Raw genomic sequence first — 57,671 nt, 5'->3', positions numbered from 1 at the left:
GGTCCAGGCCGACCTGCTGGGCATCACGCCCGCCGAGATCGTGGACCACGTGCTCGGCCGCGGCCCCCAGGACCGCCCCACCCCGACGGGAGAGACCTCATGACCGCCCCCACCCGCCCCGAGCCGTTCGGCGTCGAGCTGCGGGACGTGACCCTGAGCTTCGGCAAGGGCGAGAAGCACCCGGCGCTCGACGGCCTGAGCCTCCAGGTCCGTCCCGGCACCATCACGGGCCTGCTCGGCCGCAACGGCGCAGGCAAGACGACGGCGCTCTCGCTGATCGCCGCCATGCGCCGCCCCGACGCCGGGACGGTCCTGGTCGACGGCGAGGACCCGTTCGAGAACGCGTGGGCCATGGCCGGCACGCAGCTCGTCCGGGAGAGCGGCGACACGATCACCTCGACCAAGGTCGCCGACAGCCTGGGGTACTACGCGGAGATGCGCGAGCACTGGGACGCGGACCTCGCGGCCCGTCTGGTCGACCTGTTCGAGGTCGACCTGCGCAAGACCCCCGAGAGTCTCTCGCGTGGCAAGCGGTCGGCGCTCGGCGCGGTCATCGGTCTCGCGTCCCGCGCACCGCTGACGATCTTCGACGAGGTCTACCTGGGCATGGACGCGCCGAGCCGGTACGCGTTCTACGACGCGCTCGTCGAGGACTACACCGAGCACCCGCGCACGATCATCCTCTCGAGCCACCTGATCGACGAGGTCGAGCGGATCTTCGAGGACGTCGTCATCGTGGACAAGGGCCGTGTGCTCCTCGCCGAGAGCGTCGAGTCCGTCCGCAGCAGGGGCGTGAGCCTCACGGGGTCCGCCGCCGCGGTCGAGTCGTTCGTCGACGGCCGCCGCGTGCTGGCTCGTCAACGCCTGGGCGGCACGGCCCAGGTCACGCTGTTCGGGACGCTCGACGACGCCGAGCGGGCCGCTGCGACCGAGGCGGGCATCGAGCTCGGCGCGGTGCCCTTGCAGGACCTGTTCGTGCACCTGACCCGAGAGGAGCGGTCATGACCGAGAACCTGACGGGCCCCACGGCCCTCACCGGCCGGGAGGCGCAGCGTGCCGCGGTGCGCCGTACGGCCGAGCGGCGGTCGCTGCGCACCGCGACGTGGTCGATGTCCGCGGGGACCTGGCAGATCGGTGCGTGGTTCTGGGTGATCGTGCTGATCATCGCGGGCATCATCGGCTACGTCGAGGTGCGCACCGACATCCTCGACGGCAGCGTGATCGACGGCGTCGTGAGCGGGTCGGCGAAGTTCTTCCTGTTCGTCATGGGCATCATCGCGCCCATCGCGAGCGTCGCGGTGCACGTCGCGGCGGGTGGCACGCGCCGGTCGTTCATCCGTTCGACCTGGTGCACGGCCGTGATCCTGGGGCTCACGTTCGCCCTCGTGGCGGCGGTCCTGGGCTACGTGGAGTGGCTCGTCTTCCGGGCGCAGGGCTGGTCGCCCGAGCTCGACCGGGCCCAGCTCTACGTCGACGGGGGCCAGGTCGGCACCGCGTTCCTGGTGCAGGCGTTCTTCTGCAGCGTGTACTGGCTCTCGGGCGCGGCGATCGGCATGGGGTACTACGGGTTCGGGGTGTGGCGCGGGACGTTCGCGATCCCGCTCCTGCTGGTCCCCGTGGTCCTCGTCGAGCTCGCGTTCCAGAGCGGCTACTTCGGCAGGCCGTTCGCCCAGGCCGTCGGCCTGGCCGACGCGCAGGTCCTCACCGCGGTCGTGGGCGGCCTCGTGGCCCTCGCCGCAGCGGCTCTCACGTTCCACCTGGTCACGCGGTCGGTGGCCATCGCTCCCGTCACGACCTGACGGCCCTGGCGTCCCCGACGCCTTTGCGCGCAGCGTCCCCTCGTCAGAGGGAGCGTCGTGCCCCTCACCAGCTCGTCCATCACCGTCCAGCGGACGGCGCCCGGTCCACCGGGTCGCCGCCCGGCGGGCGAACACACCCTCAGGGAGGGCATCATGACCACCGCACATCCCGTCCCGGCAGGTTCGTCTCCGGGCAGCGCGCTCGCAGCGGGCGCACTTCCGAGCAGCGCGCCCGTCGGCGCGTCCTCGACCACGAGGCCCGACGGCGCCGCACCCGCCATCGAGATCGTCGCCCTGCGCAAGGCGTACGGGAGCAACGTCGCCGTGCGCGACGTGAGCCTCGCCGTCGGGCCGGGGGAGATCTTCGGGATCCTCGGTCCCAACGGGGCCGGCAAGACGACCACGGTCGAGTGCCTCGCGGGGCTCCGGCAGGCCGACGGCGGGACCGTCCGGATCCTCGGACGGGACCCGCAGGCGGACCCGGCCTCGGTCCGCGAGGTCCTGGGCGTCCAGCTCCAGGAGGCCGAGCTCAACGAGCGCATGACGGTCGCCGAGGCGCTGCGGCTGTACGCGTCGTTCTACGAGTCGCCCGCGGACCCTGCCGAGCTCATGGACCTGCTGGACCTGACGCCCCACCGGGCCCGCCAGTTCGGGAAGCTGTCGGGCGGGCAGAAGCAGCGCCTGTCGATCGCGCTCGCGCTCGTGGGGAACCCGCAGGTCGCCATCCTCGACGAGCTGACCACGGGCCTGGACCCGCAGGCCCGGCGCGCCACGTGGGAGCTCGTCGAGCGCGTGCGCGACCGCGGCGTGACGATCCTGCTCGTGACCCACTTCATGGACGAGGCCGAGCGCCTGTGCGACCGCCTCGTCATCATCGACCAGGGCGTCGTGGTCGCGGCCGGCTCGCCCGCCGAGCTCATCGAGTCGGTCGACTCGTCGCGCGTGCTCCGGTTGCGGCTCGAACCGCACGAGGAGGCCCAGGCGCTCGAGATCCTCACCGGGCTCGCGGACGTCCAGGCCGTGACGCGCGAGGGCCACGAGATCGAGGTGACCGGGACCCGGCGGGTGCTGCCCGCCGTCGTGCTGGCCCTCGCCGAGGCGGACGTCGTGCCCGACGTCCGGACCGTGACCCGCTCGCTCGAGGACGTGTTCGTGCACGTCACGGGCAGGACGTACGACCACACCGGGGCGACGGGCCCCACGGCGACCGACGACCGGTCCAGCACCGAAGGAGCAGGGCGATGACCACGCAGACGGCAACACACCCGCAGGTGGCAGCACCCCGGCGCCGCAAGATCGCGGGCACCGGCTGGCACGGCCTGCGGACCCTGACCCTGACCGAGGCCCGCCTGCTGCTCCGTGACCCGGGGACGGTCTTCTTCGCGCTCCTCTTCCCGACCGTGCTGCTCGTGGGCGTGGGCTTCGCGATCCCCGGCATGCGGGAGGTCATGACCGACGCCCCGCCGCCCTGGGGAGGGCTGACCGCCGTCGCGGTCTACGTGCCCGTGGCGCTCGCGACCGCGGTCGCGACCGTCGCGCTCACGACCATGCCCGTGTACTTTGCGACGTTCCGCGAGAAGGGCGTGCTGCGCAGGCTCTCGACCACACCCATGAAGCCGCAGGGGCTCATCGGGGCGCACGTGGTCATCAACCTGGTGACGGTGTGCGTCGCGGCGCTGCTCGCGGTGCTCGTGGGGAGCCTGGTGTTCGACCTCGCGGCGCCCGCCAACCTCTCGATCGTGGTCGGGAGCTTCCTGCTGGGGATCTTGTCGATGTTCTCGCTCGGGATGCTCATCGCGTCGCGCGCGGGCAAGGCCAGCACGGCGTCGGCGATCGGGATGACGCTCTACTTCCCGATGCTCTTCCTCGCGGGCATGTGGACGCCCGGGCCGATCATGCCCGAGGCGCTCCGCACGATCGGCGGTTACACGCCCCTCGGCGCCGCGACGCAGGCCATGACGACGGGCTGGTTCGAGACCGGTGTGCCCGTGTCCCAGCTCGTGGTCATGGCCGTGTGGACCGTGGTGCTGCTCCCGTTGGCGGCGCGGTTGTTCCGCTGGTCGTGAGGCGACGCGCGGGGTACCGAGGCGCGTCGGGACGAGCAGGCTCGCCCGGCGCTCCGGGCTACCGGACGAAGAACGGCCCCGCGGTCGGGGCAGCGAGGTAGCCCAGCGCGTGGCCGAGCCGCTCGCTCGTCGAGGCGGCGAGGTCGGCGGGCAGGTCGTCGGGCGCGAACCAGGCGACCGCGAGCGACTCGTCGTCGGCCACGTGAGCCGCGGCCGCTGCGGCGGGGGAGACCGGGCGGCACAGGAAGCACAGGTCCAGGTACTGCGAGCGGTCGCCGTTCGGGTACTCCACGACCGGGGTCACCGTGACCCCGGTCAGCGCGTCGACCCGGACGCTCACCCCGGTCTCCTCGAGGACCTCGCGCGCGAGGCCCACGGCGGGGTCCTCGCCCGGCTCGAGGATCCCGCTGACGACTGCCCACTGCCCCGAGTCGGCACGCTGACCCAGGAGGAGGCGACCGTCGTCGTCGATCACGACCCCCGTGACTCCTGGCATCCACAGGAGGTCGGTCCCGACGTGGGAGCGGAGGGCGGCGACGAACTCGGGGATCGGCATGGACCGAGCGTAGACGGCGTGCGATGCCGAGAAGTGAGCTGTTGCCCCTGATCCGACCGGAACACGGGCAACAGCTCACTTCTCGGCGGAGCTGCTTCGGCGAGCACCCTGCCCGGAGTCTGAGACGGCCCCGTGGGGCACCAAAACCGCTGTGCTACGGTCGTCCGGTGAACACGGTTCGTTGGTATTGGCGCTTTACGCTGGCTCCTGGAGGGGCCGAGCGGGCGTTCGCCTGACCAACCTTCCCCGGAGCCAGCACAGGGCCTTGGACGCAGACCGCGTCCGGGCCCTTCGTCATTCAGACGGGCCGACTCCGGACACAGAGCAGGCCGCACGGCTCCGTCTGAGTCACCTTCAGATCAGGAGCCCTCGCATGACCGCCACGACCTCGACCACCGTCTCTGCCGAGACCGTCGACGAACGTCACCCCGAGACGGTCACCTCCGCCACCGGCGCAGGTGACACCATGGAACGCGTGACCTCTCACCCCGAGTACGAGCTGCAGGCGCCCACGAGCGACCTGCGCATCCGCGCCCTCGACCCGCTGCCCGCCCCCGTCGACATGCTCGCCGAGCTTCCCCTCGGCACGGCGCGCGGTGACCTGGTCACCCAGTCGCGCCGCGAGATCCGGGACGTCCTGGCGGGGGACGACGACCGTCTGCTCGTGATCGTCGGCCCGTGCTCGGTCCACGACCCCGAGGCGGCCCTCGACTACGCGCACCGCCTCGCGGCCGTGGCCAAGGACCTGTCGGAGGACCTCGCGATCGTCATGCGCGTGTACTTCGAGAAGCCGCGCACGACGGTCGGCTGGAAGGGCCTCATCAACGACCCGGACCTCGACGGCACGCACGACGTCAACCGTGGTCTGCACCTGGCGCGCGAGGTCCTGCTCGGCGTCCTCGACGCGGGTGTCCCCGCGGCGACCGAGTTCCTCGAGCCCACGAGCCCGCAGTACATCGCGGACGCCGTCTCGTGGGGCGCGATCGGCGCGCGCAACGTCGAGAGCCAGGTGCACCGCCAGCTCGCGTCGGGCCTGTCGATGCCCGTCGGCTTCAAGAACGCGACCGACGGCGACATCCAGATCGCGGTCGACGGCTGCATCACCGCGGCGAGCGAGCACACGTTCTTCGGCACGGACGGCGCGGGCCGGGCGGCCGCGGTCGAGACCGCGGGCAACCCGGACTGCCACATCATCCTGCGCGGTGGCCGCAGCGGCCCCAACTACGGGCCCGACGACGTCGCGTCCGCCCTGCGCGTGGCCGCGGCCTCGGGTCTGGGCGGGGCCGTCGAGCACGGCCTGGTGATCGACGCGAGCCACGGCAACTCGGGCAAGGACCACGTGCGTCAGGCCGAGGTCGTGCGTGAGGTCGCGACGCGCATCGCCGAGGGCGAGGCCGGGATCACGGGGCTCATGATGGAGAGCTTCATCGTGGCCGGGGCGCAGGCGCCGGCTCCGCGCGGGCTCGTCTACGGGCAGTCCGTGACGGACAAGTGCATCGACTGGGACACCACGGCCGAGCTGCTCGGCGAGCTGGCCGAGTCGGTGCGGGCACGCCGGGCGCTCTGAGTCCCGGTACTTCTCGGCTCGGCTGACGGCCGCTCTCCCTGCGGGGGAGGGCGGCCGTCGTGCGTGCTGCGGCCGGGCGACCGAGCTCGGGTGCGAGCAGTCGCGCGGGTGCGGGGCGCTGGGCCCGGGCCGCGAGCGGTGGGTGGGCCGGTGCGCGACCGTCCCCGGTCAGGACGCGGCGCGGACCCAGTCGCCGACCACGACGCGAGCGCCCTCGAGGATGTCGACGCCCGAGTCGGCGCCCGGGACGTCCGTCACGCGAAGGCGGGTCACCTCGGCGCCGGGCACGGTCGTGACGAGGACGCTCGTCGTCTGGTCGGGGTCGTTGGCCGTCGACATGGCGCCCCACCGGAGCTGGGACGTCGCGACGCCGCCCGGCGGCACGACGACCCGCACCGGGCTCTGCCCGGGGACCTCCGGTTCGGCCAGGACGTCCGGGACGGTGCCCGAGGCGCGCAGGAAGCTCAGCCAGGGGCGTCCGTCGAGCGCGCACGGGGCGTCGGAGACGTTCTCCGCGGTGACGGTGAGGAAGCGTGACCCGGCGGCGGCGTCGAACCCGGTCACCCCTGCGCGAAGGTCCGGCCCGGTGCAGGGCGGGATCCCGTCGGCGGCTGCGGCCGCGGCGTCGGCCTCGTCTCCCGCGGGGTCCGTGCTCACGAGCTCGCGGTCCGAGACGAACCCGGACTCGGAGGTCTCGCTGCCGTAGACGGTGAAGGCGATCGCGCTGCCCAGGAGGTCTGCCTGGCCCGAGGCGCGCAACCAGTCCGCGACGGGCGTCGGCGGGCCCTCGACGTAGACCGTGAGCAGCGGCACGGGGTTCCCCGTGGGCGACCTGACCTCGTAGACGGCCTGGGTCGTCTCGTCGCGCGACCCGGCCTCGGCGAGGAGCTGGACGGCGGGCAGCGGCGGCGGTACGGGGTCGACGCTCGAGGTGTACATCGCGCCGTAGCCGTCGGTCGAGAGGGAGTTCAGCGGCCGCGCGAGGGTGCCCGCGACCTCGGCCAGCCCGGGGAGGGCGGCGGGCTCACGGCCGGTGACCGCCGCGTTGTCGGCCGTGAGGTGGACCGCGGTCGCTCCCGCGTCGAGGAACGCCACGCCGTCGTGGACCGACCTGTCTCCCGGGCCGGTGGGTTCGAGCCTCATCGTCGCCGCGGTGCCCGGCAGCGTGTCGACCACGGTGAGCGTGGGTGAGCCGCTGAGCCCCGAGGTGGTGAGGACGCCGTAGACGGCGTCGACGGTCGCCTGCGCGTCCTCGGGGGTCCGGAAGCTCTCGAGGTCGACCGTCACCGAGGCGGCGGGTGCCGGGACGTGCTCGGGAAGGCCCTCGAGAAGGTCCTCGTCGAGCACCTCGACCGTCGCGGACTCGACCCCCTCGATCGCCCCGAGGTCACGCTCGACGTCCTCGCGGATCGTGGCGTCCTGCGACGTGGCCGGGTCGGCAGGGGCCTCGCGCTCGTCCCCCTGCCCGGCCGCCTGGTCGTCTCCGCGTGCGGTCGCCCAGAGCGCGAGCGCGACGAGCGCCACGAAGAGCACGCCCACGACGACGTAGAGGGGATGGAGCCGGGCGGTCTGCGGCGTCTCGGTCACCCCGTGAGGGTAGCGGCAGCCTCCGACCGGCCGGCGACCCATCCGCGACCCCGTCCGCGACGAACCATGGGTGCCTCAGCCGTCGCGGATGCTGTGCACCCGCGGACGTCCCGCCCGTGCGCCGCGGTGGGGAGCCTGGGGCAGACTGGTCGGGTGCCACCCGTGAGGACGAGCGAGCCCGATGCTCTCGATGCCGCGCTCGCCGCGTGCGCCGAGGGTGATCCGGCTGCGTTCGCGCCGGTGTACGACGCCCTGGCGCCGGCCGTGTTCGGCACGGCCCTGGGCGTGCTGCGCGACCACGACCACGCGGCCGAGGTGACCCAGGAGGTGATGATCGAGGTGTGGCAGACGGCGGTGCGTTTCGACGCCTCCCGGGGTTCGGCCCGGACCTGGGTCGTCACGATGGCCCGACGGCGAGCGGTGGACCGGGTGCGGGCCGAGCAGTCCCGCCGGGTCCGGGACCAGAAGGACGTCGACGGCAGGTTCGCCGGGGGAGGCCACGACGTCGTCGCCGAGGAGGTCGAGCAGCTGCTCGAGTCGGCTGCCGTGCGCCGGTGCCTCGGGAGCCTGACCGAGACCCAGCGCGAGTCGGTCGTCCGGGCCTACTTCGGCGGTCTGACGTATCGCGAGGTCGCGCTCGAGCTGGGTGCGGCCGTGCCGACCGTGAAGTCGAGGATCCGTGACGGGCTCGTCCGCCTGCGCGACTGCTTGGGGGTGAACCGTGGTTGACGACACCGGCGACGGCCGCGACACCGGGCGCTCTTCCACGTCGCGTGGTGGCGTGGACGGACCGGTCGCCGACGGAGAAGGTCCGCGCACGGACGACCCGCGCGACCTGCTCGCCGCCTACGCGCTCGACGCGGTCGACGACCTGGACCGCCGCGTGGTCGAACGGCTGCTGGCCTCCGACGCCGACGCGCGCCGCGAGCTCGACGAGCACCGCGCGGTGGTCGCGGCGTTCACGGTCGACGCGGACCCACCTGCCTCGCTCCGGGACGCGGTGCTCGGGCGCGTCGCGTCGACGCCGCAGGTCGCGGCCCCCGGGGCAGGCCGCGGAGACGCACGCCCAGGGGGCCCGGCGCGCGCTCCCCGGCGGTGGGTCGTCGTGGCCGCGGTCGCCGCCGCGGTCGCGGCCGTAGCGGTCCCGACGACGCTGGCCGTCCAGGCCCGCCAGGAGCAGGTCCGGCTCCAGACGCAGGCCGACGCCATGGCCTCGATGCTCGCCGACCCGGCGGCGGAGATCGTCCGGGGCGAGATGGTCGGGGGTGGGGACGCGAGCGCGCTCGTCTCGGGTGACCGGGTGCTGTTCTCCGTCACGGACCTGCCGCAGGCGGGTGCCGCCGAGGACTACCAGCTCTGGCTCGTCGAGGGTGAGGGTATGGTCTCGGCCGGGGTGTTCGACGCCCGGGACGGCTCGGCGGCCCTGCTCGTCGATGCGGCCGGGAGTGCGGGGGTCGCGGTGACGCTCGAGCCCGCCGGGGGGTCTCCGCAGCCGACCAGCGATCCTTTGGTGATCCTCGAGACCTGATGCTCGATCTCGGATAACTTTCGACCCGAGTTCCGGCCGCAATGCCCGCTCTCGGGTAATTCCTTGGTCCGATTTCGGATGTATACCGGGGTTTGTCAAAGTCTGGGTATTGGTGATGCAATACGACACGTTCCCACCCCGTGTCGTGCGTGCGACGCCGCATCTCGGCATCACCCCGGAAGGAATCCACCACCCGTGAAGAAGCTCCTGGCGAGCACGGCAGCCTCGCTGCTCGCCCTCGGCGGACTGGTCGCCACCGCGGCCCCCGCCTCCGCCCACACCCCGCAGGTCTCCGCGACCTGCACGGGCCTCGACGTCTCGCTCAAGGCCTACTCCGCCAAGGACAACTCCGTCACCGTGAAGGTCGACGGAAAGGTCGTCAAGGACGAGACCTTCCAGCGCTCGTACTCGACCTCCTACACCTTCCCCGACTCGTCGGTCGCCCACTCGTGGGAGATCGACGTGCGTGCCTCGGACGGCAAGAAGTACGACTTCGCGCAGCAGGGAAAGACCACGCCGTGCGTCTCCGCACCCACGTCGGGCAACGAGGTGGGCATCTACGTCTACAAGAAGAACGACCCCGCGAAGCCTGCCGCATGGGAGAACTCCGGACCCCAGACGCTCGTCGACCACAAGCCGGGGACCGAGTGGTACACCACCTTCCCGTCCGACCTCCCGCGGGAGGTCTGCGGGGACGGGTGGGCGGTCCAGCAGGACAGGATCCGTCAGGACGGGACGTTCGTCTGGCCCGAGACCATCACTCCGCCGAAGTCCGCGCTGGGCGGGGTCCTGACCGGCTCCAAGCACCACGACCTCGACGACCTCGTCGAGGTCCCGGAGTGCGCCGAGGAGACCGTGCCCCCGGCCGAGCCGGAGACGCCTGTCGCGCCGGAGCCCGAGGAGCCGTCCCTGACGTTCGTGCCCCCGGTCGCACCGACGATCCTCGAGGTCTGCGGCACGGACGACGAGCGCTTCGTCCTGCCCGAGAGCACCGAGCAGATCAGCTACGCGCGGACCGACGGCGCGATCGTCGCGCACGCCGGGGACGGCGTCGCTCTGGGTGAGTCCGCGGGGTACGTGCTCGCCGAGGACGGCAGGAGCGCGTCGTTCCTGATCGACCCGGAGCTCGGCGCGCAGGAGTGCGTCCTGACGCCCGGTGAGATCGGCGCGGTCTGCGAGGCCGACACGCCCTACCTCGGCTACGAGGTCTTCCTGCCGGAGGGGTACGAGGCCGACAGCGACCGCCCCCTGAGCATCACGTTCCTGAACCCCGGCGAGGGTGAGGACTACACGGTCGAGGGGCTGCCTCTCGACGGCAGGATCCTGTGGCCGGGTGCCTCCGCGGACGAGCCCCGTGCCTGGCCCGGCTGGGAGCGTCAGTCCGACGGCACCTACGTCGAGACCGACGGCAACTTCGCGTGGACGCGCTCGGACGTCGAGGTCCTGTTCCAGGTCAACCCCGACTACTCCACGACGGTCCGCTACCCGGAGGGCACGGCGTCGTGCGCCAACCCGCCGGTCGCTGCGGCACCCGGTCCCGTGAGCGCCGAGGCGCCGAGCGGTCCGTCGCTCGCCGCGACGGGAGCCACGGCCGGAGCAGCCGGGTTCCTCGCGCTCCTGCTCGTCGGTGGCGGCGCTGCGCTCGTGTGGGCGCGTCGCAGGGCGAACGGCTGACCGCTGACGCGCTGAACCGCAGCACGACCGTCCGCCCCTGAGGGCCGGGCGCACGAGAGGAGCCGGTCGCTCGGGGCATCCCGTCCGGAGCGACCGGCTCCTCGTCCGTGTCCCCGTGCATCTCCTGGTGGGCCGGCCGCCGCGGCACGGGGACAACCGCGACGGTCGGCGTCGGGGGTCACATGGTCGGCATGAGGACCGTGTCGATCAGGTAGACCGTGGCGTTCTGCGTCATGACACCGCCGCAGATCACCGCGGCGTCGTCGACCTTGAGGTCGTCGCCCGAGCCCGTGACGGTCACGGTCCCGCCCTCGACGGTCTCGTGCTCGCCGACGACCTGGTCCGGGGTCAGCTGTCCGGGGACCACGTGGTAGGTGAGGATCTTGGTCAGCGTGTCGGAGTCGGTCTTGAGGCTCTCGATGGTCGCCGGGTCGATCTTGGCGAAGGCGTCGTCGACGGGCGCGAACACCGTGAACTCGCCGCCGTTGAGGGTGTCGACCAGGTTCACGTCGGGGTTGAGCTGCCCGCTCACCGCGGCCGTGAGGGTCGTGAGCAGCGGGTTGTTGGACGCCGCGACCGCGACGGGGTCGGTCGACATGCCCGTGACGGAGCCGGCGCCGTCGGGGACCTGCTCGGCGTAGGCGGCACAGCCGGGACCGACGAGGTTGGCTGCCGGGTCGACCTCGGGGGTCATGGCGTCCTCGGACATGTCGTCGCCGGGCGTCGTCGTCTCGGCCGCGCTCGACGTGTCGTCGCTGCCCGAGCCGGTGTCGGAGCTGCAGGCCGACAGGCCCAGGATCGCCAGGGTCGCTGCACCGACCACGGCGTACGAGGTACGGGTTCGAACGTTCATCGGTCTCTCCTCGTTGTCGTCGCCCCGTCTGGTGCGGGGCGTCTCGGAGGAGGTTCGGAGCCGGTTCCCGGTCGGATGGGTCGGAACTCCGGCGCGGTGTGCGCAGGGGCACGACGTCCCGCCCACCCATCCGTGCGGGCCGCTGCGCCGAACCCCGGCCATGGAAACCCTCGTGCTCATCGGCCTGATCGGTGGCCTCATCACCGGCATCTCGCCGTGCATCCTTCCCATGCTTCCCGTGATCTTCTTCGCGGGCGGGGTGCAGGGCGCCCGCGGCGCCGCACCCACAGCTTCCGCCGCGCCCACCGGGCCCGACGACGGAGCCGCCACCGCGGTCCGGTCGCCCTCGGCGGAGGCCACGCCGAGCGCCCCGACCGCCGCGCTCTTCGCCGGGGCTCCCGGGGCCGTGACGGTGGGCGCGCGCGGTCAGGTCGTCACGGTAGCCCGGCCGACCGCCGACCGTGGCGCCCCTCGCGCAGAGGGCGAGCGGCGCCGTCGGGCCGGGAGCGGCACGGACGCCCAGGGTGCCGCGGGTCGGGGCGCTCGTCGCTCGTGGCGCCCGTACCTCGTGATCGCGGGGCTCGTCGTGAGCTTCAGCGTCTTCACGCTGCTGGGCTCGCTGCTCCTCGGGGCGCTCGGCCTGCCGCAGGACCTCCTGCGCTGGGTGGGGCTGACGCTGCTCGCGGTGATCGGCGTGGGCATGATCGTGCCGCGGTTCGAGGAGGTGCTCGAACGACCGTTCCAGAGGATCGCGGCGCTCGGTGCGCGACGAGGGACGCGCAGCCAGGACCGCGGGGCGTTCGTGCTGGGCCTGGGCCTCGGAGTCCTGTACGTCCCGTGCGCGGGACCGGTCCTCGCGGCCATCACGGTCGCGGGCGCGACGGGGAACATCGGACCGGAGACGGTCGCCCTCACGGTGTCGTTCGCGGTGGGCGCCGCGCTCCCGCTGCTGGTCTTCGCGCTCGCGGGACGTCGGGTGGCCGAGCGGGTCAAGGCGTTCCAGCGCCACACGCGCGGGATCCGCGTGGCGGGCGGCGTGGTCATGATCGCGCTCGCCGTCGGGCTCGCGTTCAACCTGCCCGCCTACCTCCAGCGCGCGCTGCCCGACTACACGGGCGGCCTCCAGGAGCGCGTCGACGCGTCCGGGACGGTGCGCGAGGCGCTCGACCTCGGCGGGATCGTCACGGACGAGAACCGTGCGCTGTCGAGCTGCTCGAACGGTGCGCCCGAGCTCGAGGACTGCGGCCCGGCCCCCGCGCTGCGCGGGATCGACACGTGGTTCAACACCCCCGGCGACCAGCCGCTCGTGCTCGACGACCTGCGGGGCAAGGTCGTCCTCGTCGACTTCTGGGCCTACTCCTGCATCAACTGCCAGCGCGCGATCCCGCACGTCGACGCCTGGTACGAGCAGTACAAGGACGTGGGCGAGGGGTTCGAGGTCATCGGGGTGCACACGCCGGAGTTCGCGTTCGAGCGCGAGACGCGCAACGTCGTCGCGGGGGCCGACGACCTGGGCGTGACCTACCCGGTCGCGCAGGACAACTCCTACGCGACCTGGACCGCGTACCGCAACCGCTACTGGCCCGCGCAGTACCTGGTCGACGCCGACGGGAACGTGCGGCACATCCGGTTCGGCGAGGGCGGGTACGAGGACACCGAGGCGCTGATCCGCGAGCTGCTCGCGGACGCGAACCCGGGCGTGCGCCTGCCGGGCGCGACCTCGGTCGAGGACGGGACTCCTGACGGGGCGACGACCCCCGAGACCTACCTCTCGGTCGGCAAGGTCGGCAACTACGCGGGAGAGCCGCGCTACGCCGCGGGGGAGCAGGCCTTCACGCTCGCCCAGGACCAGGCACCCGACACGTTCTCGCTGGGCGGCACGTGGGCCGTCGACTTCCAAGGAGCGACCGCGGTGTCCGACGGGGCCCGCGTGCGGCTGGCCTACCGGGGCACCGACGTCTTCACCGTCCTGGGCGGCGAGGGCACCGTCGTGGCGACGGTCCGCGACGCGGACGGGAAGGTCGTCGAGCGGCGGGACGTCGAGGTCACGGGGAACCCGACGCTCTACCCGGTGATCGAGGGGGACGCGCCGAGCGAGGGGGCGGTCGAGCTCGAGGTCCCGGCGGGCATGCAGGTCTTCACGTTCACGTTCGGGTAGGGGCGGCGTCGGGCCTGAGACCACCTGGTCCACCTGCCGACCCTCCGGGGGTGCATAGATGGAACGGGCGGATCATCGAAGGGTGCTGACCCTCACCGAGAACCTGTCCGAGCAGTCCCGTGCAGCTCGCACCAAGGTCGAGGGAACCCGGCACCCCTGGCGCTACCTGGTGGCAGCGATGCTCGCGGGGGCCTACATCGGCGTGGGCGTGGTCCTCATGGTCGCCACGGCCGGGCCGTTCCTCGCCGCCGGGGCGCCGGCCGAGCGCCTCGTGGCCGGCGGCGTCTTCTCGGTCGCGCTGACCCTGGTCGTGTTCGCGGGGGCCGAGCTCAGCACGTCGGCCATGATGATCCTGACCCAGGGAGCGGTGACGCGGACGATCCCGGTGCGCTCCGCCGTCGGGACGTTGCTGTTCTGCTTCGGCGGGAACCTGCTCGGGTCCATGCTGTTCGGGTGGATGGTCGTGCAGTCGGGAGTCCTGCACACCAACGCGGCCGCGGGCGAGATGATCGCGTCGATGCTCGCGGGCAAGGCCCACGAGACCGGCGGGCAGCTCTTCTTCCGGGGCGTGCTGTGCAACGTCCTGGTGTGCGCCGCGATCTGGGCGTGCGGTCGGCTCCGGTCGGAGGCCGGCAAGGCCATCGTCATCTTCTGGGCGATCTTCGCGTTCATCTCCTCGGGGTTCGAGCACGTGGTCGCCAACATGACGACGTTCAGCATCGGTCTCTTCAGCCCCGAGATGATGACGACGTGGGGACAGTTCGGACGGAACCTCCTGTTCGTCGGGCTCGGCAACCTGGTCGGGGGAGCGGTCGTGGTGGGCCTCGGGTACGCGGCCGTGGCCGGACGCCGGCAGCCCGCGGCGCCGGACGCCGGTGCGGTCTCGGGCCCGCTCCACGGGGTGGACGAGGCCGTGGAGGGTGGGCCTGCCCTGGCGCTCGACCCGTCGGCTCGTCTCACGGACCGGACGTATCGCGAGGTCTAGTTGCCCCGGGATTCCGGGGATCGCGCCTCCGTGATCACGGAGAAGATGCGCAGATGGGGAGAATCCGGTATCGGATGCTTCGCGACGTGTCGGAATTCACTGCAGGACGTGGCATGATCCCCGGTCATGGGCATCAGGACGGTCTCGGATCTCACGCAGGTCGACGATCCTGCGTGGCCCACGCTCGCGCGGATGTTCCAGCGGCCCGGGGTCGAGGTCCTCGCGCCGCCCGAGTGGGCGCCCGAGGTCCTGTACCGACTCCAGATCACGACGCGCTCGACGCTCGGCGCGCTGGCGCTCTACACCGGCGGCGTCCTGGTGGACCACGGGTGGCTCCGGCTCCTCGGCGGAGGTGGGTACGGGCTCCCCGACCTCGCCACGATCAACGGCCTGGGCGCCCCGGAGGAGGGGGCGGTCGCGCCCCAGAAGCTCGTCGTCGCGTTCGACGTCCTGGGCGGGACGTTCGCGGTCAACGGCGGCGGCCTGCCCGGCCCGCTCGGGGACGTGCACTACTTCGCGCCCGACACCCTCGAGTGGCACTGCCTGGGGTTCGGCCAGGGAGCGTTCACCGAGTGGGCGGTCAGCGGTGGGCTCGCCGAGTACGTGGCCGACCTGCGCTGGCCCGGGTGGGAGCTCGACATCGAGGACCTGCCACCGGGCACGGGGCTGAGCGTCTACCCGCCCCTGTGGTCCGGGGCGGTCTCGGGGCACCAGGTCGAGCGGCACGCCGTGGTGCTCGAGGGGCTCGCGGTGTGGCACCAGGAGATGGCCGATCGCATGTCCCCGCTGGGTGACGGCCTCCTGGGCGGTGACCCGCCCTCCGAGGGGTGCTAGGCCGCCGGCGGAGGTCCGGCCCACCGAGAGAGAAGTCCCTGGGTAGCCTCTACGGCCAAGTTGTATACAAGTACGCAGAGCCTGTGGCACGATGGCCGCATGACCAGCGCCCCGACGACGTCGTCTCCGTCGCGCGACGAGCCCCTCGCCGCCGTCCGCCGCCAGTCGGGTGCCCGCGCCGTCTACGACCTCTTGCGGCAGCGCATCATCGACGGCTCGCTCGCGGCCGACGAACGGCTCACCGAGCCCGTCCTCTCGGCCCGGCTCGGCGTCAGCCGCACGCCCGTCCGCGAGGCCCTGCGCCTCCTCCAGGCCGAGGCCCTCGTCGTCGAGCAGCCCACCGGGGGAGTGCGTGTCGCGCCGCTCGCGGTCACCGACCTCCACCGCGTCTACGACGTCCGTGCTCGTCTCGAGGGCCTGCTCGCCCGGGACGCGTGCGAGCGGGCACGGCCTGCCGACGTCCAGCAGCTCGCTCGCCTCGTGTCGCTCATGGACGCCGTGCGCGACCACGAGGACGAGGTGCTGCGCATCGGCGCCCAGTTCCACGGCCAGATCGAGGCCCTGGCCGACAACCGCTGGTGCTCGGAGCTGCTGCGCCAGATCCGCGGGCACGTCGACCGCTACCGCTCGCTGTCCGCCCGCGAACGCGTCGGGACGACCGACCACGTGGACGAGCACCGCGAGGTCGCCCGCGCCATCGCGAGCGGAGACCCGGACGCGGCCGAGCGCGCCATGCGCGAGCACATCGAGCGCAGCGCAGCGATGGCGGCCAAGGCGCTCGGGGAGCCGCCACCCCCGCCGCCCGGCTGACGGCGCGCGCCGCACCCGGCCCCCGCCGACCGCCACCGGGCCCCTCGGCCCGTGCGGCGCCGTCGGGCAGGCAGGGCCCCGCGCACCGCGGCAAGAGCCGCTCCGCGCCGACGTACGAACGCACCCGACGAAACCGACGCACCCGACCACCGGAGGCACCGATGCCCACGACCCACCACCTGCGGACCCACCGGTCCGCGGAGAACCTCGCCCGCACCGACCAGCTCGCGTGGAAGCTCGCCGAGCTCGCGACCGACCCGGTCGAGGTGCCGACCGAGGTCGTCGAGATGATCGTCAACCGCGTGATCGACAACGCGGCCGTCGCGGCCGCGAGCCTCACGCGCGCGCCCGCCGTCGCAGCCCGCGGTCAGGCCCTGGCGCACCCGTACGAGCCCGGTGCGACGGTCTTCGGGACCCCGCTCGTGACGCGCACGAGCCCCGAGTGGGCGGCCTGGGCCAACGGCGTCGCGGTCCGCGAGCTCGACTACCACGACACGTTCCTCGCGGCCGAGTACTCGCACCCGGGTGACAACATCCCGCCGATCCTCGCGGTCGCCCAGCACGCCGGCCGCGACGGCGCGGCGCTCGTGCGCGGCATCGCGACGGGCTACGAGATCCAGGTGGACCTGGTGCGAGCCATCAGCCTGCACGCCCACAAGATCGACCACGTCGCGCACCTGGGCCCGTCGGCAGCGGCCGGGATCGGGACCCTGCTCGGGCTCGACACGACGACGATCTTCCAGGCGATCGGGCAGGCGCTGCACACCACGACCGCGACGCGGCAGTCCCGCAAGGGGCAGATCTCGACGTGGAAGGCGTACGCCCCGGCCCTCGCGGGCAAGGTCGCGGTCGAGGCCGTGGACCGCGCCATGCGCGGGCAGACCTCGCCCGAGCCCGTCTACGAGGGCGAGGACGGCGTGATCGCGTGGCTGCTCGACGGCCCGGAGGGGCGCTACGACGTCGTGCTCCCGTCGCCCGGCGAGCCCAAGACCGCGATCCTCGACACGTACACCAAGGAGCACTCGGCGGAGTACCAGTCGCAGGCGCTCATCGACCTGGCGCGCGCGCTGCACGCCGAGCACCCGTGGCTCGCGGACCCGGACAACATCGCGAGCATCGTGATCCACACGAGCCACCACACGCACCACGTGATCGGCTCGGGCGCGAACGACCCGCAGAAGTACGACCCGGCCGCATCGCGCGAGACGCTCGACCACTCCATCCCGTACATCTTCGCGGTCGCGCTCCAGGACGGCGGGTGGCACCACGTCGACTCCTACACGCCCGAGCGCGCCGGTCGCGCCGACACGGTCGCGCTGTGGGGCAAGGTCACGACGGCCGAGGACCCCGAGTGGACGCGCCGCTACCACTCGGTCGACCCCGCCGAGAAGGCGTTCGGCGGGCGCGTCGAGATCGAGCTGGCCGACGGCGGGCGCATCGTCCGCGAGATCGCGGTCGCCGACGCGCACCCGCTCGGCGCACGCCCGTTCGCCCGCGCGCAGTACGTCGCCAAGTTCCGGCTGCTCGCGGACGGTGTGCTCGAGCCCGCAGAGATCGAGCGCTTCCTCGACCTCGCGCAGCGTCTCCCGTCGCTCACGCTCGCCGAGGTGCGCGAGCTCTCGATCGTCGCGCGGCCGGGTCTGCTGGACACGGTCCCGGTGCCCACGGGCATCTTCGAGCTGGGGCGCCCCGCCCAGGGCGCGGCAGGGGGCGAGCCCGACGCCGGCGCGCACCCGGGGGCGACCGGCGCCTCGGGCGCAGGCAGCGCGGGCGGTGAACCGGCCGGGACCGGGCCGGGGGACGGCCCGGCCGCCTGGACCATGCGCGACGCGACCGACGACGTGCCCGGCTCGGCCGATGCTGCCGGCACCGATGGGCCCGGCGCCCCGGGTGCTCCCGCCGACCCGACCCCCGCAGGAGGCAACTGATGCTGTACTCGCACGTGACGCCGTCGGACAAGCGGGCCGCGCTGCGCGCCCGGCTCGCGGCCGGTGAGCTGCTCCAGCTCCCCGGTGCGTTCAACCCGCTCTCGGCGCGCCTGATCGAGGACAAGGGCTTCGACGGGGTGTACGTCTCGGGGGCCGTCATCTCGGCAGACCTGGGCCTGCCGGACATCGGCCTCACGACGCTCACCGAGGTCGCGACCCGTGCGGGGCAGATCGCGCGCATGACGAACCTGCCCGCGATCGTCGACGCCGACACGGGCTTCGGCGAACCCATGAACGTCGCGCGGACCATCCAGACGCTCGAGGAAGCGGGCGTCGCTGGCTGTCACATCGAGGACCAGGTCAACCCCAAGCGGTGCGGGCACCTCGACGGCAAGGCGACCGTCGACCTCGAGACCGCCACGAAGCGGATCCGTGCCGCGGTCGACGCCCGGCGCGACCCGAACTTCCTCGTCATGGCGCGCACCGACGTGCGCGCGTCCGACGGGTTGGCGGTCGCGATCGACCGGGCCAAGGCGCTGGTCGACGCCGGAGCGGACGCGATCTTCCCCGAGGCCATGCGCGACCTCGCGGAGTTCGAGGCCGTGGCCTCCGCGGTCGACGTGCCCGTGCTGGCCAACATGACCGAGTTCGGCAAGTCCGAGCTGTTCACGCGGGACCAGCTCGCGGCCGTCGGTGTGCAGATCGTCATCTATCCCGTGACGCTCCTGCGTAGCGCGATGGGGGCCGCGGAGCGCACGCTGGACGTGATCCGGGAGACCGGGACGCAGGACGGGGTGGTCGGCGAGATGCAGACGCGTGCACGGCTGTACGAGCTGGTGGACTACGCCGGCTACAACCACTTCGACACCGAGATCTTCACGTACCGGCCGTAGGGCGGCCGGTCGTCGGAGCCGGCGAGGCTGAACCCTCGCCGGCTCCGACGACCCCGGTACGGCAGCACAGGACCCCGCATCACGAAGGAGTGAGCACATGACCACCAGCACCCCCGCAGACGGTGCCGCGGCCCCGGCGGCCGCCCAGGGCACGGCGTCCCCGGCCCCGAGCCCCGAGATCCGCAAGGGGCTCGCGGGCGTCGTCGTCGACACGACCGCGGTCTCCAAGGTCAACCCCGACACGAACTCGCTGCTCTACCGGGGCTACCCCGTCCAGGAGCTCGCGGCCCGCAAGAGCTTCGAGGAGGTCGCCTACCTCCTGTGGCACGGCGAGCTGCCGACCCCCGAGCAGCTCGCCGCGCAGACCGCCGTCGAACGGGAGAACCGCGCGCTGCCGGGCGAGGTCCGCAACGCGATCCTCGAGCTCCCCACGAGCTGCCACCCCATGGACGTGTGCCGCACCGCGGTCTCGGTCATGGGCGCGCACGACCCGAGCGCCGAGGACTCGTCCCCCGAGGCCGAGCACGCCAAGGCCCTGCGACTGTGGGCCATGATGCCCGCGGTCGTGGCCCTCGACCAGCGGCGTCGACGCGGTCAGCAGATCGTCGACCCCGACGAGGACCTCGGCTACGCCGAGAACTTCCTCCACATGACGTTCGGCGAGGTGCCCGACGCGTGCGTCGTGCGTGCGTTCGAGGTCTCCATGGTCCTGTACGCCGAGCACTCGTTCAACGCCTCGACGTTCACGGCCCGCGTCATCACCTCGACCCTCTCCGACCTGCACTCGGCCGTCACGGGCGCGATCGGCGCCCTCAAGGGAGCCCTGCACGGCGGCGCGAACGAGGCCGTCATGGCGACGTTCGCCGAGATCGGTACCGCCGACCGGGCCGCCGCCTGGCTCGACGAGGCGCTGGCCGACAAGCGCAAGATCATGGGGTTCGGCCATCGCGTCTACAAGAGCGGCGACTCGCGCGTGCCGACCATGAAGAAGACGCTCGACGACCTGGTCGCGCACCTCGGGACAGACGAGGCGACCGCGCTCGACGAGCTGTACGACGCGCTCGAGGCCGCGATGACCGAGCGCAAGGGCATCCTGCCGAACCTCGACTACCCGACGGGCCCCGCCTACCACCTCATGGGGTTCGACACCCCCACGTTCACGCCGCTGTTCGTCGCCGCGCGCGTCGTGGGGTGGACCGCGCACGTCGTCGAGCAGCGCGCCTCGAACGCTCTCATCCGGCCGCTGAGCCAGTACGTGGGACAGGCGCAGCGCGCGGTGCCGTGAGGGCCCTGTGCCGGGGCGCACGGGGGAGGGGCCACGTGCACCCCGGGCACCCCGCGCGCCCCGGTCCGGTCAGCCGCGGAACGCCTCCAGGGCCTCGCGGTCGACGGGCCCCTCGGCCCGGACGAGCTCCTCGACCCGCTCCATCTGCTCCCAGGTGTTGACGGCCATCCCGGCCTGGACGCGGTCGCCCGCGACCCAGAACGCGACGAGCTCGCTCGTCTCGAGCGACCCGCTCACGACGACCTCCGTCTCGGCCGGGTCCTCGACGAACCCCAGGTACTCCATGCCCACGTCGTACTGGTCGGAGAAGAAGTACGGGAGCTTGTCGTAGGGCTCTCGGGAGCCCAGCACGGAGCGCGCCGCGTGGGGACCGGTCTCGAGGGCCACCGACCAGTGCTCGACGCGCAGCGGGCGCCCGTAGCGCTGCGAGGGGACGCTCGCGATGTCCCCTGCGGCCCACACGTCCGGGGCGGACGTGCGCAGGGTCGCGTCGACCGCGAGCCCTCCACCGAGCGACAGGTCCCGGAGCGCGATGCCCGCGGCCTCGGCGAACCCGACGTTGGGGGTCACGCCCACGCCGACCACGACGACGTCGGCCGCTACGTGGGTCCCGTCCTCGACGTCCACGCCTGTCACGCGTCCCTCGCTGCCCGTGATCCCCACGACCTGGGCGTTGCGGTGCAGGTGCACCCCGTGGTCAGCGTGGACCTTGCCGTACATCTCGCCGAGCAGCGGGCCCAGGACCCTGCCCAGGGGATGCACCGAGCGCCCGACGACCGTGACGTCGAGTCCCATGGTGCGCGCCGAGGCCGCGACCTCCATCCCGATCCAGCCGTCGCCCACGACCGCGAGCCGCCCGGCACCCTCGCGGGCCGAGGCCTCGAGCGTGGCGGCCAGCAGGTCGGCGTGCTCGATCGTGCGCAGGTAGTGGACGCCCTGGAGGTCGGCACCGGGGACGGCGAACGAGCGTGGTGTCGAGCCTGTCGCGAGGAGCAGCCGCGAGTAGGGCAGGACGCTGCCGTCGATCAGGGTCAGGGCGTGGCCGGCGACGTCGATCGCCGCTGCCCGCGTGGCCGTCCGCAGGTCGACGTGGTGGTCGGTGTACCAGTCCTCGGGCAACGGGAACAGGACGTCGCGCTCGGCCTCGCCGCGCAGGTAGTCCTTGGACAGCGGCGGGCGTTCGTAGGGTCGGTGAGGCTCGCTCGAGACGACCACGAGGTCGCCGTCGTACCCCTCGGTGCGCAGCGTCTCGGCGGCCTTCGCGGCGGCCAGCCCACCTCCGACGACGACGATCGGCTCCTCGGCCATGACGACTCCTCCGGTGCGGGGTGCGGGGACCCTCTGCTTGCTCAGCGCCCCACCCAGGACGACGGGTCCTCCGTCGGAGGACAGGACCGTTTCATCGTGTCACCGGAGCGGGCCCGGCGCAGCGGGGGCGAGGGGGCGGGCCGCCCGCTCAGGGGCAGCGGCACCGTCGTGGGCGCAGCGGTGCGGGAACGACGAAGGCCCGGAGTCCAGTGGACTCCGGGCCTTCGTGCTGGTCGGGGTGACAGGATTCGAACCTGCGACCTCGTCGTCCCGAACGACGCGCGCTACCAAGCTGCGCCACACCCCGATTGCTCTCGTTGCGTCAGGTCGGTGAGGGGTCCTCGAAAGGTCCCGCCAAACCTGCGCGCTGGAGCCTGCCTAGAATAGCGGACGTTTGCCCCTGGGACGAAACCGCTGCCTCAGCGTGCGGTCAGCGTCACGATCGTGGCCTCCGGACGGCACGCGAATCGGAACGGCGCGTAGGGTGACGTGCCCGCTCCGGCCGAGACGTTGAGCCAGGTCGAGTCCTCGCCGCCGGGGGCGTCGGGCCGTGCCCCGGGCCAGCCGTGCAGGCCCTTGGCCCGCCCGCGGTCCAGGTCGCAGTTGGTCACGAGCGCCCCGTAGAACGGGACGCAGAGCTGGCCGCCGTGCGTGTGGCCGGCGAGGATGACGTCGGCGCCGTCGTCGTGCATCTGGTCGAGGACGCGCACGTAGGGCGCGTGCACCACGCCCATCCGCAGGCCCGACGGCGCAGCGTCGGTCCCCGCGCGTCGCGCCGCCCGCTCGGGTGCGGCAGGGAAGACGTCCCGGTCGAGATGAGGGTCGTCGACGCCCACCAGGTCGATGTGCAGACCGCCGACGTCGACCGCGTCGCGCCGGTTGGTGAGGTCGATCCAGCCGGCCGAGGACATCGCGGCAGCCAGCTCCGCGGCCGGGAGCTTCGGCGGATCGATCTTGTGGAAGATCCGCGCGTCCGGCAGCAGGTAGCGTGCCGGGTTCTTGGGCGAGGGGGCGTAGTAGTCGTTCGAGCCCATGACGAAGGCACCGGGCGCGCTGCTCAGGAGCGGTTCGAGCGCGTACAGGAGCGGCTCGAGCGAGTCGAGGTGCGCCATGTTGTCACCCGTGTCCACCACGAAGTCGGGGCGCAGCGCGGCGAGCGACCGGACCCACTCGATCTTGCGCTCCTGGCTGGGCGTGAGGTGCAGGTCCGAGAAGTGCAGGACCCGCAGGTCGGCGTGCCCCGGCGGGAGCACCGGGACCGCGACCTCGCGGAGCGTGAACAGCTTGGTCTCGACGTGGGCGTAAGCGAGCCCCCCGGCACCGACCGCGGCGAGAGCGCCGAGACCGACCAGTGCGGGGTGCACGCGGGACCGGGTCAGTCCTGCTCCTCGGGGGTCGTGGCGCCGTCGCCGTTGCCGTCGCCGTTGCCACCGCCGTTGTCGCCGCCGCTGTTCCCGTTGCCGTTGCCGGATCCGTTGTTGCCACCGGACCCGTTGTTCCCGGAGCCCGACCCGTTGCTGCCCGATCCGGTGCCACCGTTCCCGGTGCCGTTGCTGCCCGATCCGGTCGTGCCGCCGTCGGTCGTGGGCGGTGCCTGGACCTTGCCGAGGAGCTTGGGGTCCGGAGCCGGGAACTCGACGACCGGCACGCCCTCGAGGGCTGCCGTCATGTAGTTCTTCCACATGGGGGCGGCCAGGTCGGAGCCGAACCACCACTGCTTGCCCACACCGTTGATGTAGAACCGGCCGCGTCCGTTGCTGCGCATCTGGATGTCGGTCTCGGCGTTGCCGATCCAGACGGCCGTGGCGAGCTGGGGCGTGTAGCCGACGAACCAGTTGTGCGTGTTGAGCTGGGCGGTCCCGGTCTTCCCGGCGCTCGGCCGGTCGGCGAGCTGGGACTTCTTGCCCGAGCCCTGCGTCATGACGCCCTGCAGCGCGTACGTGACGGTGTTGGCGACCGCGGGGTCCAGGGCGTTCGGGTTGCAGTTCGCCGACGGGACCTCGATCTCCTCGCCGGACTGGTCGACGACGCTCGTGATCGCGACGGGCTCGCAGTACGTGCCACCGCTCGCGAAGGTCGCGAACGCGGCCGCCATCTGCAGCGGGGAGGAGTTCTGGGTGCCGATGATCATGGAGGGGCGGACCTCCACCTCGCCCTTGTCCTTCGTGAGGGACGGGGCGAAGCCCACGGACTTCGCGGTGCTGGCCACCGCGCAGAGGTCGAGCTTGCTCGCCATGTCGGCGTACGCGGTGTTGACCGAGTTGGCCGTCGCTGCCAGGACGGTCATGCTGCCCTTGCCCTGGCCGTCGGAGTTGTTGGGGTTCCACTTCTCGCCGACGTTGAGCTTGGTGCACGACGACGTGAAGTCACGCCCCACGTTCCACTCACGCCGGTTCGCGTTGACGGTCTCGTTGAGGGTGTGCCCCGCGTTCAGCCACTCGGCGAGCAGGAAGGGCTTCCACGTGGAGCCGGGGGAGAAGCCGCGCGAGGAGCCGTGCGCCTGGTCCGCGCTGTAGTTCTGGGCCGTGGTGCCCGGAGCGGCCTCGAGCGACGCGTCGTAGGGCCGGTTCTGGGCCATCGCGAGGATCTTGCCCGTGCCGGGCTCGACCGTCACGAGCGCGTTCTCGATGCCGCTGGGGTCCGACGCGGGGATCGCCGAGGTGACCTCGGCCTCTGCGGCGGTCTGCAGGCGGGGGTCGAGCGTCGTGGTGATGTCGAGGCCACCGCGGTAGAGCAGGGCCTGGCGCTCCTTCTGCGTCTCGCCGAAGATCGGGTCCGACGTGATGACCTTGGTGACGTAGTCGCAGAAGAACGCGGCGCCGTTGGCGGCCTGGCAACCGACCGTGACGGGCTGGACGTTGAGCGTGTCGGCCAGCGGGGTCGCGACGGCCTCGTCGTGCTCCTGCTGGGTGATGTAGTCCTGCTCGAGCATGCGGCCGAGCACGAGGTTGCGCCGCTTCTCGGAGTCGACCGGGTTGGACACCGGGTCGTAGGCGCCCGGCGCGTTGGTCACGCCCGCGATGGTCGCGGCCTCGACGATGCTGAGGTCGGCGGCGTGCTTGCCGAAGTAGTGCTGGGACGCGGTCTCGACGCCGTAGACCCGGATGCCGAACTGCGCGATGTTCAGGTAGCCCTGGAGGATCTCGTCCTTGGTCATGCGCTTCTCGAGCGAGATGGCGAGCTTGGCCTCGCGGGCCTTGCGCTCGATCGAGCTCTCCTTGACCGCCTCGACGGCGATGGGGTCCTCGTCGCGCACGGCCTGCTCGATCAGGACGTTCTTCACGTACTGCTGCGTGAGGCTCGAGCCACCCTGCTTGGCGCCGCCCGTGGCGTTGTTGATGGCGGCACGCGTGGTGCCCTCGATGTCGACCCCGCCGTGCTCGTAGAAGCGCTTGTCCTCGGTCGCGACCACGGCGTTGCGCATGTGCACCGACACCTCCTCGAGAGGCACGACGATGCGGTTCTCGGTGTAGAACGTCGCGAGGAGCGTGGTCCCGTCGTTCGCGTAGACGCTCGACTTCTCGGAGAGCGGCCCCGGCACGAGCTCGTCGGGGAGCTCGTCGAAGATCTGGACGGTGCTGTCCGTGAGCTGGCTCGCGCCGGCCGCGAGCGGGATCAGGAGGCCTGCACCGAGGACTCCGCCGACCCCTGAGACGAGGACGAACGCCAGCAGCAGGGCGATGAGCTGATAGGCGTTGACTTGTCGACGGGGACGCGCAGGTGAGGCCATGGCCCAAGCCTACGGGAGGGCGCCGACGCTTCCCGGGCGTTCTCACCCCTGCCGGGTGTGCGGGTTGTGTAAGCATCCACGGGCCGGGTTGCGGAGCATCCGTGACCGCAGAAAGGCCGTGGACCACGGCCGCGTCGCAGGTCACGATGCGCTGACCGGACCGGCGATCCCGGCTACGCTCGGTCGCATGGCAACCACCTGGGAGTACGCGACCATCCCCCTCATCATCCACAACACCAAGGCTGTCCTCGACCAGTGGGGCTCCGACGGCTGGGAGCTCGTCCAGGTCGTCACGGGCCCCGACGGCAACGGGCTCGTGGCCTACCTCAAGCGCCCCACCGGCGGCCAGTAGTGGCGGCGAGCATCGCGGCCCGCCTCGCGGAGCTGGGCATCACGCTGCCCGACGTCGCAGCGCCCGTCGCCGCGTACGTCCCTGCCGTGCGCACGGGACGGTACGTCTACACCTCGGGTCAGCTGCCCTTCGTCGACGGCGCGCTCCCGGTGACCGGCAAGGTCGGTGAGGGCGACGGGCTCGTCGCTGCTGCCGACGCCGCGGTGCTCGCCCGCACGTGCGCGCTCAACGCGCTCGCGGCCGTGCACGCGCTCGTCGGCAACCTCGACCAGGTGACCAGGATCGTCAAGGTCGTGGGCTTCGTCGCGAGCGACCCGTCGTTCACGGGGCAGCCGGGCGTCGTCAACGGCGCGAGCCAGGTGCTCGGCGAGATCTTCGGCGAGACGGGCGTGCACGCGCGCAGCGCGGTCGGTGTCGCGGTGCTCCCGCTGGACTCGCCGGTCGAGGTCGAGCTGGTCGTGGAGCTCGCGGACTGACCCGTCCTCCCGAGCGCGCAGCACGGTTCGTCCGCAGGAACGGCAGCACGACGAGAGGCCGGTCGGGCCGACCCCGCGAGGGGTGGTCCGACCGGCCTCCGGTCGACGAGGGGGCGCGGTCAGCGCGCGCGACGCTCCAGGCGGTCCACGTCGAGGAGCACGACGGCACGGCCCTCACGACGGACCCACCCGCGGGTCGCGAAGTCGGCGAGGGCCTTGTTCACGGTCTCGCGCGAGGCGCCGACGAGCTGGGCGAGCTCCTCCTGGGTGAGGTCGTGCGCGACGCGCACCCCCTCCTCGGTCTCCTCGCCGAAGCGGGTCGACAGGTCGAGGAGCGCCTTGGCCACACGGCCCGGGACGTCGGAGAACACGAGGTCCGCGAGGGTCTCGTTGGTGCGTCGCAGTCGGCGGGCGAGCGCGTTGAGCAGGTGCTTCGCCACGCTCGGGTGCTTCTCGATCCACTCGATCAGCTGCTCGTGGCGCAGCTCGTAGAGGAGCGCGTCGGAGACCGAGCTCGCCGTGGCCGTGCGGGGGCCCGGGTCGAAGAGCGAGAGCTCACCGAACATCTCGCCCGGTCCGAGGATGGACAGGAGGTTCTCCCGGCCGTCGTTCGAGCGTCGGCCGAGCTTGATCTTGCCTTGTGCGATCACGTACAGCCTGTCGCCGGGCTCGCCCTCGCGGAACAGTACGTCCCCACGGGTGAGCTCGATCTGCTGCATCGAGTCGAACAGCGTCCGGGTCTCTTCGCGGTCCATGGTGGCGAAGAGGGGGGCGGAGAGCACTACGTCGTCGTCCACGCGATGTCCTTCGGGTGTTGAGCGGACTTTCCCGGCATGTGCCCGTCTGCATCGGCGGAGTTCGAGCGAACCGGTACTCGTGATTCCTCCCACAAGTCTGCCTCATGCGCGCAACTTGGGACGCCAACGCCTGGGACCGGCCTGCGTCGATCCTGTGGGAGGGGTGTGTGGGTGGGGCCGAGTAGGCTGCCCAACGTGACCTCTTCGGGTGGTACCTCGCGTCCTGCTCCCTCTCCTTCGCCCGCGCGACCGCAGGCTCCGGCGGGTCCTTCCGCCGAGTCACGCCTCGCGCTCGTCCGGCGTGCGCGGCGCACCAACCGCGAGCTGGCGGAGACGTACCCGGACGCACGCTGCGAGCTCGACTTCACCACGCCGCTCGAGCTCCTGATCGCGACGGTGCTCTCGGCGCAGACGACGGACAAGCGGGTCAACCTCACCACCCCCGAGCTCTTCTCGCGCTACCCGGACGCCGCCGCGTACGCCGCGGCCGACCGTCTCGACCTCGAGGACGTCCTGCGCCCGCTCGGATTCTTCCGGGCCAAGGCGCAGGCCGTCATCGGGATCGGTCAGGCGCTCGTCGAGCGCTACGGCGGACAGGTCCCCAAGAAGCTCGACGACCTGGTGACGTTGCCGGGCGTCGGGCGCAAGACGGCGAACGTCGTGCTGGGCAACGCGTTCGGCGTCCCCGGCCTGACGGTCGACACGCACTTCGGGCGTCTCGTGCGTCGCCTCGAGTGGACCTCGGAGGAGGACCCGGTCAAGGTCGAGACCGAGGTCGGCGAGCTGATCGAGAAGCGCGAGTGGACCATGCTCTCGCACCGCCTGATCTTCCACGGCCGCCGGGTCTGCTTCTCGCGCAGGCCCGCGTGCGGGGCGTGCACCATCTCGCACCTGTGCCCGTCGTTCGGCATCGGCGAGACGGATCCTGTGGTCGCGGCGACCCTGGTCAAGACCGACTGAGCGCAGCTCTCACGACGACGGCGGCCCGGTCGGCCGCAGCCGTCGTCGTCTCCTGCGCGACTCAGCCCTGCGTGGTGGGCAACCAGTCCAGCAGGAGGCGCGTGACGTCGTCGGGCGCCTCCTCGGGGAGGAAGTGCCCCGCCCCCTCGAGGACCTCGAAGCGCAGGCTGCGCGAGACCGCCGCGGCGTCCGCGTCGGTGAGCTCCCGACGCAGGAACCCGTCCGCCCCGCCGTGGACCTGGAGGGTCGGGACGTTGAGCGGGCGGCGCAGCGCGCTGCGGTAGCGACGCCCGTCGGGCCGGGGCGTGGAACGCACCGACCAGCGGATCGCCTCCATCGCGGAGTGCGCCGCGAACGGGATGCGCATGACGGTCGTGTAGGTCTCGACCGCCTCCGGGGAGAGCGGCGAGGCCGCGCCGTCCGCGAGGACGCGCGCGACCAGGTCGTCGCGGGTCAGCGCGCGCTCGGGCAGCGTGGGCAGCTGCGCGAAGGCCAGGTGCCGCTGAGCGACGGGCGTGAGCAGGCGGCGACCCGAGGCGTGCACGTGCGAGGGGTGCGGCGCGGCGAAGGCCGCGACGCCCGAGGTCACGGCGGGCTGGAGCGCGGCCATGGCCCAGGCGAGCCCGCCTCCGCTCCCGTGCCCGACGACGACAGCCCGGTCAGCACCGAGCGACCGGACGACGCCCGCGACGTCGCGCGTGCGGGTCGGGGCGTCGTACCCGATCGGCGGCTTGTCCGAGGCGCCCGTGCCCCGCAGGTCCATGGCGCCCACGCGGTAGCCCGCCTCGCCGAGAGCCTCGAGCTGGTGGCGCCATGCCCACCAGAACTGCGGGAAGGAGTGCAGCAGCAGCACGAGCGGCGCGCTCGAACCCCCTCCACGGGACTCCGGTCCCGCGAGGGCGACGTGGAAGCGCGCACCGTTGGCGGGCACGAACTCGTGCCGCCAGGGGCCGTCGACGAGTGCTGCGGAGAAGTCGCTCGAGTCGGTCGTCACCCGGACGAACTTACCTGGTCCTCCGCGAGGGCGGACTCGTCCGTGGGCTGGGCGGCGTCCGGCATCTCGGCGGACTGGGCCCGCCGGTCCTTGGGCGGGTCGAACCGGTAGCCGACGTTACGGACGGTGCCGATGAGCTGCTCGTGCTCGGGGCCCAGCTTGGCGCGCAGGCGCCGTACGTGGACGTCGACCGTGCGCGTGCCCCCGTAGTAGTCGTACCCCCAGACCTCCTGCAGCAGCTGGGCCCGCGTGAAGACGCGGCCCGGGTGCTGCACCAGGTACTTGAGGAGCTCGAACTCCTTGTAGGTCAGGTCGAGCGGGCGCCCGCGCAGCCTCGCGGTGTACCCGCCGGCGTCGATCGCGAGCTCGCCCGCCGAGATCTCCTGCGGGGCGTCCTCGGCCCGACCGTGCGCCGAGCGCTCGACGACCAGCCGGAGCCTGGCCTCGACCTCGGCGGGGCCCGCCGACTCGAGCAGCAGGTCGTCGGCCCCCCACTCGGCCGTCACGACCGTCAGGCCGCCCTCGGTGAGGACGAGCACGAGCGGCACCGCGAGACCCGTGGCGCGCAGCAGGCGGCACGTGGTGCGCGCTGCGACCAGGTCACGACGCGCGTCGAGCAGCAGGACGTCCGAGTCCGGCGCGTCCACCAGAGCCGACGGCTCCATGGGCAGCACCCGTATGCGGTGCGACAACAGTCCCAGCGCAGGCAGGACCTCGACGGACCCACCTGTCGCCGGTGTCAGGATCAACAGCTCTGCCACCGACGCACCTCCTCCCAGTGACCTTCGAGAAGGCCGGAATCATTACCGTAGCGCGTTGAACAGACGTCAACGGGGTGACCAGGGCCTTTCTGCTGTTACAACCTTGTTTCGTGTTCGCCGCCGCGCGTCATCTGGGAGACTCATGTTCGTGCTCAGCCTTTCCGGACCCGGTGCCGCTCGCTCCCTGACGCAGGGAGAGTGCGCCTAGTGGGTCTCTCCTCACGCGCAGTCGCCACCGCGGTGGTGGCCGCCGCGGTCGCCGTCGCAGCCTTCTTCGGGCTCCTCCCGCTCACCCTCGCGTCCGCGGCACTGGCCGTCCTCGTGGCGATCGGGTGGCCGTCGCTGCTCAACCAGCCCGCTCCCGGTGGGTCCGGCCTGGTCATCGGCCTGACCGGGGTCGGGGCGGTCGCCGCGGTCGCCGCGACCGAGGGCGAGCCCTCGTTGCGCAACCTGCCGCTCGTGCTCGCGATGGGGGTCGTCCTGGCGTTCGTCGCCGAGATGCTCCGCCGCGACGGACGGCCACGCCTGGTCGAGTCCCTGCTGGGCACGGTCAGCGGGCTCGTGGTCGCGGTCTCCGCCGCCGGGTGGATCGCGACGGACCGCACCGATGCCGGCGCAGCCCTCGTCGTGACGTGCGCGGCGACGCTGGCCGTCGCCTCGGCGGTCTCGGCACTGCCCGTGCCCGGTTGGTGGAACACGCTCCTGACCCTCGCGGCGTCGATCGCCGCCGGCGGCGCCCTGGCGTGGGCGCTCCCCGAGGTCGTGACCGCCAACGGGCTGTGGACGGGGGCGGTCTCAGGGTTGCTCGTCGCGTCCCTGCACGCGCTGTTCGACCAGCTGCCGGCCCTCGAGCGCAGGGCTGCCGCGCTTGCTGCCATAGTGCTTCCGGTGACGGTCGGGGGCATCCTGGTCTTCGTGGTGGGTCGGGTCCTCGTGGGCTGACCTGCCCGGCTCTCTCCGGACGCACCGCAGACGGACGACGGGAAGGTCGAACCATGGTCTGGCGCATCGTGATCCTCCTCGCGCTGCTCGGCGCGAGCGTGCTCCTCGGCGTGTGGTGGCAGCGCCGGCAGGGAGTGGTCCGGCTCCGGGACGCCCAGCCCGCTGCCGCGGTCGACTGGTCGGCCCGCGGGATCGTGCTGGGGGACCACCGGACGTTCGTGCAGTTCTCGTCGGAGTTCTGCTCGCCCTGCCGTCACACGGCCAGGGTGCTCGACGAGGTCGTCGCGGCCCGCACCGACGTGACACATCGTGAGATGGACGTCGACGAGCACCACGACCTCGTGCGAACGTTCGGCATACTGCGCACGCCGACGGTGCTCGTCCTGGACCCGGCCGGTCGCGAGGTCGCCCGCATGAGCGGCAGCGTGAGCAGGGCGCACGCGCTCGAGGCGCTCGACGTGCCGGCGGGTTCGGTCGCCTGAGCGGGCCGTGCCGCTCGATCGTCCTGCTGAGAATCCCGCCCGAGGCTCCGCTGACGGCCCGTCCCACCGAGGAGCCCGCATGTCGCACGAGTCCACCCCCGCTGTGAGCGCGCCACAGGGCATCGACCCGCGAGGTCCCCGCGTCGGGGCAGGGATCACCGCGCTGCTGCTCGCGGTCACCCTTCTCCTGGGATCGTCGGAGGCCGCGCTGTGGGTCCTGACGTTCGTCGCGCTGAGCTTCCTGCTCGGGACGCTGCGCGGGGCGCAGGGCACGTGGCAGGGGTGGGTCTTCAAGACCTTCGTCCAGCCTCGCCTCGGCCCGACGGCGGAGCGCGAGGACCCGCGTCCTCCTCGCTTCGCGCAGGGGGTCGGGTTCGTCATCACCGGGGTCGGCGTGGTCCTGGGCTTCACGGTGTCCCTCGTGGCGGTGCCGGTCGCGGCGGGGCTCGCTCTCGTCGCCGCGGTGCTCAACGCCGCTTTCGGGCTGTGCCTCGGCTGCGAGATGTACCTGCTGATCCGCCGGTTCGCGCCCGCTCGCTGAGGCGCGCGTCGCCTTCTCGACCACGGAGGACGGCGCCGGGGCCCGCGGGGTCTCGGCGCGTCCGCGTGCGGAGCGTAGGGTCGAGCGGTGCCAGCACAGTCCAGCCCCCCGATTACCGTCCCGCCCAGGATCAAGAGGCTGCGTGCCGGCGTCAGGCCCCCGGGTGACGCCGCAGGGCTCGGGGCCGAGGAGCGCCGCCACGACGAGCGGTTCGAAGGCGCGGACCTGTCCCACGCCGACCTGGCGGACATCACGTTCGAGCGCTGCGACCTCGTCGGGGTCTCGCTCCACCAGGCCGACCTGCGGGCCGCGACGTTCAGCGAGTCGCGGCTCGAGAGGATCGACGCCCCCGTGCTCAGCGCACCGCGCTCGGTCTGGCACGACGTGGTCCTGGACGGTTCGCGGATCGGGTCGGCCGAGCTCTACGAGTCGGCGTGGCGGTCGGTCGAGCTCGTCGACTGCAAGCTCGGCTACGTCAACCTCCGGGGCGCGACGGTCCGCGACCTGCGGCTCACGCGCTGCACGGTCGACGAGCTCGACCTGACGAACGCCCAGGCCACCCGGGTCGCGTTCGAGGACACGACGGTCGACCACATCGTCCTCGCGAGCGCCCGCCTGGTGCACGTCGACCTGCGGGGTGCGGCGCTGCGGCGGATCACGAGCATCGAGAGGCTCGCCGGGGCCACGGTGAGCCCGGCGCAGCTCGTGGATCTCGCCCCGCTGTTCGCGGCCGAGCTGGGGATCCGGGTCGAGGACTGAGGCCACGGCACGTGGTGCGATGGCCGCGGGGTGCTCCGCCGTCGGGCAGGGGCGGCAGCACGTACGGCGCACGCCGTCCTCGGCGGACCGCGCACTCTCAGTAGACGAGCGCCTGCGCCCCCGGGCGGAGCGACTCCTCCACGAACACCGCGGCCCCTGCGATCCGCACACCGGGCAGCACGTCGGCCTCGGTGATGCCGCGGCGCGCCGCGCACTGGGTGCAGACCGTGACGGTCCCCGCCTCGAGGACGACCGCGAGCAGGTCCGGCAGCGCGGCCGCGTGCTCGAGCTCGAGCTCGCTCGCACGCCCCGGCAGCCCGAACCACGCCGACTCCCCGGTGAGCCACAGGCTCACCTCGACCCCTGCGGCGACGGCCGCGGACGCGACCGTGAACGCCTGGTTGGTCGCCTCGGGGCGTTCGAGCCCCGAGGTCGTCTTGACGACCAGCGAGCGCTGGGCGGAGGCGGTCGAGGGCTGCGGCACGACTGGCTGGGTGGTCACGTGCGCGAGCCTAGAGGCCGGAAGGTAGGATCGGCGACATGTCCACGCATGCACTCGAGCTCATCTTCCTGGGACTGCTGATCGCCGCGACCGTGACCATCACGTGGTTCGCCGGGTTCGTCGTCTACAAGCTGTACCAGGGTCAGCGCTGACCTGATCGTCACGCCGGGCGTCCGTCGCCCGGCGGGACCCGGGTCCCGTCTCTCCCTGTCGTCACTCACCGGTCCGTCGCGACCGGCACCGCCGGAGGTACCACCAGATGGCTTTCGCGTTCCCTGAGGGGCTCGCCCCCGAGGCCTACCCGCTCGCGTGGCTCGTGGGTTCGTGGCGCGGTGAGGGGGTCATCGCCTACCCGGGCATCCCCGAGACGCCGTTCGTCCAGGACGTGACGTTCGACCACGACGGCGGCCCCTACCTGCGGTACGAGTCGACGATCCGCGTCCTCGAGGCCGAGGTCCCGGAGACGGTGCCCGAGTCCTGGACCGCGGACCAGCCCGCCGACCCCGAGGCCGACCCGTCGAGCGACTCGACCGAGCCCAGCACCGAGGGTCATCTCGCGCCGGGGCGGATCTGGTCCACCGAGACCGGCTACTGGCGCGTCTCCCCGGAACGCCCCGAGGGCCTGCCCGAGGACAAGTCGGCGATCGAGGTCATGATCGCGGACCCGTCGGGCCGCATGACCCTGTACCTGGGCGTGATCGGCAACGGCCGCGTGGACCTGTCGAGCGACGCCATGGTGCGCACCTCGACGTCCGCCGAGGTGTCGGCGTCGAACCGCCTGTACGGCAACGTGCAGGGCCAGCTCATGTGGGTCTGGGAATTGGCGGCCTTCGGTCAACCGTTGCAGTCGTATGCGTCGGCGAAGCTGGACCGCCTGTAGTCCGTCCGACGCGTGAGGTACGGCCGTCGCCACCGCACGGCCGGACGGACGTGCGCGCCGCCCGCGGCGCCGAGGAGGTTGTTCGATCGTGACTGCTGGCACCGAAGACGCACCCCAGACCGAGGCCCCCGCCCGGACGAGCCCGCTGCTGGCCCGCCCCGGTGCGGTCGCGGGTTCCGGACCGGACGCGGGAGTCGCCTGGCACTACGGCGACCCCACGGGCGAGCAGCGTGCGCTCGAGGCGGGCGGCGCTGTCGTCGACCTCTCGCACCACGGGGTCGTGCGCGTCGAGGGACCCGACCGCCTCACCTGGTTGAACTCGATCACCTCGCAGAACCTGCTGGGGCTCGCACCCCGGACCTCGACCGAGCTGCTCGTCCTGAGCCCGCAGGGGCACGTCGAGCACTCCGCGGGCGTCGTGGACGACGGCGAGTCCACGTGGCTCGTGACCGAGGGGTCGCACGCCCCGGCCCTCACGGCCTGGCTCGACCGCATGAAGTTCGCGCTGCGCGTCGAGATCACGGACATGACCGACGAGATCGCGGTGCTCGGCGAGCCTCGTGACGCGGAGGGCGCCGAGGGCGAGCCCGTCACCTGGCGCGACCCCTGGCCGCGCACCGCGCCCGGCGGCACGCGGTACGGCCCCGCGGACGACGAGCACCCCGGTGCGCACCGCGCGTGGCGCCTCGTGCTGGTGCCTCGTGCCGAGCTGCCCGACGCCGTCGCGTCCCGGGAGGCGGCCGGCTGGCGGCTGGCCGGGACGTGGGCGAGCGAGGCCCTGCGGGTCGAGGCCTGGCGTCCTCGCCTCGCGACCGAGGTGGACAACCGCACGATCCCGCACGAGCTCGACTGGCTCCGGACCGCCGTCCACCTGAACAAGGGCTGCTACCGCGGGCAGGAGACGGTCGCGCGCGTGCACAACATGGGTCGGCCGCCGCGCCGCCTCGTGATGCTCCACCTCGACGGGTCGGGGCACCTGCTGCCCGTCGCGGGTGCCGAGGTCCGTCTGCCCGGTGGTGAGCCCGGTGCCGACGGCGCCGTGCCCACCGGCCGTCCGGTCGGCACCGTGACCTCGGTCGCTCGCCACCACGAGCTCGGGCCCATCGCGCTCGCTGTCCTCAAGCGCAGCGCCCCCGAGGACGTCGAGCTCGTGGTCGACTGCGACGGAGGCGCCGTGGCGGCGGCCCAGGAGGTCGTCGTCCCGGGCGAGGGGGTCTCGGTCGACCGTCCGGCCCCGCGTGGTCCCGTGGCTCGGGGGATCACGCCCCGCGGGCAGGACGCCCCCCGGAGCATGATCTGATGACCGCGCCGGAGCCGTCCTGCGGGCACACCGTCCTCGGGTGCTGCCGGGTCGCCGGGACCCGGTGAGCAGGAGCACATGACGCAGTCGCGGGACGCCTCCGACGGGACGGCGACGCCGGAACCGGGGGCCGTCGAGACGGCTCGCAAGGCGTTCCGTCAGCTGCTGCTCCGCGCCAGGCTCCGCCAGGGGCGCTCCCGGGTGCGGGCGGCGTTCTGGCCCATCGTCCAGGCCTCTCTCGCGGCCGGGATCGCGTACGGGATCTCCTACTACGTGTTCGGTCACCCGTACCCGTTCTTCGCACCCGTCTCGGCGTGGATCTGTCTCGGGTTCAGCCTCGACCGGCAGGTCCGCCGGGTGGGTGAGCTCGCGATCGGGGTCGCGGTCGGCGTCGGGCTGGGCGACCTGGTCGTCCACTTCATCGGCTCGGGGTGGTGGCAGGTCGCGGTCGTGCTCGCGACCTCGGCGCTCGTCGCACGGTTCATCGATCGTGGCGCGCTCCTGGCGACCCAGGCGGGCGTGCAGGCGATCGTCATCGTGGGGCTGCCTGCGACCCAGACCGGAGGTCCCGGCGGTCGGCTCGTGGACGCGCTCGTTGGCGGGGCGATCGCGCTGCTCGCCGCGACGCTGACCCCGGGGGACCCGCGCCGTCGACCCCGCATCCTGGGGGACGAGGCGACCACCGAGCTCGCCGAGACGCTCGAGCTGCTCGCGCGGGGGTTCCGCTCGGGCGACGTGGACGACCTGGACGCAGCGCTCGTGCGCGGCCGGGCGTCCGAGCCCGCGCTCGAGGAGTGGCAGGCCACCGCGACCAGCGCCCAGGAGCTGTCCCGGGTGAGCGCCGTGGGGCGCAAGCACCGTACCGAGCTGGGCGACCTCGAGCGCAAGGCGGTCCTGGTCGACCGGGCGATGCGCAGCATCCGGGTCCTCGCGCGCCGGTCTCGCCCCGTCGCCGGACCGGAGCACGACCTCCTGCCGGTCGCGGCCATCATCGACCGGTACGCGGCGGGGACCCGGGTGCTGGCCGAGGCGATCGGGGCGGGCAAGGACCCGGTCACGGCGCGCGAGATCCTCGCGGAGACGGCCGCCGCGGCGGACCCCCGGACCGTGGGCGCGGGCGACTGGCAGGTCCAGTCGCTCGTCATGCTCCTGCGGTCCCCGATCGTCGACACGCTCGAGGCCGCGGGGATGTCGCCGCGCGAGGCGCGCGAGGCGCTCACCGAGCTCTGAGCGGCGCCCGGAGGTCCGTGAGATCCGATCGCGTGGAGGTCTACGCAATCCGGGCACGTGCCGGTACCTTCGGGGGATGGAGGTTTCCGTCAGCGCCCTGCGGGCCGAGCTGAAGTCGTGGATCGAGCGGGCACGTGACGGAGAGGACGTGGTGATCACCGAGCGTGGTATCCCCGTGGCGCGGCTGAGCGCGGTGGAGAGCGCGGACCTCATCGCCTCGCTCACCAGGGACGGGCTCCTGACGCCGGCCACCGAGGAGCGCCCCGTCCACACGCCGCCGGCACGTCCGGTGGCGAAGCAGTCGGCGATGTCGGGCCTCGTGCGCCGCATCCGACGCTGACGGGCGGTCCCCGTGGCACTGGTCTACTTCGATGCGAGCGCGCTCGTGAAGCTGTGCGTGGCCGAGCCCGGCTCGGAGCTGGCCAGTGCGCTCTGGAACCGGGCGGACGTGGTCACCACGAGCCGGCTGTCCGACACCGAGGTCCGGGCGGCCCTCGCCGCGGGGGAGCGGTCGGGTGCGCTCGACGCGGTCGAGCGTGCTGATGCCCTCGCGACGTGGGACCTGTTGTGGCCCGCGCTGCACCTGGTCGAGGTCTCCCCGGAGGTCCTGGACCGTGCGAGCACCCTCGCGGGGGCCGACGGCCACGCGCTGCGCGGGGCCGACGCCGTCCACCTGGCCTCGGCCCTGACCCTGCGTCACGACGACGCGATCTTCGCGGTGTGGGACGAGCGGGTGGCCGCGGCGGCCCGCGCGGAGTCGCTGCGCGTCCTGCCGTAGGCTCGGAGCGTGATCAGCTTCGGTGGAGCCCAGTGGCTCGTCCTCGTCATCCTCGCGGTCGTGGTGTTCGCGGCCCAGGCCGTCGCGCTCGTCGACGCGCTCCGGCGTCCTGCGAACGGGTTCACGGCCGAGGGAAAGCTCACCAAGCCGATCTGGTCGGCGATCCTCGGGGTCGCCGCGGCGATCGGGTTCCTCGGCCTGCCGCCCATGATGCTGACGAGCGGGAGCTTCTTCAACCTCATCGCGCTGGTCCCCGCGTTCATCTACCTGGTCGACGTGCGCCCGCGGCTCAAGCCGTACGGGTTCGGACGCGGTTCCGGAGGTTCCGGCGGGTCGCGCGGCGGCCGTCCGGGCGGGTGGTGACCCCCGTGCTGCGCTCGGCCGCTCCGCTCGCGGAGGTGGTCCGGGGCGACCTGGTCGAGTCCGTGCACCTGGGCCACCTGGTCGCGCTCGACGCGTCGGGTGAGGTCGACCTCGCGGTGGGCGACCCGTCGACCGTGATCTGGCCCCGATCGTCGGTCAAGCCGTTCCAGGCCGTCGCGATGCTCCGTCACGGCCTGTCGCTGCCGCCGCGCCTCCTTGCGCTGGCCGCCGCGAGCCACAACGCCGAGGACTTCCACCTCGCGGGCGCGCGCGAGATCCTCACGGGCGCGGGTCTCGACGAGTCCGCGCTGCGCAACACCCCGGACATGCCGGTCTACCCGCCCGCCGCGTTCGCGTGGCAGGAGCTGGGCAACGGGCCCGCGTCGATCACGCAGAACTGCTCGGGCAAGCACGCCGCGATGCTCGCGACGTGCGTCGCGTCGGGCTGGGACACCGAGACGTACCTCGACCCCGCGCACCCGCTGCAGGTCGCGATCCGCGAGACGTTGCTCGAGCTCACGGGCGACGACGCGTCCGGGCTCCATGTCACGGTGGACGGCTGCGGTGCGCCGTTGTTCTCGACGACGTTGCAGGGCATGGCCCGGGCCTTCGGCCGGCTGGCCGGAGCGCCCGTCGCGGATCCGGCGTCGCCCGAGGCTGAGGTCGCGCGCGCCATGTCCGGGTTCCCGGAGATGGTCGGCGGGACCGGTCGCGACGCCACCGACGTCATGCGGGCCGTCCCCGGGCTCGTGGCCAAGGACGGGGCGGACGGCGTGTACGGGGTCGGGCTGCCCGACGGTCGTGCGCTCGCCTTCAAGGTCCTCGACGGTTCGCCGCGCCCGCGGCCCGCGGTGCTCGTCGCCGCGCTGGAGGCGCTCGGTGCGGGCGATCTTCCCGGGGCTGACGCCGCCGCGCTCGACCGCGTGGGCCGCAGCCCCGTCCTGGGCGGGGGCGCGCCCGTGGGCGAGGTGCGCGCTGCGTTCTCCTCGGGCCGCACCTCGTGAGGGCCCTCGTGCAGCGGGTCACGCGCGCGAGCGTGAGCGTCGACGGGGAGGTCGTGGGGCGCGTGGACCGGCCCGGCCTGGTCGCGCTCGTGGGTGTGACGCACGACGACGGGCCGGCGCAGGTCGAGCTGGTCGCGCGCAAGATCGCCGAGCTGCGGATCCTGCGCGACGAGCGGTCGGTGCTCGACGAGGGCGCCCCGGTCCTCGTGATCAGCCAGTTCACGCTCTATGCGGACACCAGGAAGGGCCGTCGGCCGTCGTGGAACGGCGCGGCCAAGGGAGACGTCGCAGAGCCGCTCGTCGATGCCGTGGTCGCCGCGCTGCGCGCCAAGGGGGTCGAGGTCGCGACGGGCGTGTTCGGCGCGGACATGCAGGTCGAGCTCGTCAACGACGGGCCCGTGACGATCCTGGTCGAGGCGTAGCGTCCTGGCGCGAATGGTTACCGTTCGTACCGTTTCGCATCGTTCTCCTGCTTTCTACGGGAAATCCCTTATGTGACCGCTGTGAACCATGTGGAACACTCGTACATCTTTCGTGCGTGAGCCTGGTTAGGTTCGAAGAGCCCAGCATCTGGGGCTCCGGAACGGTCCGGGGCCCGCAGCACGGAAGACGAAGAGGCCTCCCTTTGCACGCATCTCGAACCACTCCTTCACCGGGGCGCCGCCGAGCGCTCGGCGCGATGGTGTCCGCGACGACGCTCGCGCTCGTGGCGACCGGCCTGGTCGCGGCCGGCAGCGCGACGGCAGCTCCTGCTGCCCCCGTGGCGGCCAGCCCCAACGGCGAGAACGACATCAACGGCTACCGCAACGTCGGGTACTTCATGTCGTGGGCGCCGGAGAACTACGGCTACACCGTGAAGGACTTCCAGGAGTCCGGTCAGGCCGACCAGATCACGCACGTCAACTACGCGTTCGGGAACATCCACCCGACCGACCTCTCGTGCTTCATCTCCGACAAGGCGGGCACGCCCGAGGTGGGCGGCAACGACGGTGCGGGTGTGGCGGGCGCCGACTTCGTCGACGCCGTGAGCGCCGAGGACTCGATCGACGGCGTGGCGGACACCGCCGACCAGGCGCTCGCCGGGAACTTCAACCAGCTGATCAAGCTGAAGGAGAAGAACCCCGACACCAAGGTTCTGGTGTCGATCGGTGGCTGGACCTGGTCCAAGTTCTTCTCGAAGGCCGCAGCGACGCCCGAGTCGCGCGAGAAGTTCGTGTCCTCGTGCGTCGACCTGTACCTCAAGGGCAACCTGCCGGTCATCGACGGCCGAGGCGGCCCGGCGGCTGCCGCTGGTCTCTTCGACGGCATCGACATCGACTGGGAGTGGCCCGGGGCCCCGGACTGGGCTCAGCACCCCGAGAACTTCGTCGACCCGATCAACGACAAGGCGAACTTCACGGCGCTCCTCGCGGAGTTCCGCGAGCAGCTCGACGAGTACGGCGCGTCGCAGGACAAGGAGTACCTCCTCTCGTCCTACATCCCCGTGAACCCGACGGCCATCAACGCGGGCTGGGACGCCCCGAAGATCTTCGACTACCTCGACTACGGCAACATCCAGGGCTACGACCTGCACGGCGGTTGGTCGCCGAACCTCGCGGGGCACCAGTCCAACCTGAAGGACGACCCGTCCTACTCCGGGGACATCTCGGTCGAGCAGGGGATCAACCTGTACCTGAGCCGTGGCGTCGACCCGCAGCAGATCACGCTCGGCATCCCGGCCTTCGGTCGTGGCTGGACGGGCGTCGAGGACGGTGGCAAGGCCGGCGTCTGGCAGCGCGCCGCCGGTGTTGCCGAGGGCACGCACGAGCCCGGCTACAAGCAGTACTTCGAGCTGCGCGACTTCGGCACCGAGTACTTCGACGAGAAGACCGGCTCCTCGTGGCGCTACGACGGCAACGAGTGGTGGAGCGTCGACTCCCCGCGCGCCGTCGAGTACAAGGCGAAGTGGGTCGCGGAGAAGGGCCTCGGTGGCTCGATGTGGTGGGACCTCGCAGGTGACTACGAGGACGAGCTCGTCGGAACGGCTGCGGACGTCTACCGTGCCGCGAAGACGGGCCCCGTCGACTCGGACGCCCCTGCTGGGTGCTTCCCGGCGTGGAGCAAGGCCGCGACCTACACCGGTGGCCGTGTGACGTCCCACGAGGGCGTCAACTACCAGGCCAACTGGTGGGTCCACACCAACGCTCCGGGCACGGAGACGCACTGGGCACCGTGGCGCGTGGTCGGCACCTGCGCCTGACCTCAGGCGTCCAGGGACCAGCCCTGCGCATGCCGACGCCGTCGGGACCACGACCTGCCTGTCGTGGACCCGGCGGCGTCCGGCGTCGCCGGGACATCCGGCCCCGGCGACGTCCGGGCGGCGTCCCGCGCAGCCGGGGCCACGAGGCGGCGGTCAGCGCAGCCAGCCCCGACGCTTGATGTACGCCAGGGGGATCACGGCGGCCACGAGCGTCACGAGCACGATCCACGGGAAGCCGAGCGTCCACTCGAGCTCGGGCATGTGCGTGAAGTTCATGCCGTAGAACGAGGTGATGAGCGTCGGGGGCAGGAACACGGCCGTGATGATGGTGAAGACCTTGACGATCTGGTTCTGCTTGACGTCGAGCGAGGTCATGATGGCCTGCTGGAGGTAGCGGACCTTGTCGTGCTCGAAGCTCGCGTGCTCCTTGACGCCGTCGATGTCCGCGACGAGGGTCTCGACGAGTCCGGCGAGCACGGGGTCGGTGTCCGCGATCTCGCTGCGCAGGTGCCGGGCGGCACGTGCGAGGGAGAGCTGGGACTCCTGGGTGCTGGACACGATCTCCTCGGCGCGGTTCATGCGGGCGATGGTGCCCTGCATGTCGGTCACGCCGATCTCCCGGCCGCGCCGGTCGTAGCCGAGCGTGGCCTCCTCGATCTCGTCGGACATCTCCTCGAGCAGGTCGCTCGCGTGGTGGATGACGCGTTCGGCGGCCTCGTTGAGCGCGTAGACCAGGGCGTACATGATCCCGTACGAGCTCAGCGTGAGGCGCGGGGTGCGTCGCATGCGGGCGATGGCCTTGTCGAAGATCGGGTAGTGCCGGGTGGGTTGCGCCGTCGCCACGTGATCGGGCGAGAGCGCGAACGTCAGGAGGTCGCGCTCGACGGAGTCGCCGCGCAGGTGGGTCGCCACGAGCGGCAGGTAGACGTGCTCGTCGGTCTCCCAGACCCGTCCGGCAGCGAGCGTGAAGTCGACGCCCTCGGCGCGGGCGCGGGCCACCGTGGCGGGGTCCTCGGAGGCGACCTGGAGCCACCTGGCCCGCAGCACCTGCGGGTCGAAACGTGCGGAGGGGCGCTCCGTCGTCGGGCGTGCCGGGGTGTGCGGGGTGCTGTGGCGGGCCGCCTCGGCGACCGTGCGCGCCGTCCCCGTCACGGGGTCACGTCCTGCGGCGTGCCGTCGATCGTCGTGCCCGACGCCGTCGCGTCGCCCGGAGCGGTCGTCGTCACCGGGGGAGCAGGCTCGGCAGGGACGGCGCGCGCCGCCAGCACGTGCGTCCCGAGGAGCGCCGCGCAGATGAAGAGGTAGAGGCCGATCGTGAAGGTGATCGACTGGCGCTCCAGGTCGGGGCGGCGGTCCGCGCGACGGGTGGCGGGCTCGGGAGCCCGGCGGGGGAGCGACGAGGTGCCGCGGGGGAGCGGGAGCAGGGCGCTGAGGTGGATGGTCGTCGACATGGTGGTCCTTCCCGGCGCCGTGCTCTCGACGGTGCCGACCGGACGCCTGGTCCTGGGCGGAGCGTGACCGTCGTGCCCGGGCGTGTCACGGCGCACGGCGGCGCCGGTGGTACGCGGGGAGCACAGCGGTCCGAGGTGTCGCGGGGTGCGACCAGGACCTGGGCGGAGAGGGGGAAACGGTGCAATGGAGCGCACTGGCGACCGTGACCCGAGGGCCGTGCCGGGGCTGAGCGGGAGGTCAGCGGGCAGGGCTGCGGGGCTCGAGCGCGCAGTGCGGGGATCTATGACCGGTGCCGTCCTGCATCGCTCTCACCTCCTTCTCATCTGCTTCTGGTTCCGTGCTCGTCTGAGGTGTCGACGTTTTTCGCACTGGGAACGGAGGAACGAGGTCACCATAGACCTGGTCGAAGGCCCCGGCAACCCGCCTCCGGGTGTGGTCGCCGAAGATACTGACGAGTAACGGGACAGGATGCCCGAGTTTACGTCGGGTTGTTAACATTCCTGAGAGTCGTCCGGCCATCGTTGCTCCGGACGGGAGGGTCTGACATGCCAGCCAGCAAGCAAGATTTCCTGAACTCAGAGCAGGAGCGCACGTCCCGCGCGTCCGCCGAGCACCGGCCAGAGCGACTTTCCTCCCGGCGGGCCGAGATCGACATCGCCCTCGGGGCCGTGGCCGACGGGCGCGGCGCATTCGTCTGGACGGGTGAACCGGGCATGGGGGCGAGCACGACGCTCGAGCTCGTGCACGAGGCGCTCCACGAGTCGCCGGGCGCGCGCCCGCCGCTGATCCTGCGGGTCGCGCAGGCCGTCGGCCCGCAGCGTGCCGGCAGTGCGGTGCGCTCCCTGGTCTCCCAGGTCGCCCAGGCCACCGGGCACGCCGTGCCGGACCGTCTCGTCCGGCCCCTCGACGTCGCGGACCCGGAGTACGGCTACCTGCCGGAGGTCGGCGCGGTCGCCCTCGCCGAGTACCTCGACGAGGCGACCGCAGACCGGACGATCGTCCTGCTGGCCGACGACCTCCACCTCGTCGACGAGATCAGCCGTGCCGTGATCGTCGGGCTCGTCGCGCAACGTCGTGCCTCGCTCGTGCTCCTCGCGACGTCCGTCCCCGGCGGGTTCGACCGACCCCTTCCCTACCCGATCGAGGTCCGCGAGCTCACGCCTCTCGGTTCGTCCGAAGCGCTGCACCTGCTGCTGGTCGAGGAGCGGATGGCGGTCGCGCCGCACGTGGCTGCCCGGCTCGCACGTCAGCTCGCGGGCAACGCGGCCGCGATCGCCCAGACGGCACGCCTGCTCACGACCGAGCAGCTCGCCGGTACCACGATCCTGCCCGACCCTCTGCCGCCAGTTCCTGCGGTCCGGGCGTTGATCGGCGACCGGCTGGACGACCTGGCCCCTGAAGAGCGTCGGGCGCTGCTCGTCGCGGCCGTCGCCGTGGTCGAGCGGACCGACGTCCTGCTGGCGGCGTCGGGCCTGAGCATCGACGAGGTCCTCGACGGCCCGCTGTCGGGCCAGCTCTCGCTGGTCTCGGGCCGGTTCGCCTTCACCGACCCGAGGGTGCGGTCGCTCGTGCACGGTGACGCCCGCCTCGCGGACCGGACGGCGGCGCACCTGCGGCTGGCGACGGTCCACACCGCGGTCGGCGAGGACGACATCGCGACCTGGCACACGGCCCTGGCGACCCTCGCGGGCGATCCGTCCCTGGTCCCAGGACTCGTGTCGCTCGCCCGGCGACTGCTCGCCCGCGGCGACGTCGTGTGGGCGCACGAGGTCGCGCGCGAGGCAGCGAGCCAGGCCACCGGAGCGGATCGTGGCGAGGCCTTCGTCCTCGCCGGCACCGCCGCGCTCGAGTCCGGCCACGTCCACGACGCGGCCGACTGGCTGCGCAAGGCCGCGCGCTGCGAGGACGGGGTCAGCCCGGCGCGCATCCTCAGCCCGCTCGTGGTCGCGCTCACGCACGTCCAGGGACAGGTGCCCGACGACGTCATCGCCCCCTTCCTCGCTCTCGCCGACAACGACGACGCCTGCACCTGCTGTGTCGACCACGACGGCAACCCGCGGGAAGCGAGCGGCGGCTGCGAGATCGGCGACGTGGTCCGGGGCCTCACGAGCGCGGCGACCCTGCACGCCGAGCGTGGCGACGGCGTCGCCGCCTCCCAGGCGTTCGACGCCGCCAAGAGGCTGGCCCGGCGATGTACACAAGGGGTCGGCGGGCTCGACGTCACGCGTGCGTGGCTCGCCAACTACGGGGTGGGTGAACGGGGGAAGAAGGCGAACCTCCCGGGTTCCGGGCTCACGGCCGAGCAGGAGGCCTACGCGCAGGTGAGCCGGGCGATCGCCCTGGCGGACGAGGACGCGCTGGACGTCGCCGGGCAGGCCCTGGCCAGCGCGATGGCCAACCTCGCCCCGGTCCGCTCCGGCGGGCGATGGTTCGACGCTCCGTCGGGGGCCGTGACCCCCTACGTCGAGGCGCACCTGCGCCTGACGCAGGTCCTCGTCCACTTCTGGTCGGGGAACATCACCAAGGCCCGCCGTGAGCTCGAGGAGGCGGCCTTCAGCCTTCCGGTCGGCCTGCCGTTCGCAGGGACGGGGGTCGCCGTCGCACGGCGACTCGACATGGCGGTCCACGGCAGCGTGGGCACCGTCGCCACGGCGCTCGAGGAGACCTGCTCCTGCCCGACGTCGCGGCCGGTCCGGCTCGGCCTCCTCGTCGATCGAGCCATCGGTGCCTCGTTCGCCCGGCACCACACACAGGCGGCCACGCTGCTCGAGCTCGCCGCGGAGACCGACCGGCGCGACTGCGCCCACATGCTGCACCTGCCCGGGATGGACGACGTCGAGGCGTGGGTGCTCGCGGGCAGGCCGGACGCTGCAGAACGCGCACTGGCCCGACGGCGCGTCGAGGCCAAGGACCTCTCGCCGGCCAACCGGGTCGCCACCCTGGCGCGGGCAGAGATCGCGCTGGCCCGACCGGAGGACGCCATCGCCCTGCGTGACGCGGTCGCCTCGGCGGGCCGGGGAATCGCGTCGCCCTTCGAGCACGGACGCACCGAGCTGTGCCTGGGACGTGCGCTCATCCGCTGGGGGGACCTTCCTGCGGCCCACGAGCACCTGCTGTCGGCGGTCGAGCTCCTGACCCAGTCCGGCGCATGGGCCTGGGTGCGCCAGGCCCAGGAGGAGCTCGCCGCGGTCCTCGCCCATCTCGGGGCGCTCGCCCCACCCGAGCGGCCTGGGCACGGCGCCCCGACGCACGCCGCTCCCGGGGGGACGTCCTCGGGGACCTCCGCGACGTCGTCGGGCCTGGGGCGGCCACGACTCGCCGCCCGCGAGAGCGACGTCTCCGACGACGCTCTCGACGAGCTGCGCGCACGGTGGGCCGACGAGCTCACCGAACGTGAGCTCGACGTCGCGCTCCTCGTCGTCCAGGGCGGCTCCAACCGGGAGGCGGCGGACCAGCTGTACCTGTCGGTGCGCACCGTCGAGGTGCACCTGGGGCGGGTCTTCCGCAAGCTCGGGGTCCGTTCGAGGGTCGAGCTCGCAGTGCTCGCACACCGCGTCGGACGCTGAGCGTACGTACGAGACCGAGGAACACGTACGGGGGAACACCTACGCTCCCGCTGTATGTACGCGAGGTGAACAATGTGGGAAACGCGGATTCACGACAGGCTCGCGGCTCCCTAGTCTCGAAGTGTTCCTGGGCAACGACGTCCGGGTCACTGGGCACAGAGCCCCCAGCCAAGTGAGGCAGACACATGCGACTGAGAACTCCACGAGGGCGCGCGAGGCGCGTCGCCGCGGGACTGACCGCAGCAGCCATGCTCGCCACGTCCCTGGTCGCCGGCACCGTCGCCGCGACCGCAACCCCCCTCCCGGCAGCCACCGCGACCGCCCTCACCGGCGACAGCGCGATCAACGGATACCGCAACGTCGCGTACTTCACCCAGTGGGGTGTGTACGGGCGTGACTTCAAGATGAAGGAGCTCCAGGACTCCGGCGCGGCCGCCGACCTGACGCACCTCAACTACGCGTTCGGCAACATCCACCACCAGACGCTCACCTGCTTCGAGGCGAACAAGGCTCAGAGCCCCGGCGTCAACGGGTCGGACGGTGCGGGCGACGCCTGGGCCGACTACGGCATGGGCTACACCGCCGCCAACTCCGTCTCCGGCGTGGCCGACGCCTGGGACCAGCCGCTCGCCGGCTCGTTCAACCAGATCAAGCAGCTCAAGGCCAAGAACCCCCAGGTCAAGGCCCTGCTGTCGATCGGCGGCTGGACCTGGTCCAAGAACTTCTCCAAGGCCGCAGCGACCGACGCCAGCCGTAAGAAGCTCGTCTCCTCGTGCATCGACCTGTACCTCAAGGGCAACCTCCCCGTCATCGACGGCCGCGGCGGCCCCGGCTCGGCAGCCGGCGTGTTCGACGGCTTCGACATCGACTGGGAGTGGCCCGGCTCGAACAACGGTGAGGTCGGCAACTTCGTCGACGTCGCCAACGACAAGGCGAACTTCAAGGCGCTCCTCAAGGAGTTCCGCACCCAGCTCGACGCCTACGGCGCGACCACGGGCAAGAAGTACCAGCTCAGCGCCTTCCTCCCGGCGAACCCCGACGACATCGCGTCGGGCGGCTGGAACGACCCGGAGAACTACAAGTACCTCGACTTCGGGAACATCCAGGGCTACGACCTGCACGGTGCCTGGAACAAGACCCTCACGGGCCACCAGGGCAACCTGTACGACGACCCGACCGACACGCGGCCCGCGAACCGTCAGTACAGCGCGGACAAGGCGGTCAAGGCGTACCTCGACGCGGGAGTCCCCGCGAAGCAGCTGACCCTGGGCCTCGCGATGTACGGACGCGGCTGGAAGGGCGCAACGGGATCGGCGCCGTGGGGCGTCGCGACCGACGCCGGGCCCGGCACCTGGGAAGCCGGCAACGAGGACTACGACAAGCTGAAGAACCTCGGCACGGGCTACTTCGACCCGGTATCCGTGGCCTCCTGGCGCTACGACGGCAACCAGTGGTGGAGCTTCGACGACCCGAGGTCCGTCGGTGTGAAGGGCGACTACATCGCCGGCAAGAAGCTCGGCGGGGCCATGTGGTGGGACCTCACGGGCAACCAGGACGGCTCGCTGCTCAAGGGGCTCGCGACGAAGTTCCGCGCCGCTGCGACCGGGCCGGTCGAGGGCGGCTCGACCGGTGGTGACCCGACCGGGACGGATCCGACGGGCACCGACCCGACGGGTACTGACCCGACCGGGACGGACCCGACGGGCGCCGACCCGACGGGTACTGACCCGACCGGGACGGACCCGACGGGCGGGACGGGGACGACGTGCGCGCCGGCCTGGTCTGCGAGCAGCCCCTACAACGGTGGCGCGACGGTGTCCCACGGCGGCAAGAACTACAAGGCCAAGTGGTGGACCCTGAACGAGACCCCCGGCACGGCTGGGAGCCCCTGGGAGCTCGTCGCCGCGTGCGGCACGACCGACCCGACGGGCGGCACGACCGGTGGGACGACGGGCGGCACGACCGGTTCCACCGGTGGCACGACGGGCACGGGGACGTGCACCGCACCGGCCTGGTCCGCTTCCGCGACCTACTCGGGCGGCGCGACCGTCTCTCACCAGGGTCAGAAGTACACGGCCAAGTGGTGGACGCAGAACAACGTGCCCGGAGCCGAGCAGTACGGCCCGTGGCAGGCGCTCGGCGCCTGCTGACAGCCGAGCCGGGGGCGGGCTACCCCGCCCCCCCCCCCGCTCGCACCCCCGGCCCCCGCCGAGGACCGACGCCCCACGAGGCTCGGTCGTCGGCGGGACCCACGGAGCGGCTCTCCGCCGCCGGACCGGGGTCGGTCGCGCAGGGGCATCGCCTCGTGCCCGACCGACCCCGGGTCCAGCCCCTCCTCCCGCAGGGTGACGCCCTGCGGTCCTCTGCGCTGCATGCACACCGTGTGCCGCGCTCCGCACAACGAAGGCAGATTCATGCACGTGAAACTCACCGGGCACCGCGCTCGGGTCGGCGCGGCCCTCGCGACGACGGCAGCGTTGCTCGCGACGATGGTCGTCACGGCCACCGCCACGTCCTCGACCGCAGCCACGGCCTGCGCGCCTGCGTGGTCCTCGACGGCCACCTACACCGGGTCCGCGACAGCCTCGTACGGCGGCGTGAACTACCGCGCGAAGTGGTGGACGCAGGGCAACGTCCCGGGAACCGAGACGACGAGCCCCTGGGAGTCCCAGGGGGTGTGCGGCACCCCCGACCCGACAGGGACGCCCGACCCCACGGGGACGGCCACGCCTGACCCCACGGGGACGGCCGACCCGACCGGTACCCCCGACCCGACCGGCACCCCCGACCCCACGGGGACGCCCACGACGCCCGTGACCCCGGCGACGGGCCACGAGGCGTGCCGTCCCGACGGCATGTACAAGACCCCCGGCGTCGACGTGCCCTACTGCGACGTCTACGACGCCGACGGCCGGGAGAAGCTCCCCAACGGGCTCGACCGCCGCGTGATCGGGTACTTCTCGAGCTGGCGCACGGGTGCCAACGGGCAGCCTCGCTACCTCGCGAGCGACATCCCGTGGGACAAGCTCTCGCACATCAACTACGCGTTCGCCCACGTGGGTGCGGACAACAAGATCTCGGTCAACGCGCAGGCGGCCGGCAACGCGTCGACGGGCATGACGTGGCCTGGCGTCGCCGGTGCGGAGATGGACCCGAGCCTGCCGTACCAGGGGCACTTCAACCTGCTCGCGAAGTACAAGAAGGCGAACCCGGGCGTCAAGGTGATCCCCGCCGTCGGCGGCTGGGCCGAGACGGGTGGGTACTTCGACGCGGACGGCAAGCGCGTCGCGTCCGGCGGTTTCTACACCATGACGGAGTCCCAGGCGAAGATCGACACGTTCGCGGACTCGACGGTCGCGTTCATCCGTCAGTACGGGTTCGACGGCATCGACATCGACTACGAGTACCCCACGTCCAACAAGGGCGCGGGCAACCCGGACGACTTCGCGTTCTCGGACGCCAAGCGCGACAAGCACTTCCAGGGGTACGTGAACCTGCTCAAGACTCTTCGCGAGAAGCTCGACAGGGCGGGGGCCGAGGACGGCGAGTACTACATGCTGACGACCGCGACGCCGTCGTCGGGATGGCTGCTGCGGGGGATGGAGGCCTTCCAGGTCGTCCAGTACCTCGACTACGTCAACCTCATGTCCTACGACCTGCACGGTGCGTGGAACGAGCACGTCGGCGGCAACTCGCCGTTGTTCGACGACGGCAAGGACCCCGAGCTCACGGCCGCGGGCGTCTACACGGCGTACCAGGGCATGGGCTACCTCAACGGCGACTGGGCCGCGCACTACTTCCGCGGCGCCATGCCGGCCGGGCGGGTCAATCTCGGTGTCGGTTTCTACACGCGGGGGTTCCAGGGCGTCCAGGGCGGCGTCGACGGCATGGGGGGCAAGGCGGTCCCGCCGTCGGGCTTCGCGTGCCCGGCGGGCACCAACGGCAAGTGCGGTTACGGGGCCGAGGGCGTCGACAACCTCTGGTTCGACTCCGATCCCCAGGGCAACGCGGTCCCGGCGGGTGTGAACCCGATCTGGCACGCGCTCAACCTCCAGAAGGGCATCGCGGGCGACTACGCGGCCTCCTACAAGGTCCCGACGGCGGTCACGGGCTCGTACGAGCACCACTTCGATCCCGTGACCAAGAACGAGTGGTGGTGGAACGCGAGCAAGAAGGTCTTCCTTTCGGGGGACACGACGCAGGCCATCGGAGCCAAGGCCGACTACGTCGCGGACACGGGACTCGGCGGCATCATGATCTGGGAGCTCGCGGGCGACTACGGCTACAACTCGACCAAGGGGCAGTACGAGATCGGCCAGACCATGGTCGACCTCATGCACTCGAAGCTGAGCGCCACGACCGCCTACGGGGCCACCAAGGCCAACGCCGACCGGGTCATGCCCCAGCAGGCGATCGACATGAGCATCGACTACACCCAGTTCGCGCTCGGGGACAGCAACTACCCGATCAACCCGAAGGTCGTCTTCACCAACCGGTCGAAGACCGACATCCCGGCGGGGGCGACCATCTCTTTCCAGTACGGGACGACCGACGCGGGCGAGATGAGCGACTGGTCCGGCATGAAGACCGCGACGGTCACGAAGGGGCACACGGACCCGAACGTCGGTGGGCTCAAGGGTGACTTCCACACCGCGCAGTTCACGGTGCCCCTCGGGGGGATCCCCGCGGGCGGCAGCATCACGAACCAGCTGAAGTGGACCATGCCGATCGCGCAGTTCTCGAACGTGATCGTCACGATCGGCGGCGTGTCGTACTCGACGACCTACGACCACCCGCGGGGCGTCACGGTCGTCGAGCCCACGGGCGGCACGACGGGTGGCAGCACGGGCGGTACAGGTGGCACCACCGGGGGCTCGACCGGTGGGACGGGGACGTGCCTCGCGGCCGCCTGGTCCGCGACCGAGACCTACACGGGCGGCAAGGTGGTCAGCCACGCCGGCCGCACGTGGACGGCGAAGTACTGGACCCAGGGCGAGGCCCCGGGCTCCCAGCAGTGGGGCGCCTGGGCCGACAGCGGCGCGTGCTGACGACCTGAGACCGTCGCCGGACCCGGCCCGGGCTCGGTACCCGGGGTACGGGTTTTCCCTTACCCCGCGAGCAAGGATGTGGGATCCCCTCATCTCCGTCCCGGCCCGGCATCAGTAGCGTGAAATCGTCCGAGGCCCCGGCGCGACTCTCCCCAGTGAGTCGCGCCGGGGCCGACCTACATGAGTGAGGCAGTACCCCTGTGGACAAGCACCAGTCGATCCTTCTTCCGGCCGCATCAGAGGCTGCGGTCGCGGCCGCTCCCCAGCCCGCCCGACGACGCCGCACCGGCCGCGCGCGCCTCGTCCCGATCGCGGGGGTCGTCCTGGGGGTAGGGCTCCTCGCGTCGGCCTGCACCGGGGGCGCGACGGACAAGGCCACGGCGGACACGGACCCCTCGGGTTCCGGGCCGGCTGCTGCCGAGAGTCACGACGAGCACGAGGGCCAGCACACCAACACCGTGGACGTGGGCCCGCTCGCTCTCTTCGCCGCCGACTACTGGTCGATCGTGCAGCCCTCGGAGGGCCTGACCCAGGTGCGGGCCGGAGGCTGCCCCGAGGGTGAGTCGTGCCCGAGCTTCGACGTCCTGAGCGGTGATGCGGTCGGTGAGGTCGACACGGCGCAGGCCTACGTCCCCGAGGGGGCGTTCTGCCCGGGCCCAGGCAGGCTCGAGGTGGGGGCGTCGAAGGAGACCAGCACGCTGGACGTCGAGATCGACGGCGCCAAGGGCACCCTGACCCGCTTCGACCTCAGCTGCGTCGACGCGAACGGCGCCGAGCAGATGACGGTCGAGCAGCTCCAGTGGTTCATCCCGGAGTCGCCCAACGGCCCCACGCTGATCGCGGACCGCTGGGCCTTCGAGGGGCTCGAGTCCCGCCTCTACGCGGGCACCTGGGCGACCGCGTCGGCGTAGCCGACGCGAGACCTGGTCGTCGCACGCACGAAGGCCCCCGGTGATGAACACCGGAGGCCTTCGTGCTCTGCGGGGTTCGTCAGGCGTTGCCCTTGCGACCGCGACGGGCGACGAGCACGAGGCCGCCACCGACGAGCAGGAGGGCCGCGCCGATACCGACGAACTTGCCGACGGTGGCACCGGTCTCCGCAAGGCCGCCCTGGGAGTCCGAGACGTTGGCCACGGTCGTGACCTTCCCGTCGACGGTCGTCCCCGGGGGAGGCGTCGTCTTGCCCGGCGGGTTCGTGTTGCAGTTCGGGCTGGACGGCGGGTAGGCCACGGAGACCGTGGTCTCAGGGTTGACCTGGAACAGGACGTCGACCGTGGGGCGGACCCAGCCGAAGCTGCCTCCCTCGACCCATTCACCGTCCTCGAACACCCAGCCCGGCCAGCCCGTGGGCTCGCCAGCGGCGTTCACGGTGGCCCCGGGCCACAGGACGCGCCCGGAGAGGGGCAGCCCGGCCTGGACGACGTTCTCGCCCGACGGGTTGAGCCAGGTGATGGTGACGGTCTCGTTCGGCGTGCCCGTCACGTCGACGTCGTACACGAGATAGGGCACGTCGCCGTCGCACACGGGCTGGAGAACCGTGAGGTCGATCGTCGGGGGCGGCGTCGTCTCGACGTAGTCGCCGGTGGTCGGGGTCGGGGCGGGGGTCTCGCTGGAAGCGTTCGCCGCGGGGCCGACGAGAGCCGTCGCACCCACGAGCCCTGCGACGACGAGTCCTCGCGCCCAGAGTGTGGTCCTTGATGTGCTCATGGCGTCATCACCAGTCTTGTTCGTGGCGGTCGATGAATGGGAGGGTCAAAGCTCTGGTGCGCGTCGGTACCGTCAATGGACCCTGGCTTGTCAGGGTATCGACTATCAGGTGCCAGATGGACGGGTGTCCGGGGTGAAAACCTGTCGGCGGAGAATTGTTGCTCCGCCGTGATCTTCTCCGTCACCCGCAGACCGGCACCTCGATGGTGGCAAGGCCTCCCTGACGGATGGTCGGAGTCGACCAGACGTCGATCTGCCCGGTGCTCGACGAGGTGCTCGTCCCACCTGTCCCGCCGCTCGTGACCGTGAACGTGACGCTCGTGCTCTGTCCCGGGGAGAGCTCGCGCTGGAGCATCGCGACGGCGCGGCCGTGATTCTCCACGACCTTGCTGCCGGTCAACGTCCCGTCGGCGGTCGTGTTCACGATGCGTCCACCGCGCGGTGGGTAGAGGAAGAGGTCGGTCCGGATGTTTCCCGGCGGTGTCCCGGAGATCCCGCCACCGGTCACGTACCAGGGCAGGTCGGTCGCGGCGTCGGCGGGGGCGTCGGACGTGAGGTCCACGCGGAAGGTGTCGGAGCGCCCGGACGCGGTGCACTCGCTCGACACGTGCTGGACGCTCGAGTCGAGGTAGTAGTCCATCTTTCCTGCGGTCGCGTCGTTGAAGAAGACGCCGACGGTGTCCGCGGCCCGCTCGGAGGAGTCGATGTCACCCGAGACGACCGTGTCCGTGAGCAGCTCCTGCTCGTCCTCGTGCGCCGACCACACGAGCATGCGGTGCTCGCTCGATGCTCGTTGAAGAGCGCTGAGCAGGCTCGCCGGATCGGTGCTCCCCGACAGGGCCACCGACAGGACCGACGACGCGACGGCCGCGAAGAACGCGTCGGTCTCCTCGCCGGGATCGAGCTCTTCGTAGGCGTCCGAGAGGAGGGTCGAGACGGCGTTGCCCGCGTCGATGGTGGTCCCTGCGACGTCGACCGGCCCGGTCGCCTCGAGCAGGTAGGACAGCGCGACGGGGTCGAGCGTGAGGACGCCGTCGACCTCCTGCCCCTGCGACGCCGTCCACATGTCGGCGCTCAGACGGGCGGCCGTGGGGAAGTCGGGGGTGAGGACGGTGTCCTGGACGTACGTCGCCAGGTTCGGACCGAACAGGTTCTCCTCGGCGGGGTTCAGGGGCCGGATCCCTCCGGGGAACGGACCCACGGCACTGGTCGAGGCCTGCCCGGTGAGCGTGATCGTCCCGTCGTCGGTGCCGATCGCGGCGAACGCGCCGGGGATGCCGCCCGGCGCGCGGAGCTCGGCACTGTTGAGGGCCATGACGACATAGGTCCGTGGTCCCTCGGCACCGAGCATCGCGGGCAGGAGGGTCGTGGTCCGGTGCGCGGTCGTGACGAGCCCGTCGAGCGTGTCGACCTTGTCCTGGAGGTCGACCACCGGCCCGGCGAGCTCGTCGTGCAGGTCCGCGACGTCGAGCGCGTCGACACGGTCCACGACCGCGGTCATGGTGCCCGCCGCGGACTCGATCTGCGGGGCCGCGGCGGTGAGCGGCGCGAGGTCGACCGTGCCGTCGTGCACCTGGACCCCGCCCTCCGACACCGTGGCCGCGGCGGCTGCGAGCGGCGGGAGCACCTCCTGGGTGATCTCGTCGAGCGCCCAGGCCGCGGTCGAGAAGGCGCGGACGTCGGCGCCGAAGAACGGTGCGCGACCTGCGAGCCACCACAGCGGGCCGTCGGTGCTGGCGCGCGCGTCCGCGGTGAGGGGCTGGACCTCGGCCAGCGCAGCCTCGGCAGCGCCCCCGTCCCCCGAGCGTAGCGCTTCCTCGACCGCCGGGACCTTCTCGATCGCCTCGGTGAGCGAGGAGCGGGCCGCGAGCGCGTCGCGCGCCAGGAGCGCGCCGCACACGAGGAGCGCGACGAGCAGGAGGAACAGGGAGAGGATCACCCACCCTGCCGTGCGCCCCTTGCGCTTCGTCGGACGGGTGGCGGGCTGCGGCGTCGGGACGGCGGCGTCGGGGGCGCTCATGTGCCCAGGGTAGAGGCATGATCGTGGCTGGAAGGGCACTCGGACCGCGTCGTGGTGCAAGGAGTCGCCCGGCCACGACACAGGGAGGGTGATGATGCCGGCGATCCCACCTGGAGCCCCTGTGACGCCCCCGCCCCGCGACGACGCCTGGTTCGAGGCCTTGTTCACCGCGCACACGACGGCGGTGTACCGGTACTTCCGCCGTCGCCTGCCCGCCCAGGTCGGTGGGGCGGGCCCGGACGCCGAGGACCTGACGGCCGAGGTCTTCGCGACCGCGTGGCGGCGCCGCGCGGACGTCCCCGAGGCGGCCGAGCTCCCGTGGCTCTACCGCACGGCGGGCTTCGTCCTCGCGAACCACCGGCGCAAGCTGCGCCCGGTCCTGGTGGCCGACGTCCCGGAGGAGCCCGACGACGTCGACCCGATGTCCCTCGCGCTCGGTGACGACCACGTCCGCCGGGTGCTCGCGGCGCTCTCGTCCCGCGACCGCCGCATCCTGCTCCTCAACGCCTGGGACGGTGTCTCCGGGGACGAGCTCGCCGAGATCCTCGGGGTGAGCCGAGGTGGCGCCGACGCGGCGCTGTCGCGGGCCAGGTCGCGCCTGCGCGAGGCCTGGGCCGCCCAGGCCAGGGCGGGCGACACGGGCGAGGTGCCGGTCGTGCAGGTCCGTGCCCGGACGGCGACGCCGACGCTTCGCCCGGTGCAAGACCCGGAGAGCTGACGACACAGACGAGGTAGAGGATCCGGGCCCCCGGATCGACGAGCTGGAGGCTCCCGATGAGCACCGACGACCGCACCCCTGGACCGGCCCCCGAGCCCCGCGACGAGGCGTACGAGCGCGTGCGCGACGCCGACCCGGCCGCTACGGCGACCCCCGACCTGGGGGCCATCGCGGCCAAGGACGAGACGGTCCGTGCGCACCTGTCCGGCGCGCCGGCCCCGAGCGAGCCCGCACCGCGGACGGTCCTTCCGTCGTCGGGCGGCAGCGCGCTGCCCCCGGAGGTCGAGGCGGCAGACGCCGACCTGCCCGACGAGCTGGCCGTGCACCGCGCGCGGCGTCGTCGCCGCTTCCCGCTCACGGCCGCTGCCGCGGTCGCGGGCGTGCTCGCGTTCGGCGTGGGCGGGTACGCGCTGGGGAGCGCGAGCGGCGGGGGCTCCGGGTCGATCGCCTCGACCGCGGACGCACCCATCACCCTGCAGGCGCCCGGGACCGAGCAGGGCGAGGCGTCGAGCACGGCGGCGGCCGACAGCAGGATGAGCGGCCTCGGGTTCGGCGGGTTCGGGGGTCGCACGGTCTTCACCGCGTCGGGGCTGGGGACCGAGGAGGGCTCGGCTCCGGCGTGGGCCCTCGACGCGGCGGGCGTGTTCTCGGCCGAGTCCGCGGCGCGCGTCGCGGCCGCGCTGGGCGTCGCGGGCGAGCCGCGGCAGGAGTACGGGGCGTGGGTCGTCGGGGCGAACGACGGCACGGGCCCCGGGGTCAACCTCCAGCCCGACGGCCAGGCGAGCGTGTCGTTCAACGACCCGACCAAGGACCCCTGGGGTTGCGTGCTCGTGGACCCGGGCGTGGGGTCGGGCTCGCCGAGCACCGAGGAGATGCAGGTCGACCCGCAGGTGGGGTGCGGCCAGGCGGACCTGGGCGAGGCGCCCACGGCCGACGCGGCGATCGCCGCGGCGCGGGACGTCCTGACCTCGCTCGGGGTCGACCCGGCGGGGTACGAGCTCGTCACCGACCGGTTCGAGGAGGAGGGCAGGGCCGTGTCGGTCACCGCGGCGCAGGTCGTCGAGGGCCAGCGCACGGGCCTCGCGTGGAACTTCACGTACTCGGGCGCGGGGCTCTCGTCGCTCTACGGGTCGCTCGCCCCCACGGTGTCGATCGGTGACTACCCGGTCGTCAGCCCGACCGTGGCGGTCGAGCGCCTGGGCGACCCGCGGTTCGCGGGCTCCGGGATGATCGCCTACGCCCGGGACGGGCAGGTCGGCATCATGGAGGACTCGGCGGTGGCTCCCGTCGAGCCGACCGAGCCGACGGTGCCACCGACGGCCGGTGAGGGCGCCGCGATCTCCTGGCCTGTCAGCGACGTGACGATCACCGAGGCCCGCCTGGGCTGGGCCGTGCACTACCAGAACGACGGCGGCGCGGTGCTGGTGCCGTCGTACGAGCTGAGCGACGCCGAGGGCAACGCGTGGTCGGTCGTCGCGGTCGCCGACGACGAGCTGGACTTCGCGTCCGTGGGCTGACGGCCGACAGCGACGTCCCCGCCCGCCGGTTGAGGCGAAGGGGGTGCCGGGGGTGACGCGACGAGCGTTGCTCCCGGCACCCTTTCTTTTGTTGCCGTTTCCAGGACTCCACGGCAGAACCCTCCGGCTTTTGATTGACCATCGACAAAAGGGGGGTTAGGGTCAGGCCACGGCCTCGGCCCGGACAGCAGGAGCACGCCCCGCAGCAGCGAGAGTGCGCCCGCCCCGGGCTCGCAGGCCCGTCGAGGGCGACGAGGCCCTCGGCTCGCCACATCGGCCCCGGTCCCCGGGGTCGACGGGACCAGGAGCGACGATGCACCTTTCAGCCCACCAGTCGACGTGGAACCACGGCCGCACCGGCATCTGGTTCGTCGGGGCCCGCGGGTCGGTCGCCACGACCGCGACCCTCGGCCTGGCAGCCATCGCCTCGGGACTCTCCGCCCCCACCGGCTGCGTCACCGCGCAGGCCCCGCTCGACGACGTCGCCCTGCCGGCCTTCGCGGACCTCGTCGTGGGCGGCCACGACATCAGCGACACGCCCCTGGGCAAGAAGGCAGAGCAGCTCGTCGAGGCCGGCATGATCCCCTACCGCCTCCTCGAGGCCGTGCGCCCCCAGCTCGACGCGGTCGACGCGGACATCCGCCCCGGCTACGACGCGGCCCACCGCACGGGCTCCCAGGCCGCCGCGGCCGAGGCGCTCGCGGCCGACATCGTCGACTTCC

52 protein-coding genes, 1 tRNA gene and 1 pseudogene (1 of these 54 only partly in view) are annotated in these 57,671 nt (G+C 72.3%); 39 read left to right on the top strand and 15 right to left on the bottom strand.

Annotated elements, in window-relative coordinates:
- From H9641_RS07020 to H9641_RS07000, 5 genes are all read left to right on the top strand, one after another.
- Positions 1–103, top strand: partial view of a GntR family transcriptional regulator gene (locus tag H9641_RS07020; protein ID WP_191802217.1) — the 3' end only. It extends 287 nt beyond the left edge of the window; only the last 103 of its 390 coding nucleotides appear in the window; the start codon falls outside the window, past its left edge; its stop codon occupies positions 101–103.
- Positions 100–1,005, top strand: coding sequence for an ATP-binding cassette domain-containing protein (locus tag H9641_RS07015; RefSeq protein ID WP_191802215.1), 906 nt, complete (start codon positions 100–102; stop codon positions 1,003–1,005). The genes H9641_RS07020 and H9641_RS07015 overlap by 4 nt, the downstream gene beginning before the upstream one ends.
- Positions 1,002–1,799: a hypothetical protein gene (locus tag H9641_RS07010; protein ID WP_191802213.1), complete on the top strand. Its 798-nt coding sequence runs from the start codon at positions 1,002–1,004 to the stop codon at positions 1,797–1,799. Before H9641_RS07015 ends, H9641_RS07010 begins: the two co-directional genes overlap by 4 nt.
- Before the next feature lie 153 nt (positions 1,800–1,952).
- On the top strand, positions 1,953–3,044 hold the full coding sequence (locus H9641_RS07005; protein ID WP_191802211.1) for an ABC transporter ATP-binding protein: 1,092 nt from the start codon (positions 1,953–1,955) through the stop codon (positions 3,042–3,044).
- A complete protein-coding gene (locus H9641_RS07000) occupies positions 3,041–3,865 on the top strand; it encodes an ABC transporter permease (RefSeq protein WP_191802209.1) in 825 nt (274 codons plus the stop codon). The genes H9641_RS07005 and H9641_RS07000 overlap by 4 nt, the downstream gene beginning before the upstream one ends.
- Positions 3,866–3,923: 58 nt before the next feature.
- Here H9641_RS07000 and H9641_RS06995 read toward each other — a convergent pair whose 3' ends face one another.
- Positions 3,924–4,421, bottom strand: a complete 498-nt coding sequence (locus H9641_RS06995) for an NUDIX hydrolase (protein WP_191802207.1) — start codon at positions 4,419–4,421, stop codon at positions 3,924–3,926.
- Between the two features lie 466 nt (positions 4,422–4,887).
- Here H9641_RS06995 and H9641_RS06990 point away from each other — a divergent pair, with 466 nt between their 5' ends.
- Positions 4,888–5,988, top strand: a complete 1,101-nt coding sequence (locus tag H9641_RS06990) for a 3-deoxy-7-phosphoheptulonate synthase (protein WP_191802284.1) — start codon at positions 4,888–4,890, stop codon at positions 5,986–5,988.
- Positions 5,989–6,156: 168 nt separating this feature from the next.
- Here H9641_RS06990 and H9641_RS20660 read toward each other — a convergent pair whose 3' ends face one another.
- Positions 6,157–7,575: a DUF4232 domain-containing protein gene (locus H9641_RS20660; RefSeq protein WP_191802205.1), complete on the bottom strand. Its 1,419-nt coding sequence runs from the start codon at positions 7,573–7,575 to the stop codon at positions 6,157–6,159.
- 153 nt (positions 7,576–7,728) lie between these two features.
- Between H9641_RS20660 and sigK the strand changes: the two genes are divergently transcribed.
- From sigK to H9641_RS06970, 3 genes are all read left to right on the top strand, one after another.
- Positions 7,729–8,304: an ECF RNA polymerase sigma factor SigK gene (gene sigK, locus H9641_RS06980; RefSeq protein WP_318244431.1), complete on the top strand. Its 576-nt coding sequence runs from the start codon at positions 7,729–7,731 to the stop codon at positions 8,302–8,304.
- Entirely contained in the window at positions 8,297–9,103 is an 807-nt protein-coding gene (locus tag H9641_RS06975; protein ID WP_191802201.1) for an anti-sigma factor, read from the top strand. Before sigK ends, H9641_RS06975 begins: the two co-directional genes overlap by 8 nt.
- A 195-nt stretch (positions 9,104–9,298) precedes the next feature.
- Entirely contained in the window at positions 9,299–10,777 is a 1,479-nt protein-coding gene (locus H9641_RS06970) for a hypothetical protein (protein WP_191802198.1), read from the top strand.
- A gap of 178 nt (positions 10,778–10,955) precedes the next feature.
- On the opposite strand, the gene H9641_RS06965 is transcribed toward H9641_RS06970, so the two are convergent.
- Positions 10,956–11,630, bottom strand: coding sequence for a fasciclin domain-containing protein (locus H9641_RS06965; RefSeq protein WP_191802196.1), 675 nt, complete (start codon positions 11,628–11,630; stop codon positions 10,956–10,958).
- 160 nt (positions 11,631–11,790) lie between these two features.
- Here H9641_RS06965 and H9641_RS06960 point away from each other — a divergent pair, with 160 nt between their 5' ends.
- The 7 genes and pseudogenes from H9641_RS06960 (at position 11,791) to H9641_RS06930 (ending at position 20,523) form a co-directional block, all read left to right on the top strand.
- The gene (locus H9641_RS06960) at positions 11,791–13,788 is read left to right on the top strand and encodes a cytochrome c biogenesis protein DipZ (protein ID WP_191802194.1); all 1,998 of its coding nucleotides are present in this window, start codon (positions 11,791–11,793) and stop codon (positions 13,786–13,788) included.
- Between the two features lie 82 nt (positions 13,789–13,870).
- On the top strand, positions 13,871–14,773 hold the full coding sequence (locus H9641_RS06955; protein WP_191802193.1) for a formate/nitrite transporter family protein: 903 nt from the start codon (positions 13,871–13,873) through the stop codon (positions 14,771–14,773).
- Between the two features lie 126 nt (positions 14,774–14,899).
- Positions 14,900–15,607 carry a DUF2625 family protein gene (locus H9641_RS06950; protein ID WP_191802191.1) on the top strand — a complete coding sequence of 236 codons (708 nt, stop codon included), beginning with the start codon at positions 14,900–14,902 and terminating at the stop codon, positions 15,605–15,607.
- Positions 15,608–15,706: 99 nt separating this feature from the next.
- Complete coding sequence (locus H9641_RS06945) at positions 15,707–16,417, top strand: GntR family transcriptional regulator (RefSeq protein WP_191802189.1); 711 nt, start codon at positions 15,707–15,709, stop codon at positions 16,415–16,417.
- 161 nt (positions 16,418–16,578) lie between these two features.
- A pseudogene (locus H9641_RS06940) lies at positions 16,579–18,093 on the top strand (MmgE/PrpD family protein); the annotation flags it as partial.
- Between the two features lie 251 nt (positions 18,094–18,344).
- Complete coding sequence (gene prpB, locus H9641_RS06935; RefSeq protein WP_191802188.1) at positions 18,345–19,238, top strand: methylisocitrate lyase; 894 nt, start codon at positions 18,345–18,347, stop codon at positions 19,236–19,238.
- Between the two features lie 97 nt (positions 19,239–19,335).
- Complete coding sequence (locus H9641_RS06930; protein ID WP_191802186.1) at positions 19,336–20,523, top strand: bifunctional 2-methylcitrate synthase/citrate synthase; 1,188 nt, start codon at positions 19,336–19,338, stop codon at positions 20,521–20,523.
- Positions 20,524–20,592: 69 nt separating this feature from the next.
- Here H9641_RS06930 and H9641_RS06925 read toward each other — a convergent pair whose 3' ends face one another.
- From H9641_RS06925 to H9641_RS06910, 4 genes are all read right to left on the bottom strand, one after another.
- Complete coding sequence (locus H9641_RS06925) at positions 20,593–21,831, bottom strand: NAD(P)/FAD-dependent oxidoreductase (RefSeq protein WP_191802184.1); 1,239 nt, start codon at positions 21,829–21,831, stop codon at positions 20,593–20,595.
- A gap of 230 nt (positions 21,832–22,061) precedes the next feature.
- Positions 22,062–22,138 (bottom strand) — tRNA-Pro (locus H9641_RS06920).
- Positions 22,139–22,250: 112 nt separating this feature from the next.
- Positions 22,251–23,195 (bottom strand): metallophosphoesterase, encoded by a 945-nt coding sequence (locus tag H9641_RS06915; RefSeq protein WP_191802182.1) that lies wholly within the window; start codon positions 23,193–23,195, stop codon positions 22,251–22,253.
- Between the two features lie 11 nt (positions 23,196–23,206).
- Positions 23,207–25,561 carry a transglycosylase domain-containing protein gene (locus H9641_RS06910; protein WP_191802179.1) on the bottom strand — a complete coding sequence of 785 codons (2,355 nt, stop codon included), beginning with the start codon at positions 25,559–25,561 and terminating at the stop codon, positions 23,207–23,209.
- Positions 25,562–25,748: 187 nt separating this feature from the next.
- On the opposite strand from H9641_RS06910, the gene H9641_RS06905 reads away from it, so the two are divergent.
- Together H9641_RS06905 and H9641_RS06900 are read left to right on the top strand one after the other, a co-directional pair.
- Positions 25,749–25,913, top strand: coding sequence for a hypothetical protein (locus H9641_RS06905; protein WP_191802177.1), 165 nt, complete (start codon positions 25,749–25,751; stop codon positions 25,911–25,913).
- Positions 25,913–26,389, top strand: a complete 477-nt coding sequence (locus H9641_RS06900) for a RidA family protein (RefSeq protein WP_191802175.1) — start codon at positions 25,913–25,915, stop codon at positions 26,387–26,389. Before H9641_RS06905 ends, H9641_RS06900 begins: the two co-directional genes overlap by 1 nt.
- Before the next feature lie 119 nt (positions 26,390–26,508).
- Here H9641_RS06900 and H9641_RS06895 read toward each other — a convergent pair whose 3' ends face one another.
- Positions 26,509–27,186, bottom strand: a complete 678-nt coding sequence (locus H9641_RS06895; RefSeq protein ID WP_056645111.1) for a Crp/Fnr family transcriptional regulator — start codon at positions 27,184–27,186, stop codon at positions 26,509–26,511.
- A gap of 195 nt (positions 27,187–27,381) precedes the next feature.
- Here H9641_RS06895 and nth point away from each other — a divergent pair, with 195 nt between their 5' ends.
- Positions 27,382–28,146, top strand: a complete 765-nt coding sequence (gene nth, locus H9641_RS06890) for an endonuclease III (protein ID WP_068626508.1) — start codon at positions 27,382–27,384, stop codon at positions 28,144–28,146.
- 61 nt (positions 28,147–28,207) lie between these two features.
- On the opposite strand, the gene H9641_RS06885 is transcribed toward nth, so the two are convergent.
- Positions 28,208–29,140 (bottom strand): alpha/beta fold hydrolase, encoded by a 933-nt coding sequence (locus H9641_RS06885; RefSeq protein ID WP_191802174.1) that lies wholly within the window; start codon positions 29,138–29,140, stop codon positions 28,208–28,210.
- Positions 29,137–29,901: a winged helix-turn-helix transcriptional regulator gene (locus H9641_RS06880; protein WP_056645117.1), complete on the bottom strand. Its 765-nt coding sequence runs from the start codon at positions 29,899–29,901 to the stop codon at positions 29,137–29,139. Before H9641_RS06880 ends, H9641_RS06885 begins: the two co-directional genes overlap by 4 nt.
- Before the next feature lie 207 nt (positions 29,902–30,108).
- On the opposite strand from H9641_RS06880, the gene H9641_RS06875 reads away from it, so the two are divergent.
- The 4 genes from H9641_RS06875 to H9641_RS06860 all read left to right on the top strand — a co-directional run bounded on the left by H9641_RS06875 (position 30,109) and on the right by H9641_RS06860 (position 32,625).
- Positions 30,109–30,843, top strand: a complete 735-nt coding sequence (locus tag H9641_RS06875) for a hypothetical protein (protein WP_056645118.1) — start codon at positions 30,109–30,111, stop codon at positions 30,841–30,843.
- Between the two features lie 53 nt (positions 30,844–30,896).
- Positions 30,897–31,325: a thioredoxin family protein gene (locus tag H9641_RS06870; RefSeq protein WP_056645120.1), complete on the top strand. Its 429-nt coding sequence runs from the start codon at positions 30,897–30,899 to the stop codon at positions 31,323–31,325.
- 79 nt (positions 31,326–31,404) lie between these two features.
- Positions 31,405–31,866, top strand: coding sequence for a DUF4395 domain-containing protein (locus H9641_RS06865; RefSeq protein ID WP_056645122.1), 462 nt, complete (start codon positions 31,405–31,407; stop codon positions 31,864–31,866).
- A gap of 87 nt (positions 31,867–31,953) precedes the next feature.
- Complete coding sequence (locus tag H9641_RS06860) at positions 31,954–32,625, top strand: pentapeptide repeat-containing protein (protein WP_191802172.1); 672 nt, start codon at positions 31,954–31,956, stop codon at positions 32,623–32,625.
- Positions 32,626–32,722: 97 nt separating this feature from the next.
- Here the strand turns inward: H9641_RS06860 and H9641_RS06855 are convergent, their stop codons facing one another.
- Positions 32,723–33,127, bottom strand: coding sequence for a DsrE family protein (locus H9641_RS06855; RefSeq protein WP_318244430.1), 405 nt, complete (start codon positions 33,125–33,127; stop codon positions 32,723–32,725).
- Positions 33,128–33,386: 259 nt separating this feature from the next.
- On the opposite strand from H9641_RS06855, the gene H9641_RS06850 reads away from it, so the two are divergent.
- The 9 genes from H9641_RS06850 to H9641_RS06810 all read left to right on the top strand — a co-directional run bounded on the left by H9641_RS06850 (position 33,387) and on the right by H9641_RS06810 (position 40,921).
- Positions 33,387–34,007 (top strand): FABP family protein, encoded by a 621-nt coding sequence (locus H9641_RS06850; protein WP_191802169.1) that lies wholly within the window; start codon positions 33,387–33,389, stop codon positions 34,005–34,007.
- Positions 34,008–34,095: 88 nt separating this feature from the next.
- The gene (ygfZ, locus tag H9641_RS06845; RefSeq protein ID WP_191802167.1) at positions 34,096–35,307 is read left to right on the top strand and encodes a CAF17-like 4Fe-4S cluster assembly/insertion protein YgfZ; all 1,212 of its coding nucleotides are present in this window, start codon (positions 34,096–34,098) and stop codon (positions 35,305–35,307) included.
- Between the two features lie 78 nt (positions 35,308–35,385).
- On the top strand, positions 35,386–36,537 hold the full coding sequence (locus H9641_RS06840) for an FUSC family protein (RefSeq protein WP_191802165.1): 1,152 nt from the start codon (positions 35,386–35,388) through the stop codon (positions 36,535–36,537).
- 76 nt (positions 36,538–36,613) lie between these two features.
- Complete coding sequence (locus tag H9641_RS06835; protein WP_191802163.1) at positions 36,614–36,877, top strand: type II toxin-antitoxin system Phd/YefM family antitoxin; 264 nt, start codon at positions 36,614–36,616, stop codon at positions 36,875–36,877.
- A gap of 12 nt (positions 36,878–36,889) precedes the next feature.
- A complete protein-coding gene (locus H9641_RS06830) occupies positions 36,890–37,315 on the top strand; it encodes a type II toxin-antitoxin system VapC family toxin (protein ID WP_191802161.1) in 426 nt (141 codons plus the stop codon).
- Between the two features lie 9 nt (positions 37,316–37,324).
- Positions 37,325–37,678, top strand: a complete 354-nt coding sequence (locus H9641_RS06825) for a DUF2516 family protein (RefSeq protein ID WP_318244429.1) — start codon at positions 37,325–37,327, stop codon at positions 37,676–37,678.
- Positions 37,672–38,682, top strand: a complete 1,011-nt coding sequence (locus tag H9641_RS06820) for an asparaginase (protein ID WP_318244428.1) — start codon at positions 37,672–37,674, stop codon at positions 38,680–38,682. The genes H9641_RS06825 and H9641_RS06820 overlap by 7 nt, the downstream gene beginning before the upstream one ends.
- Positions 38,679–39,104 carry a D-aminoacyl-tRNA deacylase gene (gene dtd, locus H9641_RS06815; protein WP_191802160.1) on the top strand — a complete coding sequence of 142 codons (426 nt, stop codon included), beginning with the start codon at positions 38,679–38,681 and terminating at the stop codon, positions 39,102–39,104. Before H9641_RS06820 ends, dtd begins: the two co-directional genes overlap by 4 nt.
- A 257-nt stretch (positions 39,105–39,361) precedes the next feature.
- On the top strand, positions 39,362–40,921 hold the full coding sequence (locus tag H9641_RS06810) for a glycosyl hydrolase family 18 protein (protein ID WP_191802158.1): 1,560 nt from the start codon (positions 39,362–39,364) through the stop codon (positions 40,919–40,921).
- A gap of 153 nt (positions 40,922–41,074) precedes the next feature.
- Here H9641_RS06810 and H9641_RS06805 read toward each other — a convergent pair whose 3' ends face one another.
- Both H9641_RS06805 and H9641_RS06800 read right to left on the bottom strand, forming a co-directional pair.
- The gene (locus H9641_RS06805; RefSeq protein ID WP_191802156.1) at positions 41,075–42,073 is read right to left on the bottom strand and encodes a CorA family divalent cation transporter; all 999 of its coding nucleotides are present in this window, start codon (positions 42,071–42,073) and stop codon (positions 41,075–41,077) included.
- Complete coding sequence (locus tag H9641_RS06800) at positions 42,070–42,372, bottom strand: hypothetical protein (protein WP_191802154.1); 303 nt, start codon at positions 42,370–42,372, stop codon at positions 42,070–42,072. The genes H9641_RS06805 and H9641_RS06800 overlap by 4 nt, the downstream gene beginning before the upstream one ends.
- Positions 42,373–42,918: 546 nt before the next feature.
- Between H9641_RS06800 and H9641_RS06795 the strand changes: the two genes are divergently transcribed.
- The 4 genes from H9641_RS06795 to H9641_RS06780 all read left to right on the top strand — a co-directional run bounded on the left by H9641_RS06795 (position 42,919) and on the right by H9641_RS06780 (position 51,898).
- Positions 42,919–45,939 (top strand): helix-turn-helix transcriptional regulator, encoded by a 3,021-nt coding sequence (locus H9641_RS06795; RefSeq protein ID WP_191802152.1) that lies wholly within the window; start codon positions 42,919–42,921, stop codon positions 45,937–45,939.
- 185 nt (positions 45,940–46,124) lie between these two features.
- Entirely contained in the window at positions 46,125–48,089 is a 1,965-nt protein-coding gene (locus tag H9641_RS06790) for a glycosyl hydrolase family 18 protein (RefSeq protein ID WP_318244427.1), read from the top strand.
- A gap of 264 nt (positions 48,090–48,353) precedes the next feature.
- The gene (locus H9641_RS06785) at positions 48,354–50,987 is read left to right on the top strand and encodes a glycosyl hydrolase family 18 protein (protein WP_318244426.1); all 2,634 of its coding nucleotides are present in this window, start codon (positions 48,354–48,356) and stop codon (positions 50,985–50,987) included.
- A gap of 200 nt (positions 50,988–51,187) precedes the next feature.
- The gene (locus H9641_RS06780) at positions 51,188–51,898 is read left to right on the top strand and encodes a hypothetical protein (protein ID WP_191802150.1); all 711 of its coding nucleotides are present in this window, start codon (positions 51,188–51,190) and stop codon (positions 51,896–51,898) included.
- 79 nt (positions 51,899–51,977) lie between these two features.
- On the opposite strand, the gene H9641_RS06775 is transcribed toward H9641_RS06780, so the two are convergent.
- Positions 51,978–52,694 carry a peptidase gene (locus tag H9641_RS06775; RefSeq protein WP_191802148.1) on the bottom strand — a complete coding sequence of 239 codons (717 nt, stop codon included), beginning with the start codon at positions 52,692–52,694 and terminating at the stop codon, positions 51,978–51,980.
- Positions 52,695–52,875: 181 nt separating this feature from the next.
- Entirely contained in the window at positions 52,876–54,714 is a 1,839-nt protein-coding gene (locus tag H9641_RS06770; RefSeq protein WP_191802146.1) for a DUF4012 domain-containing protein, read from the bottom strand.
- 121 nt (positions 54,715–54,835) lie between these two features.
- Between H9641_RS06770 and H9641_RS06765 the strand changes: the two genes are divergently transcribed.
- From H9641_RS06765 to H9641_RS20045, 3 genes are all read left to right on the top strand, one after another.
- Positions 54,836–55,432 carry an RNA polymerase sigma factor gene (locus tag H9641_RS06765; protein ID WP_318244425.1) on the top strand — a complete coding sequence of 199 codons (597 nt, stop codon included), beginning with the start codon at positions 54,836–54,838 and terminating at the stop codon, positions 55,430–55,432.
- A 56-nt stretch (positions 55,433–55,488) separates the two neighbouring features.
- Positions 55,489–56,949 (top strand): hypothetical protein, encoded by a 1,461-nt coding sequence (locus H9641_RS06760; RefSeq protein WP_191802142.1) that lies wholly within the window; start codon positions 55,489–55,491, stop codon positions 56,947–56,949.
- Positions 56,950–57,262: 313 nt separating this feature from the next.
- Positions 57,263–57,671, top strand: a 409-nt coding sequence (locus tag H9641_RS20045) for an inositol-3-phosphate synthase (protein ID WP_225220089.1), incomplete at its 3' end; no start/stop codon positions are given.

Source organism: Oerskovia merdavium (genome assembly GCF_014836755.1).
GTDB classification, from domain to species: domain Bacteria; phylum Actinomycetota; class Actinomycetes; order Actinomycetales; family Cellulomonadaceae; genus Oerskovia; species Oerskovia merdavium.
The sequence above is the reverse complement of the archived record's forward strand: the minus strand, read 5'-3'. Positions and strand labels throughout refer to the sequence as shown.

Coding starts and splice junctions, on each gene's coding strand:
- H9641_RS06790 (WP_318244427.1), top strand. CDS start 46,125: ATGCGACTGAGAACTCCACGAGGGCGCGCGAGGCGCGTCGCCGCGGGA.
- H9641_RS06760 (WP_191802142.1), top strand. CDS start 55,489: ATGAGCACCGACGACCGCACCCCTGGACCGGCCCCCGAGCCCCGCGAC.
- H9641_RS06865 (WP_056645122.1), top strand. CDS start 31,405: ATGTCGCACGAGTCCACCCCCGCTGTGAGCGCGCCACAGGGCATCGAC.
- H9641_RS07005 (WP_191802211.1), top strand. CDS start 1,953: ATGACCACCGCACATCCCGTCCCGGCAGGTTCGTCTCCGGGCAGCGCG.
- H9641_RS06950 (WP_191802191.1), top strand. CDS start 14,900: ATGGGCATCAGGACGGTCTCGGATCTCACGCAGGTCGACGATCCTGCG.
- H9641_RS07015 (WP_191802215.1), top strand. CDS start 100: ATGACCGCCCCCACCCGCCCCGAGCCGTTCGGCGTCGAGCTGCGGGAC.
- H9641_RS06795 (WP_191802152.1), top strand. CDS start 42,919: ATGCCAGCCAGCAAGCAAGATTTCCTGAACTCAGAGCAGGAGCGCACG.
- H9641_RS06905 (WP_191802177.1), top strand. CDS start 25,749: ATGGCAACCACCTGGGAGTACGCGACCATCCCCCTCATCATCCACAAC.
- H9641_RS06840 (WP_191802165.1), top strand. CDS start 35,386: ATGACGCAGTCGCGGGACGCCTCCGACGGGACGGCGACGCCGGAACCG.
- H9641_RS06925 (WP_191802184.1), bottom strand. CDS start 21,831: ATGGCCGAGGAGCCGATCGTCGTCGTCGGAGGTGGGCTGGCCGCCGCG.
- H9641_RS06810 (WP_191802158.1), top strand. CDS start 39,362: ATGGTGTCCGCGACGACGCTCGCGCTCGTGGCGACCGGCCTGGTCGCG.
- H9641_RS06850 (WP_191802169.1), top strand. CDS start 33,387: ATGGCTTTCGCGTTCCCTGAGGGGCTCGCCCCCGAGGCCTACCCGCTC.
- H9641_RS06800 (WP_191802154.1), bottom strand. CDS start 42,372: ATGTCGACGACCATCCACCTCAGCGCCCTGCTCCCGCTCCCCCGCGGC.
- H9641_RS06785 (WP_318244426.1), top strand. CDS start 48,354: ATGCACGTGAAACTCACCGGGCACCGCGCTCGGGTCGGCGCGGCCCTC.
- H9641_RS06945 (WP_191802189.1), top strand. CDS start 15,707: ATGACCAGCGCCCCGACGACGTCGTCTCCGTCGCGCGACGAGCCCCTC.
- H9641_RS06930 (WP_191802186.1), top strand. CDS start 19,336: ATGACCACCAGCACCCCCGCAGACGGTGCCGCGGCCCCGGCGGCCGCC.
- H9641_RS06835 (WP_191802163.1), top strand. CDS start 36,614: ATGGAGGTTTCCGTCAGCGCCCTGCGGGCCGAGCTGAAGTCGTGGATC.
- H9641_RS06770 (WP_191802146.1), bottom strand. CDS start 54,714: ATGAGCGCCCCCGACGCCGCCGTCCCGACGCCGCAGCCCGCCACCCGT.
- prpB (WP_191802188.1), top strand. CDS start 18,345: ATGCTGTACTCGCACGTGACGCCGTCGGACAAGCGGGCCGCGCTGCGC.
- H9641_RS06775 (WP_191802148.1), bottom strand. CDS start 52,694: ATGAGCACATCAAGGACCACACTCTGGGCGCGAGGACTCGTCGTCGCA.
- H9641_RS06995 (WP_191802207.1), bottom strand. CDS start 4,421: ATGCCGATCCCCGAGTTCGTCGCCGCCCTCCGCTCCCACGTCGGGACC.
- H9641_RS06965 (WP_191802196.1), bottom strand. CDS start 11,630: ATGAACGTTCGAACCCGTACCTCGTACGCCGTGGTCGGTGCAGCGACC.
- H9641_RS06870 (WP_056645120.1), top strand. CDS start 30,897: ATGGTCTGGCGCATCGTGATCCTCCTCGCGCTGCTCGGCGCGAGCGTG.
- H9641_RS07000 (WP_191802209.1), top strand. CDS start 3,041: ATGACCACGCAGACGGCAACACACCCGCAGGTGGCAGCACCCCGGCGC.
- H9641_RS06990 (WP_191802284.1), top strand. CDS start 4,888: ATGGAACGCGTGACCTCTCACCCCGAGTACGAGCTGCAGGCGCCCACG.
- H9641_RS06960 (WP_191802194.1), top strand. CDS start 11,791: ATGGAAACCCTCGTGCTCATCGGCCTGATCGGTGGCCTCATCACCGGC.
- H9641_RS06910 (WP_191802179.1), bottom strand. CDS start 25,561: ATGGCCTCACCTGCGCGTCCCCGTCGACAAGTCAACGCCTATCAGCTC.
- H9641_RS07010 (WP_191802213.1), top strand. CDS start 1,002: ATGACCGAGAACCTGACGGGCCCCACGGCCCTCACCGGCCGGGAGGCG.